Origin of the sequence: Actinoplanes sp. NPDC049118 (assembly GCF_040648555.1) — a bacterium.
Lineage (GTDB): Bacteria > Actinomycetota > Actinomycetes > Mycobacteriales > Micromonosporaceae > Actinoplanes.
The window spans coordinates 1-57,671 of the sequence record NZ_JBEZDY010000030.1; the positions used below are offsets into that span (position 1 = coordinate 1).

Sequence of the window (57,671 nt, forward strand, 5' to 3'; positions counted from 1 at the left end):
GGCCGCCCAACAAGCCACCGCACAGACCAAACCACTGCTCTTCTACTTCTACGAACCCCAGTGGCTGTTCGCCAAGGAGAAGTACGCCCGCGTCAGACTCCCCGCCTACACCACCGGCTGCGACGCCGACCCCAAGAAGATCGCCTGCGACTACCCCGACTACACCCTCGACAAGATCGCCAGCAAGAAGTTCGCCGACACCAACAACACCGCCTACCAACTCATCAAGAACTTCCAATGGACCAACGAGGACCAGAACCTCGTCTCCGACTACATCACCAACCAGGGCATGACCGCCGAAGCAGCCGGCGAGAAGTGGGCCAAGGAGCACGAGGCCACCTGGAAGCCGTGGATTCCGTGACGGTAGTCATCATCGGGGCGGGGATCGTCGGCTGTTCGCTGGCCGACGAGCTCACCCAGCGCGGCCGCACCGACGTCACCGTGCTCGAGCAGGGCCCGCTCTTCGCCACCGGCGGGTCCAGCTCGCACGCGCCTGGCCTGGTGTTCCAGACCAACCCGTCGCGGACGATGACCGCGTTCGCCAGCTACACCGTGGCCAAGCTGACCGAGCTGGGCTGCTTCGACACGGTCGGCAGCCTCGAGGTGGCGACCACCGGCGAGCGGCTGCGCGAACTGCACCGCCGGCACGGCTACGCCACCTCCTGGGGCGTCGGAGCCGAGGTGCTGGGCCCCGACGCCTGCCGGGAGCTGTACCCGCTGCTCGGCGACGTGCTCGGCGGGCTGCACGTGCCGGGCGACGGCCTGGCCCGGGCGGTCGACGCCGGGGAGGCGCAGGCCCGCCGGGCCACCGCCCGCGGCGCACGCTTCCTGGCGCACCAGCGCGTCGTGGCGATCGAGCAGCGCGACGGCCGCGTCACCGGGGTACGCACGGACGACGCCTTCTATCCGGCGGACGTGGTGGTCAGCTGCGCCGGCTTCTGGGGCCCGGCGGTGGGCGCGCTCGCGGGCGTCGGCGTCCCGCTGCTGCCGATGGCACACCAGTACGTCCGCACCGGCGCCCTGGACGCCGCGCCGCCGGAGCCGATCCTGCGGCACCAGGACCGGGATCTGTACTTTCGCGGTCACGGCGACCGGCTCGGCATCGGCTCGTACCTGCACCGGCCGATGCCGGTCGGCCTCGACGACCTCTCCACCGGCGAACAGCCGTCCATGCTGCCGTTCACCCCCGGTGACTTCGACGAGTCCTGGGCGGCGGCCGCCGAGCTGCTGCCCGTGCTGGCCGCGACGCGGCCGCGGGAGGGGTTCAACGGCGTCTTCTCGTTCACCGCGGACGGCTTCCCGCTGATCGGCGAGGCGCGCGACGTGCGCGGCTTCTGGACGGCCGAGGCGGTCTGGGTGACGCACTCCGCCGGTGTCGCCCGGGCGCTGGCACAGTGGCTGGTCGACGGGCGGCCCGGCGTCGACCTGCACGAGTGCGACCTGAACCGCTTCGACCCCAGCCAGCTCTCCCCGAACTACGTCAGGGAGCGCTCGATCCGCAGCTTCGTCGAGGTGTACGACATCATCCATCCGCTCGACCCGCCCTCGATCCGCGACGTGCGGGTCAGCCCGTTCCACGCCCGGCAGGTCGCTCTGGGCGCCGTCTTCGGCGAGGCGGCGGGCTGGGAGCGTCCGCTGTGGTTCGAGGCGAACGCGGGGCTGCCGCGCACCAAGGTAGAGCGTGACGACTGGTCGTCGCGGCACTGGTCGCCGATCGCCGCCGCCGAGGCCCGGGCCACCCGCGAGGGCGTCGCCCTGTACGACATGACCCCGCTGACCCGCCTCGAGGTGACCGGCCCGGTCTCCTTCCTGCAGGGGCTGACCAGCAGCGACGTCGACCGCCCGGTCGGGACGGTGGTGTACACCCTGCTGCTGGACGCGGCCGGCGGCATCCGCAGCGACGTGACCGTCGCCCGCCTCGCCGAGGACCGGTTCCAGCTCGGCGTCAACGGCCCCCTGGACCTGGACTGGCTGCTGCGGCACCGGCCGGCCGGGGTCACCGTCCGCGACATCACCGGCGGCACCTGCGGCCTCGGCGTCTGGGGGCCGCTGGCCCGGGACCTGATCGCGCCGCTGGCCGACATCGACGTCTCGCACTCCGCGTTCGGCTACTTCAAGGCCCGCCGGGCGCACCTCGGTCCGGTGCCGGTGACCATGCTGCGGCTCTCCTACGTCGGCGAGCTGGGTTGGGAGGTCTACGCGAGCGCCGAACTCGGCCCGAAGCTGTGGGACACGCTCTGGGAGGCCGGCGAGCGGCTCGGGATCGTGGCCGGGGGCCGGGCCGCGTTCAACAGCCTGCGGCTGGAGAAGGGCTACCGGGCCTGGGGCACGGACATGACGGCCGAGGACGACCCGTACTCCGCCGGGCTGGGCTTCGCGGTGCGGCTGGACGCCGGCGACTTCACCGGCCGATCCGCGCTGCTGGGGCGGGTCGACCCCGAGCGGCTGCTGACCTGCGTGGTGCTCGCCGACGAGGGCTGCGTGCCGATGGGCCGGGAGCCGGTCTACGCGGGCGGCGAGCCCGTCGGGTACGTCACCAGCGCCGCGTACGGGCACACCGTCGGCGCGCCGATCGCGTACGCCTGGCTGCCCGCGGCCGTCGCGGTGCCGGGCACGGCCGTCCAGGTCGGCTACTTCGACCGGATGCTGAACGCCACCGTGGCGGCCGAGCCGCTGTTCGACCCGAAACATGAACGCATCCGGCGTTAGGAGTCCTCGTGGGTGTTTATGACGTCATCGTGGTGGGACTCGGCGGCATGGGCAGCGCGGCCGCGTACCACCTGGCCGCCCGGGGCGTACGGGTGCTCGGTCTGGAGAGGTTCGGCCCGGCCCACGACCGCGGCGCCAGCCACGGCGGCTCGCGGATCACCCGGCAGTCCTACTTCGAGAGCCCGGAGTACGTGCCGCTGCTGCTGCGGGCGTACGAGCTGTTCGACGGGCTGGCCCGCGACTCGGGCCGGGACGTGATCACCCTGACCGGCGGCGTGATGGTCGGCCGGCCGGAGAGCCTGACGGTCTCCGGCAGCCGGACCAGCGCCGAGCGGTGGGGCCTCGAGCACGAGATGCTCGACGCCGCCGAGCTGCGGCGCCGCTTCCCGACGCTGAACCCGGAGCCGGACGAGGTCGCCCTCTTCGAAGCCAGGGCCGGTTTCGTGCGGCCGGAGGCCACCGTCTCGGCGCACCTGGCGCTGGCCGCCCGCGCGGGCGCCGACCTGCACTTCGACGAGCCGATGACGAGCTGGGACACGCTGCCGGGCGGCGGCGTGCGGGTGCGCACCGGCGCCGGCTCCTACGAGGCAGGCCGGCTGGTAGTCACCCCCGGCCCGTGGGCGCCGCAGCTGCTGGCGGACCTAGGCGTGCCGTTCACGATCGAACGACAGGTGCAGTACTGGTTCCAGCCGACCGGCGGGGTCGGCCCGTTCGTGCCCGAGCGGCACCCCATCTACATCTGGGAGGACGCGACCGGCACCCAGATCTACGGCTTCCCGGCGATCGACGGCCCGGACGGCGGCGCGAAGGTGGCGTTCTTCCGCCGCGGCGTGGTCACCACCCCGGAGACCATCGACCGCGAGGTGCACGACGACGAGATCCGCACGATGGCGGACCGGACCCGGCGCAACCTGCCCGACCTTCCCGGCACCTTCCTACGCGCCAAGACCTGCCTATACAGCAACACCCCGGACGAGCACTTCGTGATCGCCCCGCACCCGGCGCACGACGCGGTCATCGTCGCGTGCGGCTTCTCCGGGCACGGCTTCAAGTTCGTCCCCGTGGTCGGCGAGATCCTCGCCGACCTGGCCACCACCGGAACCACCCGCCATCCGATCGGCCTGTTCGACCCGAGCCGCCTGTCCGGGGTGACCTCATGACCAGCCTGCTGCCGACGCTTCCGGGCGCCTACTACACCGATCCGGCCGTGTTCGCGGCCGAGCAGGAGCGGATCTTCGAGACGATGTGGTTCTGCGCCGTGCGCGGGGCGGACATCGCCGCCGCGGGCCGGTATCGCACCGTGCAGGTCGGCCGGGAGAGCGTCCTGGTGACCCGCAACGCCGCCGGCGAGGCGCGCGCGTTCCTCAACATCTGCCGGCACCGCGGCGCGATGCTGTGCGCCGACGACGAGGGCGCGGTGAAGCGGACCTTCCGCTGCATGTACCACGCCTGGTCCTACGACCTCGACGGCCGGCTGGTGGCGGCGCCGAACCTGGTGAGGATGCCCGACATCGACCGGGTCGAGTACGGCCTGCGCCCGGTGCACGTCCGGGAGTGGCTGGGCTACGTCTGGGTCTGCCTGGCAGCGACGCCGCCGTCGTTCGCCGAGACCGTGCAGGGCGCCTGCGAGGAGCGGCTCGGCGACCTCGCGGCGCTCGAGCGCTACGGCATCGAGGACCTGACGGTCGGCCGGCGGATCCGCTACGACGTGCGGGCCAATTGGAAGCTCATCATCGAGAACTTCATGGAGTGCTACCACTGCGCCACCATCCATCCCGAGCTGGTGCACGTGCTGCCGGAGTTCGCGGGCGGCTACGCGGCCCAGTACTACGTGGGCCACGGCGCCGAGTTCGGGCCCGGCATCGAGGGCTTCACCGTCGACGGCGGCGCGGGCGTGACCGCGATCGCGGGCCTCGCCCGGGAGCAGGACCGGCGCTACTTCGCGGTGACGATCAAGCCGCAGGTCTTCCTCAACCTGGTACCCGACCACGTGATCCTGCACCGCATGTACCCGGTGGCGAGCGACCGCACGGTGGTGGAGTGTGACTGGCTCTACCTGCCGGAGGTGGTCGCGCAGGGGCGCGACCTGACCAACTCGGTCGAGCTGTTCGACCGGGTCAACCGCCAGGACTTCGAGGCCTGCGAACGCTGCCAGCCGGCGATGTCGTCGCGCGCGTACGCGGACGGCGGCGTCCTGGTGCCGAGCGAGCATCACCTCGCGACCTTCCACGGGTGGCTGCGCGAGCGCCTGGGTGACCAGGTGCGATGATGACCGGATGCCGAGCCCTCCGCGTGATCGTGACGCCGCCGGGCGGCCGCGCAACGCCCGGCCGCGCGACGGCCTCGGCCGGCCGCTGCCGCACGGCGCCGAGGGCGTGCCGACCACCCCGGACGACCTGATCCTGCCGCCCGCCGAGGCGTTGCGGGAGGCCGAGCGGCTGCTCGCGGCCGGGCGCCCGTTCCACGCGCACGAGGTGCTCGAGGCCGCGTGGAAGGCCGCGCCGGAGAACGAGCGCGACCTCTGGCAGGGCCTGGCCCAGCTCTGCGTCGGCCTGACACACGCGCGGCGGGGCAACACCACCGGCGCCGCCCGGCTGCTGCTGCGGGCCGCGGACCGGATCGAGCCGTACGCCGCGACGCCGCCGTACGGCGTGCCCGTCGCCGCGCTGACCGCCTGGGCGCGTGAGCAGGCCGCCGGCCGGCCGGGCGGGGAAGTGACGGCGCCGAGCCTGACCGCCTGAGGCGGCCGCCGCCCGTTCGGGTGACACGGTGCGCCTTGACACCCGGAATCTCCGAATCCATAGTCGATAGATCGATTTAGCACCCCTCGACGTCGGGGAGTTCGGATGCGGCTCGGCACCGAGGGTTCGATCGTCGCCCTGACGGCCGCGGGGGTGACCGTCCTGGTCGACGCGAGCGAGGGCCGGCTTCCGGCGATCCTCTACTGGGGCCCGGCGGTGGCCACCCTCGACGCGGCGCAGGCCGAGGCCCTCGCCGCGACCGCGGTGAGCGTCGCCGGCTCCAACGATCCGGAGCCGCGGCCCCGGATCGCCCTGGTGCCGGAGCACCGCACCGGCTGGACCGGCCGCCCCGGCCTCAGCGGCTCGTTCGCGGGTGCCGGCTGGTCGCCCGCGTTCCGCTCCACCTCCGTCACGGTCGGCGGCGAACCGGTCTGCGGCTTCCACGCCGGCGGCGCCGGCGGCCTCGAGGTGCGTGCCGTGGACGACTCCGCCCGCCTGGAGCTGCGCATCGTCCTCGAACTGCTCCCGGCCGGCCTGCTGCGGGCCCGGGCGGCGGTCCGCAACCTCACCGACGAGACGTACGCGGTCGACGATCTGGTGCTCTCCTTTCCGGTGCCGTCCGACGCCACCGAACTGCTCGACTTCACCGGCCGGCACAACCAGGAGCGGGTACCCCAGCGCGGCCCGTTCCCGGCCGGCACCCACCTGCGGGAGAACCGCAGGGGCCGGACCGGCGCGGACGGCGCGCACCTGCTGCACGCCGGCACGGCGGGGTTCGGCTTCGGCTCCGGCCGGGTGTGGGCGGTGCACACCGCGTGGAGCGGCAACCACATCCACTACGCCGAGCGGGTGCACACCGGCGAGCGCCTGATCGGCGGCGGCGAGCTGCTCCTGCCCGGCGAGATCCGCCTGGCGACCGGCGAGAGCTACGCCAGCCCGTGGGTCTACGCCGCGTACGGCGACGGCCTCGACGAGATCGCCCGGCGCTTCCACCGGCACCTGCGCGCCCGCGAACCGCGGGTCTCCGCCGACCGCCCGGTCACCCTCAACGTCTGGGAGGCCGTCTACTTCGACCACGACGCCGACCGGCTGATCGACCTGGCCGAGCGGGCCGCGGCCGTCGGCGTCGAGCGGTACGTGCTGGACGACGGCTGGTTCGGCTCGCGCCGCGACGACACGTCCGGCCTCGGCGACTGGGTGGTCTCGCCCGACGTCTGGCCGGCGGGCCTGCACCCGCTGGTCGACCGGGTGCGCGCGCTGGGCATGCAGTTCGGGCTCTGGTTCGAGCCGGAGATGGTCAACCCGGACTCGGACCTGGCCCGGGAGCATCCCGAGTGGATCATGGCGGCGCGCCCGGAGCCGCCGCTCGAGTCGCGCAACCAGCAGGTGCTCAACCTCGGCATCCCGGAGGCGTACGAGCACGTCAAGGCGCAGATCCTCGCCGTCCTCGGCGAATACCCCATCGGCTATCTGAAGTGGGACCACAACCGCGACCTGGTCGAGGCCGGCAACCGGACCGACCGCGGCCGGCCCGGCGTGCACGCGCAGACGCTGGCGTTCTACCGGCTGCTGGACGAGATCCGCGCCGCACACCCCGGCCTCGAGATCGAGTCGTGCTCCTCCGGCGGCGCCCGGGTCGACCTCGGCGTGCTCGAGCGGGCCGACCGGGTCTGGGTCTCCGACAACATCGACCCGCACGACCGACAGCGGATGCTGCGCTGGACCGCCCAGCTCGTCGCGCCCGAGTACCTCGGCTCGCACATCGCGTCGGGCCGCTCGCACGTCACCGGCCGCCGCCACGACCTCGGCTTCCGGGCGGCCACCGCGGTGTTCGGGCACCTCGGCATCGAGTGGGACCTCGCCGAGGCCACCCCCGCCGAGACGGCCGAGCTGAGCGAGTGGATCGCCTTCTACCGGCAGCGGCGCGACCTGCTGCTCGGCGGCGACATCGTCCGGATGGACGGCTACGGCGACCGCATCCTCGTGCACGGCGTCGTCGCGCCGGACCGCTCCCGGGCCCTGTTCGCGATGGCGATCACGGACAGCATCGCACCCGACCCGGCCGTACGGCTGCGGTTGCGCGGCCTCGACCCCGACCGCCGATACCGGATCCGGCCGCTGCTGGTCGGCCCGGGGCCGTCCGGGCTGGTCCCCCCGCCCTGGTGGGGCGAGGACGGCGGCGGCCGGATCCTCAGCGGGGCCGCGCTCGAACACGCCGGCGTCGCCTGCCCGCGGGTGCACCCCGACCAGGCGGTGCTCTACGGCGTGGACGGCATCCCCCAGGTTCGCACCTGACCATGCCTGGCAAGCCATCCCGCACGCGAGGCGGTTCTCTACAGCTGTAGTATGGCCCTCTACGTTTGTAGAAGGAGCGGGAATGGCGCGGACGGCAGTGGTGGTCGGTGCCGGCATCGGCGGACTGAGCGCCGCGATCGGCCTGCGCCGCGCGGGCTGGGACGTGACGGTGCTCGAGCGGGTCACGGTCTTCCGGCCGGTCGGAGCGGGCCTGGTGCTGCAGGCGAACGGCATGCGCTGTCTCGACGCGCTCGGCCTCGCCGCGGCCGTGCAGCTGCAGGGCCGCCCCGGCGGGTCCGGCGGCACCCGCCGGCCGGACGGCCGATGGCTGGCCCGCATCGCGGCGGGCGACCTGGAACGGGTGCTCGGGACGTCCGCGATCGGCGTCCACCGCGCCGACCTGCACGAAATGCTGCTCGGCGCGCTGCCGGACGACACGGTGGTGACCGGCGCGCGGGTCACCGCCGTAACCGCGGACGGCCTGGTCGACTACGACGGCCCGGCCGGACCGGCCCGGATCGCAGCCGACCTCGTGGTCGGCGCGGACGGCATCCACAGCACGGTGCGCCGGCTGATGTGGCCGGCCGCCGCCGGCCCGGTGCACATCGGCGTGCGGGCCTGGCGCGGGGTGACGCAGGTCTGGGACGGTGACCTCGCCGCCGCGATCACCTGGGACCGGGGCGCCGAGTTCGGCATCGTGCCCCTGGTGGACGGCCGGGTCTACTGGTTCGCCGCCGTCAACGCCGTCCCCGGCAGGCCGGCCGGGGACGAGAGAGCCTCGGTCCTGGCCAGGTTCGGCAGCTGGCACGACCCGATCCCCGCCCTTGTCGCGGCCACCGACACCGTGCTGCGCGACGACCTGGCGTGCCTCGACGAGCCGCTCCCGACGTACGTCCTCGGTCGCGTCGCGCTCCTCGGCGACGCCGCGCACGCGATGACGCCGAGCCTCGGTCAGGGCGCCAACCAGGCTCTGGAAGACGCCGTCGTACTGGCCGCCGTCGCCGGCGGGCCAGCGGGGCTCGCCGCCTACGACGCCCGACGCCGCCCCCGCAGTCAACAGGTGGCGAAGGCCTCGCGGATGATCGGCCGCTTCGGCCAGCAACTCGAGAACCCGATCGCGGTGGCCGCCCGCAACGCCGTCATGCGCCTGACACCGCCGCGGCTGGCGTTGCGCTCCATGGCCCGCTTTACCGACTGGCACCCTCCGGCTCAGCCATGACAGAGGTCGGCCGACGCTCGACGGCGATCAGCCGGCCGGTGCGACACCCCACATGGCGGCCACGTGGCGCGCGTCGGTGCCGCAGCAGCCGCCGATCAGGGCGAGGCTCGGCAGGTGCGGCCGCAGTGCGTCCTGGGCTCGGGCGAGCTGGACCGGGTCGCCCTCGTCCAGCTCATCGGCGGCGTCGAGCTCCGCGTGGCTGAGGACCGACGCGTTCGCGCGGAGCCCGACGATACGCGTGCGCCAGTCGCCACCGCCGGTCAGCCCGGGCGCGATGTGGGTGGGGTGGGCACAGTTGACCATGAAGTAGTCGGGTCGGCCCTCGGCGTCCACCGTGGTGACGGCCGCCGCCAGCGAGGTGCCGTCCGGAAGCCGCCCGTCGACCTCGACCGTGAACGACACGGCCACCGGCAGCCCGGCGGCCCGTGCCGCGCGGACGATTCCGACCGCCTCCCCGGTGCCGGTCAGGGTGAGGGCGGTGACCAGATCGGCGCCGGCGTCGGCGAACGCCTCGATCTGCGGCGCGTGGTACGCGGCCGCCTCGTCCGGGTCGACCGTGTCGCCGGCCACGTAGCCGTCGCCGCGCGGCCCGAGATTGCCGCTGATCAGCAGCGTCTCGACTCCGGCCCGGTCGCGCAGCCGCTGCAGCAGGACCACGGCGTCACGGTTGACCCGGCGTAGGTCGCCGGTGGTGTAGCCGAGCCGGTCGCCCCAGTCCGGGTTGGCCTTGTAGGTCGGGGTCTCCAGTTGCAGACCGGCGCCGGCCCGCCGGGCGATGTCGACGTACTCGTTGTAGTAGCGCAGCAGCAGCTCCCGGCCGCGCTCGTCATCGAGGAGCGGGAAGGCGGCGAAGTACGGCAGGTCGACGCCGTGATGGTAGATGAGGTCGGTCTCCAGGCCACCGTCGGTGACAACCGGGCGCCCGGACGACTGCGGCAATGACGTGGTCATGATGGCGCGCCTTTCGTCGTACCAGACTGAACAGTCTGGTTCTAGCAGACCTGTCGGTCTGGTTCTTTCACCATTTCCAGGCACACTGACCTCCTCCAGGGGGTGTCCGGCACCAGCGCGGGAAGGTCACCCGTACGGGTATCGGTGGCCGATCGGCTCCTAGCTGCCGCACGACGATCCTTTCTAGACTTTGCGGCGCGGGAAGGAAGGTGATGCCGAGTGTCGGCACGCGGCTCAGCCTGGGGCGCCGGGGTCCTCGTCGTCATGGCGACGGTCACCGGCGCGCTGACCAATGAGCTCCACGGCGGCTGGTACTGGTGGGTCGCCGACGCCGTCGCCACCCTCGCCGCGGCGACTCTCGCGATACGCCTGGCGGGTGCGTCGCCCGGTCGGCGTCCGGCACAAGATCCCGGGCCGGTCTACGTCGGTCCCGGCGGGGTACACGCGGGCCGGGACATCACCGGCACGGTCCGCACCAGGGTCAGACTCACCGGCGGTGACTCCGGCGCCCGTCACGAGCCCCCGCGCCCGGCGCGATGGCGCCGGTGGATCGGGCCCGGCGGCGTCTCCGCCGACGGCGGGATCTCCGGCGACGTCACCACCGACGCCGGCGATGCGCCGAGCCCTTCCGCGTGAGGAGGTGGTGGTCGCCCTCCCGGTCCGCTCGGTCGCCCCGCGAGGTCCGGCCGGCTGATCCGCCGGACCCGGCGGGCGCGGCGGCGTGGCTGGCGCCGGGCGCGGCCTTCGTGGGGCGGGACGTGAACGGGACCGTGGTCAACTGCCCGACCTTCGTCTCGGTCGAGGGCCGGCCCGACTGGCTCCACCAGGCGGTGCACACCCCGGACTGGTTGTGCCGCAACGTGTTCGAACGGCTCGACCTCGCCAACTTCCGCGGCCGCCGCCAGCTCATCGCCGAGATCGACGGATTCGTCGCGAGCCACAACTACGGCTACGTGGTCCTGCTCGGCGAGGCCGGGGTGGGCAAGAGCACCCTCGCCGCCCACCTCATGTGGACCCGCGGGTACCCCGCCTACTTCGTGCGCCCGGGCGAGCGCGACCCGGTGGCCGGCCGCAAGAGCCTGGCCGCGCAGATCATCATGGGCTGGGGACTCGAGCGCCAGCTCGCGCCCGGAAGCCTCTTCCCGGTGGCGGCGGAGAATCCGCGCTGGCTGGCCGACGTGCTCGACGCCGCCGCGCGTGAACGCGACCGCGTCCGCCCGGGCCGGCCGCTGATCCTGGTCGTCGACGGCCTGGACGAGGCGGAGCGGGACCGGCCGGCCGTCGACACCGGCATTCCGCTCGGGCTTCCGGTGCCCGAGTCCCTGCCCGCGGGCGTGTTCATCATCGCGACCAGCCGCCACGGGATCCCGCTCGACCCGCTCGCCGATCGCGCCCGCGTCGGCTGGACCGAGATCCCGGTCGAGAGCGCCGACAACCTGGCCGACATGCGCGACTATCTCACCGCCAGGGTCATCGGCACCGGCGCGGACCGTGCCCTGCACGACGCGTTGGCACGTCACGACGTCGCCGCGGAGTTCTTCGTAGAGACCCTGCTCGCCCGCTGCAAGGGCGTGTGGATCTACCTCCGCTACGTGCTGGACGAGATCCGCGAGGGTATCCGCTCCCCCGCCGACGTCGCCAGCCTCCCCACCGGCCTGCGCGGCTACTACAACCAGCAGATCCGGCGCTGGGCCGGCGACACGACGCCCGCGGAGCCGGACCGTTGGGACCGGTTGCGACTGCCCGCGCTGGCGACCCTGGCCGCGCTGCAGCGGCCCGCCGGCGCCGACGAGGTCGCCGCGATCATCGGCCCGCACGCCGATCCGAAGGAGATCGGCGCCTGGCTCAACGGACCGGCCCGCCCGTTCCTGGACGCCAACCTCGATCCGCCCGGCCGGCCGACCTACCTGGTCCGGCACCAGAGCTTCCGCGATCTCTTCGTCAAGGCGCCGGCCGACCACACCGACGCCGGCCTCGGCGAGGAGCTGAGCCGTGCGGGCCGCACGGCTCATCAGGCCATCACCCGGTGGCTGATACCCGTCGACCGGGACGGGCGGCCGGACTGGGACAGGGCCGACGGGTACGCCCGGCTCATGCTTGCCGAACACGCGGCGGCCGCCGGGTACCTGGACGAGCTCATGCGCATCGCGGGCTTCCCGCTCACCTGCCTTCCGTGGCGGATCCTGCGGCACCGGCACGAGCTGACCACGCCCGCCGGGCTGGCCGCCGCGGCCGCGCTCGAGGCCGCGACCAACGACTGGGGTGACGACGGGCTCTGGTGGTTGCACGTCTGGGCCCGCAAGACGCGGGCGGACGCCCTCGCCGAGTCCGTCGTCCGGCGCGCGCATTGGCCCTGGGTCGTCGAGACGGGCTTCTGGTCGGGCACCACCCATCGCACCCTCGCCGGTCACACCGGCCGGGTGGGGTCGGTCGCGGTGCTGCCGCGGGCCGGCGGCAACGACTGGATCGTCAGCGCGAGCGACGACGGCACGGTCCGGTTGTGGGACCCGGACACCGCCGAAGAGGCGCGCCAGTTCACCGGGCACGGGGACTGGTGGCAGTCGGTCGCCGTGCTCACGCGTCCCGACCGGCGACACTGGGTGGTGCTCGGCAACCAGCGGGCGCTGGTGCGTGCCTGGGATCCGGACACCGGCGCCGAGCACGACCTGCGGCCCGCCCGGCTCGTCGCCGACGGCCGGCCCGCCCACCTGCTCAACCGGCCGGACGGTAGCTTCTGGTTCGCCTGTCCCGCGGCCGACGGGACCGTGGAGATCCGCGACCTCGAGACCGGGCGCGAGATCCTCACGCTGACCGCCAGCCCCGGCCGGCTCGGGCCGGTGGCGCTGGTGGTCCGCACCGACCGGCGGCACCGGATCGCCGCGGTGTGCGGCAGCAGCGTGTACCTGTGGGACGTCGGCTCCGGTGCCCGGATCGGCGAGCTGACCGGCGTTCTGGGCGAGGTCGAGTCGATCGCGGTGGTGCCGCGCCCGGACGACCAGCACTGGATCGTGACCGCCGGCAGCGACCGGTCGATCCAGGTCTGGGACTGCCGGACCGGCGCCCACCTGCGTGATCTTCGCGGCCATACCGGACGGGTGTGGTCGGTCGCCGTGCTGCCCAATCCCGACGGCCGGCACCGGATCGTCAGCGGCAGCACCGACCGGACCGTGCGCGTGTGGGATCCCGAGACCGGCGACCAGGTGCAGCGGTTCACGGGTCACAGCGACTGGGTCCAGTCGGTGGCGGTGCTGGCGGGTTCCGGCGGCCGGCACCGGATCGTCAGCGGCAGCGCCGACCGGACGGTACGCATCTGGAGCCCGCACACCCAACTCCCGGGGCTCGCCGGACACACCGCGCAGGTCGAGAGCCTGGCCGTACTGCCGCGCTGGGACGGCGGGCACTGGCTGGTCAGCGGGAGCGCCGACGGCACCGTCCGGATGTGGGATCCGGTGACGGGCGAGCAGGTGCATCAGCTGGACGGGCACCCCGGCGGGGTGGGCGCGATCGCGGTGATGCCGCGGCACGACGACTTCCACTGGATCGTCAGCGCCGGAGCCGACGCCGTCGTGCGGGTCTGGGAGGCGGACAGCGGCGTACTGATCCAGGAGCTCCGCGGGCACAGCAGCTGGGTACAGGCGGTCGCGGTGATGTCGCAGATCGACGGCCGGCCGTGGATCGTCACCGGCGGCTCGGATCGCACGATGCGGCTGCGGGAGGCCGAGACGGGCGAGTACGCACGCCGCGGCCTGACGAACACCATCAGCGGCGTCGAGTCGCTCGCGATCGTGCCCCGGCCGGACGGGAGGCCCTGGATCGCCGTCGGTGGGTACGCCGGCACCATCGACCTGCGCAATCCGGTGGACGGCACGTGGGAGGGTGCGCTCGAGGGTCACCGGAGCCGGGTGTGCTCGATCGTGGTGCTGCCGCGTCCCGACGGCACGCACCGGCTCGTCAGCGGCGGCGACGACGGCACCATCCGCATCTGGGATCCCAGCCTGTGCGTCGAGGTCGCCCGGATGACCGGACACGCCGGCGGCGTCCGTTCGGTCGCTCTGCTGCCGCGTCCCGATGGCACGCACTGGCTCGTCAGCGGCGGCGACGACGCCAGCGTCCGCATCTGGAACCCCGATTCGGGCGTGCAGATCGCCCGGTTCACGGGGCACGTCGGCGGCGCCCGGTCGGTCACGGTGCTCCCCCGCCCCAACGGCAGGTACTGGATCGCCAGCGGTGGCGCGGACGCGACCGTGCTGGTCTGGCGGCCGTCGGACGACGACCCGGAGTGAACCGTCGCGCCCTCAGGCCGCGGCGGCCGCCGCCGGGTCGTTCAGCGCCGACCGGGCCTCGGCCAGGACGGACGCGGGCGCCGAGGTCGTGAGGACGTGCTCCAGCGCCCGCCGGTACGCCGTGGCGAGGGCCTGCCCGGCCGGCACCTCGACGTCCGGCACGACCCCGGTGCCCTCCCAGTTGCCGCCGGTCACCGGGCTGACCGACCGGGCGACCGGCACGGTGATCTCCAGCGTCGGGGTGATCGGGAAGAACTCGGTGGGATGGGCGCCGCCGCGGGTGGTCTGCCCGATCAGCGTCGCCCGCCCGTGCGCCTGCAGGTTGTAGCAGAACTCCTCACCGGCGGAGAACGTGACCTCGCTGGTCAGCACGGAGACGGGCCGGTCGAGGTACCGCTCGCCGGGCAGCCACGCCAGGCTCCAGAACTGCCGGGTGTTGCCGGACTCGCCGTCGTAGATGCTGTTGAGGTGCGTCTCGTCGTCGGGGAACAGGTAGCTGAGCCAGAAGGTGACCCCGTTCGGCGAACCGCCGCGGTTCCTGCGCAGGTCGATGATGAGCGCCTCGGTGTGCGACACCAGCTCCATCGCGGCCGCGATGGCCCGGCCGCCGGCCGACGCATCGGCGATCTGGCGCAGGTCGAGATAGCCGACGTTGCCGTCGAGGCGCTCGACCCGGGCGATGCCGTAGTTGGCGTGCCGCACCTGCTCCCGGTAGGCCGCGGTCATCTCCTGCGGGGTCAGCGCGGCGTGCAGCTCGGCGTCGCGCACCCGGACCCGCAGGTGCTTGTCGCCGCAGACCTCGAACAGCTCCGCGGTGAGCCGCTCGGCGAGCCGCGGCTCGTCCAGCCCCGCATAATCCCCGGCCTGCCGGCGGCGCCGGATCGCCGCGGCCGCGGCCTCGGCCTTCTCCGGGAAGATGTACCTGGCGCGGAGCAGGGTGAGGGCTTCGTCGATGACGTCCGGCGACATGGTGGACAACCTAGCCGGTCCGGGCGTCCGGCGCCGCCCCGCCGGCGGGCCCGGCGAACGCGGCGCCGGGCCCGCCTCCGGGTCAGGCCGCCGGGGTGCCGGTGACCTTCAGGTCGCGCAGCCGGCCGATGTTGTCGAACGAGCCGAAGCCCACCCGGCCGGAACCGAACGTCGTGTCCCGGGCGGTCATCAGCGGGTCCTTCGAACCGTCCAGGTACACCGCGATCTCGCCGGTGTCCGGCAGATGCCGGAGTCGCACGTCGTGCCACCGGGTGTCGACCACCGCCGGGTTCGCGCCGCGGGACCGGCCGTTCCACTCGTGGTCGATGCGTTCCCGGTCGGCGTTGTCGACCTTGAAGATGCCGTTGTGCGGGTAGATCGTGTTGTCGGTGGACAGGTGTGCGTAGTAGAACTCCGTGTCCGACCGGTAGCCGAAGACGATGATCACGTCCCGGTTGGTGACCTCGACCGGCTCGTCGAGGCGGACGCTCCCCGTGATCTCCACGGAGGAGAGCACCGGGCCGGCCGCCAGGACCGCGTACTCGAAGGGGCGGCGTGGCCCGGGCCGCTCCGTGCCCGCCTCCGCGAGGATCACCTGGTCGCCGGTGAACCGCCACTTGGACTCGGTGACCGGCGCCCAGTTGGACGGGCGCATCGTGTCGCGGACCCTCGTCGTGCCGGGCGCCGCCGCGGCGAAGGTGCGGGTGCCGGTTACCTTCCAGATCTTCCCGTTGGCCTTGGCCAGGATGTAGAGCTCGCCCTGTGCGTCGGTGCCGAAGCGCAGGTCCACCCGGTTGGGGTCGCCGGGCGCGCCGGGCGACGACAGCTCCCGCATCCGCACGGGCACGCCGGCCGCGTCGAACAGGTTCAGCCGGTGGATCGTCGCCGGGGTGCGGCCGCGGCGCATCTCGTCGGCCTCGGTGTAGAGGACCCACCCGTTGACCAGGTCGCCGAAGACGTACTTGCCGCGCAGCGCCGGAACGTCCCGGCCGCGGTAGACGAAGCCGCCCGCGACCGCCACGCCGACGTCCGAGGTGCAGTTCCAGCCCGGTGCCGGGTTGTGGTCGTACGCGGCGACCGGGTACTGGTAACCCGCGTCGTCCGCCGGCAGCGGGAAGATCCGGTCGCAGGGTGTCGTGGGGGTCCTGTCGAAGACGAACGCGCCCTCCCGCTCGCTCCAGCCGAAGTTGTCGCCGGGCCGCACGTCGTAGATCGCCTCGATGGCGTGCTCGCCGATGTGGCCGAGGTACAGCCGGCCGGTGCCGCGGTCCCAGCTGAACCGGTGCGGGTCGCGGAAGCCGTACGCGTAGATCTCGCCCAGGCTGCCCGCCTGCCCGGCGAACGGGTTCGACGGCGGGATGCCGTACTTTCCGTTGGGCGCGTTGGTGCCGAGCGGGTCGATGCGCAGCAGCTTGCCGTGCGGCATCGCCAGGTTCTGCGGGTCGGTGTTGCCGACGCCCTGGCCGCCGTCGCCGACGGCGAGGTAGAGGTTGCCGTAGTCGGCGTCGCCGCGCCGGGCGGTCGGATTGAAGTTGATCTCCTGGATGCCGTGGATCTGGCCGCCGAAGCCGATCCGCAGCACCTCGCGGTGGGTGCCCGCGAACGTGTCCGCGGCCGGGTCGGCGGCCTTCCACTCGTTGATGACGCCGTGGTAGAGCACGTTGGTCTGCCGGTAGTCCGGCACGTCGGCGGTGATGGCCGCCTCTTCGGTGTGGATGGTGTAGAAGAGGCCGTTGCGCTTGAAGTCCGGGTGGAACGTGACGTACCCGAAGCCCTGACCCAGGCCCCGGCCGGAGAAGAACTCCGGCTGGAAGGTCGCGGCGACGTCGAGGTAGACGTGCGGCACCCCGTCCTCGACGAGGTACAGGTTGCCGTTCAGGTCGGGCACCGCTCGCCGGCCCGAGCCGTCCGGCACCTCCATGATGGTGTTGATCCGGGCGATCCGGTTGAGCCGCTGGTCGACCAGTGGCGGGTCGGTGAACGACTGCGGGAAGACGGCGTACTCGGTGAGCTCCAGCCCGAGCCGCGAGGTCACCGGCTCGGTCGGCACCGGGTCGTGGACGGCGCCGTCCGCGGCCCGGGCCGGCGACGGCCACGCGACCATTGTGGACAGTAGTAGCAGAACGACGGGCAGGAACCTGCGGTACATGATTACCCCCGGGTCATGAAGCGGTACTGGTTCGCGACGTCGCGCGCCGGCAGCGAGCGGTCGAGGAGCATGAGCGCGTCCATCCGGCAGTCACACGGGTTGCGGTCCGGCGAGCCCTGCCAGGGGAAACTGCCGCCGATCTTGATCCCGCGCGGATCGGTGGCCGTGGTGACGTGCGGGCCCGGGCCGTTGATCAGCCACGGGTCGTCGTTGCGGGTGTAGAAGCCCGGTACCGCCTTGCCGTTGCGGTACAGCGCCATCGCGCCGCTGGTGTAGTCGAACGTCGCGGCCAGGTGCACCCACTCGTCCTTGGGCAGCAGCACCTGCCAGTCCCCGTCGGCCGCGAACGTCTGCGAGTTGCCGCCGTCGATCCGCCGGCCCAGCGCGACCAGGCGCAGCGTGCCGTTGACGTCGATGAGTTCGAGCAGCGCCCGGACGGCGTGCCCGTCGGAGTCGCCGGTCAGCACGCCGGTGAGCCCGATCGCGTTGAAACCCGCGGCCGGGGCGTCCATCGAGCGCTTGTACCAGCCCATCACGGTGATGCCCTCGACCGCGTTGAACGCGCGCAGCGTGCGGACGCCGCTGGCCGACCAGGCGCCGGCCTTCCAGTCGTCGTCGGCGGCCGCCGCTGTCGGCCGGGTCTGCAGCACCTGCCGGCCGCCGGGATACGCGCGGTCCCGCACGCGCATCCCGGCGTCCCCGTTGATCAGCTCGATCTCGGTGCCGGAGCGGCCCCGGTCCGCCTCGAGTGCCGGGTCGCCCGGCATCGGGTGGTCGAAGTCGTAGAAGGCGACCACATCGGGTCGCAGGGAAGGATGGATGTCGTGCGGGCCGGTGCCGCCGGCCTGAGCCGGTGCGGTGGCGGCGCCGGTCGCGAGGACCGCGGCGACGGTGACGAGCGCGCGGCCGGTTCTTGTCATCGTTGACCCCTCTCAGCGAAGTTGCATGGGTTTCCGCCGCGGGTGAACTCAGCGTTTCGGTGCGACGGGTGGCTCGGCGGGACGGCCGCCGAGGTAGAGCTCGCCGAGCTGAGGATCGGCCAGCAGCTCGGCCGCCGGCCCGGAGACGTGCACGCGCCCGAGGTCGAGCACGCAGCCGATGTCGGCGGTCTGCAGCGCCCGCCGGGCGTTCTGTTCCACGAGCAGCACCGCCGTCCCGGCGTCGCGCATCCGCGCCACCTGCTCGAAGATGGTGCTCGTGGCCTTCGGGTCGAGGCCCATCGACGGCTCGTCGAGCAGCACCACCTTGGGGTCGACCATCAGCGAGCGGGCGAACTCGACCTGCTTCTGCTGGCCGCCGGAGAGCAGCCCGGCCAGCGAGCCCCAGCGCTGCGCGACGACCGGGAAGAGGTCCCGGACGAAGGCCGTGCGCTCGGCGATCCCGGCCTTGTCCCTGATGGTGTAGCCGCCGAGCAGCACGTTCTCGGCGACGGTCATCTCGCGGAAGACGCTGTGGCCCTGCAGCACCAGCGCCACGCCGGCGGCCAGCATCCTCTGCGGGCCGGCGCCGGTGACCTCGGTGCCGCCGACCAGGATGCGGCCGGAGCTCGGCCGCAGCAGCCCGCCGGCCACCTTGAGCACCGTGGACTTGCCGGCGCCGTTGGGCCCGACCAGGCAGACCACGGTCCCGGCGGGCACCGCGACGCTGAAGCCGCGCAGCACCGGCGCCGCGCGGCCGTAGCCGGCCTGCACGTCGACGAGCTCGATCTCAGACGCCAAGGTATGCCCCCAACACGCGCTCGTCGGTGCGGATCAGCGACGGCGGCCCCTCGGCGATCGGGCGGCCCCGGTCGAAGACCACGATGTGGTCGCTGATGCTCATCACCAGGTCCATGTTGTGCTCGACGATGACGAAGGTCCGGCCCTCGGAGTTGAGCTCGCGGACCAGGGTGCCGATGCGGTCGAGCAGCGCCGGGTTCACGCCGCCGGCCGGCTCGTCGAGCAGGATGGTCTCCGGCTCGCCCATCAGCACGCCGGCGAGCTCGAGCAGCTTCTGCTGGCCCCAGGACATGTTGCGGGCCTCGACGTCGATGAGGTGCTCGATGCCGAGCCGGGTGAGCCAGCCGCGGGCCCGGTCGACCTCGGCGGGGCGCCGCGCGCCGCGCAGCCCGCCGGCCAGGCCTGCCGGCCGCACGGCGGCCAGCACGTTGTCGAGCGCCGACATGCGCGGGAAGACCCGGCAGAGCTGGAACGTGCGTCCCACCCCGGCCCGGGCGACGGCGTGCGGCGCCTTGCGGGTGATGTCCCGGCCGGCGTACGTGATCCGCCCGCCGTCGGCCCGGATCATCCCGGTGACGCAGTTGAAGAACGTGGTCTTGCCGGATCCGTTCGGCCCGATGAGCGCGTTGACCTGCCCCGGCCGGAAGCTCACGGTGGCGCCGTCGAGCGCCACCACTCCCCCGAACGCCTTCCGGACATCTCGGGTCTCGAGGGTCATGCGGTCACCTCCGCCGGCGCTCCGGTGACGACATGACTTCGACGCCGAGCTGATGATTCGCTCGCAAGCTCGCTCATTGCCGGGCCTCCTCGCGCTCGCGTTCGTCGCGCAGCTCGGCGGCGGTGACCTCGCGGATCGAGCTCTGCTGCGTCCTGCGCAGCCGCCGCAGCAGGCCGCCGAGCGCGGGCAGCACGCCGTCGGGCATGAACATCACGACCAGGCCCAGCAGTACGCCGGTGGCCACCAGGTGCAGCGGCGTGTTGCCGAACCGGCCCTTGAAGTACTCGAGCGCGACGCCCACGATCAGCGCACCGGTGAACGGGCCGAACAGGTTGCGCACGCCGCCGAGCAGCGCCATCAGCACCAGGTAGGAGCCGGTGAGGATGGAGAACTGGAAGACCGGGTCGAGGTCGCCGAACCACAGCGCGTACAGGCCGCCGGCCAGCGCGGTGAACCCCGCCGAGACCACGAAGACGATCAACTTGTACGCCAGGGTCGGCGTGCCGAGCGCCTCGGCCTTGTCCTCGTCCTCGCGGATCGCCTTGAGGCCGAGCCCGAAGCGGGACCGGTCGATGAGCCACCAGGCCAGCAGGGCCAGGGCCAGCAGGGCCGCGAAGAGGTAGTAGAAGACCCGGTGGTGCTCGGGGCGCAGCAGGCCCGGGAACGGCCGCGGCACCACGAGCCCGCGCGAGCCGCCGGTGACCGCCGCCCAGCTCTGGAACACCAGCAGCAGGATCAGCACCAGCGCGATGGAGACGATGACGAACGACGCGCCGCGTACCCGCAGCGCCGCCAGGCCGATCGGCACCGCGAGGGCCGCGACCAGCAGGGCCGCCAGCGCCAGCGCCACGAAGCTGGGCAGGCCGGCCCGGGTGACCAGCAGCGCGGTGCCGTAGCCGCCGAGTCCGGCCAGGGCGCCGTGGCCGAGCGAGATGTAGCCGGTGAAGCCGCCGACGAAGTTCCACGACGTCGACAGCACCGCGAAGTTCAGCACCACGATGCCGGCCGACAGGATGTAGGGGTTCGGCGCGAGGCTCGGGAACGACAGCACCGCCGCGGCGAGGGCCACCAGCCCCACCGCGGTCAGGACCCGCCTAGAAGCGCTGGGCAAGACGGCCTCCGAAGAATCCCTGTGGCCGGAACGCCAGCGTCGCGAAGAGCGCCAGGTAGAAGATCGTCTGCGCCCACGTCGTGCCCATCGGGATCTGCAGCAGGCTCTGCATGAGCCCGAGCAGGACCGCGGCGGCCGCGGCGCCGGGCACGCTGCCGAGCCCGCCGACCACGATGATGGCCATCAGCGGGCCGATCCAGTGCCAGTGCAGGGACGGGTAGATGGTGGTGTCGAGCGACAGGGCCGTGCCGCCGACCGCGGCGGTGGCCAGCCCGACCCCGAAGCCGTACCCGGCGACCTTCGCGGTGTCGATGCCGACCAGCCGGGCCGCGTCGCGGTGCTGGATCGTCGCCCGCAGCGCCCATCCGAACGTCGTCCTCTTCATCAGCAGGTAGAGCCCGCCCAGCGCGACGACGGCGAGGCCGAACGCGATCAGCTTGACCACCGCGATCCGGGCGCCGAACAGCCCGATGCTCGCCGAGCCGTAGCTGAGCTGGATGCGCCGCTGCGTGCCGGTGAACGCGTACCCGAGCAGGCCCTCGATGATCAGCGCGACGGCGAAGGTGAGCAGCACCGACATCATCGTCAGGGTGATCGGGCGCAGCCTGGAGAGCAGCAGCCGTTGCAGCAGGACGCCGGCGCCGAAGAAGAGCGGTACCGTGACGATCATCGAGAGCAGCGGGTCGGTGCCGAGCCGCTCGTGCGACCACCACGCCAGGTAGGCGGCGAGGATGAGAAACGCCGAGTGGGCGATCATCACCACCCGCATGATGCCGAAGTAGAGGGTCAGCCCCGCCGCCAGGAGGGCGTAGAGCCCTCCCAGCAGCAGGCCGAGGATGACGCTCTGGAACACCAGGCCGCCGGAGGGCATCGGCGACTCACCAGGCCGGCTTCGGGTACAGGAGGTCGGCCTCCTTGACCGGATCCGGCAGCACGATCTTGATGGATCCGCCCAGCCACTGCTGGATCATGTGTGCGCCCTGCGGCCGGCCGGCGGCGTCCCAGCTGAGCGGGCCGACCACCGTCTCGACCTGGTTCGCGTGCACCCAGTCGACTAGCTTCTTCTGGCAGTCGCCCTGCTCGGCGCAGCCCGCCGCGGTCACCGCGGCCCCGACCACCTGTCCGGTCGTGTACGCGTTCGCCTGGTCCTCCTCGGGCTCCTTGCCGAACTGCGCCTTGAACTTCTCCACGAACTCCTTGTTGCTCTCGTACGGCGCGTCGGGGCTGTAGCCGGTCGGCGAGAGGACGCCCTCCGTCTTGTTGCCGATGGCCGCCGCGAACTCGAGGTTGGTCGGCGCGCCGGAGAACGCGGCGAGCCTGGGCTGGTAGTCGAGCTGTTGCAGGGCGACGATCAGGTTCACGCCGTCCTGGTACTGCGAGCCGCCGACCAGCATCTCCGCCTTCGACGCAGCGATCTTCGCCGCGATGCTGCCGAAGTCGGTGGTGTTCGGCGGATAGACCTCGTCGACGACGGTCTTGAGCCCGGCCGCCTCCAGCTTGGCCTTGAGCCCGTACGCCGTGCCCTGCGCGAACGGGTCGTCCATGGCCGCGTAGGCCACGGTCGCGGGCCGCTTGTCCGCCGGCATCGCCAGCAGGTATTCGGCCAGGTGGTTGTAGTGGTCGTCGGCCACCGCGGGTGCTGCGTAGAACAGGTTCTTGAAGCCCTGCGAGAAGACCTCCTTGGCGGCGCCGGCCGGCTCGACGAAGAGCATGCCGTACTCCTCCGCCACCCGGGCCGACGGCACGACCAGGCGGGTGGAGAACGGGCCGACCACCAGGTCTACCTTGTCGCTGCCGATCAACTGCTCGTAGTCGGCGACGACCCGGTCCGCATTGGACTGGTCGTCGAGGATCTTCAGCTCGATCCGGCGGCCGAGCAGGCCGCCCTTGTCGTTGACGATCTTCGCCCAGGCCTCGTAGCCCTGCTGGACACCCTTGCCGGGCTCGGAGAAGTCCCCCGTGAGCGGCAGCGAGATCCCGACGACGATCGGGTCATCGGTGGACTCCGCCCCGCCGTCGTCGTCGCTGCACGCGCCGAGAGCGAGGATCGTGGTCGCGGCGAGGGCCGTGGCCCAACGTGTACGCCTAAGTGATGAACGCATCCTCGGAAGCTCCTCTGCCCGGGACGTAAGCGCTTGCGAAAGCGCTTACGTAGCCTAAGCTGAGTCTCGTGTCACTGGCAATAGCCTCCGTAACACGAGCCTGACGTTCAGTGATCCGACCAGGACCGAATTCCGTGGAGAGTGGACGGATGCCCAAACCCGGCCCGAGGCTGCGCCTCAAGGACGTCGCCGAGCGTGCCGGTGTCTCGCTGGCGACCGCCTCCCGCGCCCTCGCCGGCCGCGACGGCGTCAGCGAGGAGGTCGCCAACCGGATCCGGGACATCTCGCGCGAGCTCGGCTACGTGGCCAATCCGTACGCGCGGACCCTCGCGGGCGGCGCCAGCTCCACCGTGGGCCTGGTCGTGCACCAGGTGGACGACCCGTACTTCTCCGAGATCGCCGGCGGGGTCATCCAGGTCGCCGACGAGCAGAGCCTGCTGGTACAGATCTGCCACTCCGGCCGCGACCCGGACCACGAGCTGCGCCAGATCCGGCACCTGATCGCCCAGCGGGTCGGCATCATCATCATCGCCGGCTCGGGCTACAGCGACCTGCGCATCGAGGCGGAGGCCAGGGCGGAGCTGTCGGCCTTCCAGGGCCTGGGCGGCCGGGTGGCGGTCATCGGCCGGCACGCGCTCGGCGTCGACGCGGTCCTGCCCGACAACGAGGCGGGCGGCCGGGCGCTCGGCGACCACCTGGTCGGCCTCGGGCACCGCCGGATCGCGGTGGCGGCCGGCACCCCCGGCCTGACCACGGTCGCCGACCGGCTGGCGGGCGTGGCGGCCGGCCTGCACGCGCACGGCCTGTCCCTGGACGACCTGCCGGTGGTGCACACCGACTTCACCCGCGACGGCGGCCGGGCCGCGACGGAGCAGATCCTCGCCGACCACCCGGACACGACCGCGATCGTGGCGCTCAACGACGCGATGGCGATGGGCGTGCTGTCGGCGCTGCGCGCGCGCCGCGTCGGCGTGCCGGACCGGATGTCGGTGGTCGGCTTCGACGACGTCTCGGTGGCGGCGGACCTGGCGCCGAGCCTGACGACGGTCCGCCTGCCGATGACGGACATGGGCCGGATGGCGTTGCAACTGGCACTCAAGCCCCGCTCGGCCCGGCCCCGCCGGCGCTCCACCGGACACAGACTGATCGTCCGCGACTCGACCGGCCGGGCCCCTGGCTAGGACGGCCCGGCCCGCGGGGTCTCCGCCTCGGTGTCGCCGGGTGGGTCCTGCCTGGGGTTGAGGAACGTGGCGGTGAAGGTCGTTCCGCCGCCCGGCGTGTCGCCGATCTCGAACCGGCCGTGATGGGTACGCAGAATCTCCGTGCAGGTGGCCAGGCCGATGCCGTGCCCTGGTATCTCCTGGGCCAGTCGGACGAACGGCTGCAGGACCGCCTCGCGCTTGTCGGCGGGGATACCGATGCCGTTGTCGGCGACCCGCAGCACCCAGTGGTACGGCCGCGCGATGGCCTCGATGTTGATCACGCAGGGCCGGTCGGGGCGGCGGAACTTGAGCGCGTTGCCGAGCAGGTTCTGCAAGAGCAGGCGGAGGTGGGTGGGATCGGACTCGACGGTGGGCAGCGCACCGACATGCACGATGGCGTGCTCGTGGTCGATCGCGGCACTGACGTCTTCGATCACGTCGGACACCAGATCGTTGAGGTCTACCCAGGACTGCTTCGGGCGGCCGCCGACACCGGCGTAGGTGAGCAGGTCATCGATGACGGTGCCCATCCGCTGGGCGGCGCGGGAGATCGTGTTGACCTCGGCGGTGACGGCGCTGGGGTCCCCGTCGCGTACCTCCTCGGCGAGCAGGCCGGCCGTGCCGGTGATACAGGTCAGCGGGCCGCGCAGGTCGTGTGCGACGGTGCCGGCGAAGCGCAGCAGAGCTTCGTTGGAGCGTTCCAGCTCGGTTCGCAGCTGGCCGAGTTCGCCGATCACCTGGTCGCGGTCGGCGAGGATGGTCTGCAGCTGGTGGGTGCGGCGACGTAGTTCCAGCACGTCCACGACCAGCATCGCGAGTTCGTTCAGCCGGACCCTCTGGACGGCGTTCAGCGTGCGGGGCTGCCGGTCGAACACGCACAACGTGCCCAGCACGTGCCCGGCGGGCCCGCGCAACTGGGTGGCGGCGTAGAAGCGGATCGAGTCGATGACGCCGGTGACGAACGGGTTGTTCGCGAAACGCGGGTCGGAGCTGGCGTCGGCGACGATGACGGGTTCGGGGCTGACGACGGTCACCGCACACATGGCGTCCTCGCGGCGGCACACGGATTCCTCGAAGCCGACGGCGGCGATCTGGATCTGCTGGTCGGCGGTCAGCACGTTGATCACGGCCGTCGGGACCTCGCACAGGTTCGCGGCCAGAGCGGTGATGACGTCCAGATCCGGGATGCGTTCGCCGTTGAGCGCATCGTAGGACTCCAGCTGCGCCAGCACCTCCTGCTCCTGGGCGGACAACTGCACGACGCCCTGGTCACCGGTTTCCACGGCTCACCTCACGACCCTCACGGTAGCGCCGCCGCGGGCACAGCGTATTGCGTTCGGCGAACCACGGCAGGCAACCCGCCCCGGTCGGTCATCGGCCCTGGTCCCGCCATCCCGCCACCCAGGTCAGGCGACGTGGGCGCCGTAGCGTTCAAGGGTTTCGTCGAGGACCTCGCGGCCCGGGCGGGACCAGACGTCCTCGGCGAAGACCTCCACCTCGACCGGGCCCGTGTAGCCGGCCGCGTCCACCGCCTCGCGGAAGCGGCGCAGCTCGACACAGCCCGTGCCCGGCAGGCCGCGGCCCATCAGGACACCGGCCGGCAGCGGCGTCAGCCAGTCGGCGACCTGGAAGCAGGCGATCCGGTGCTCCCGCCCGGCCCGGGCGATCTGCTCCCACACCGCGTCGTCCCACCACAGGTGGTAGGTATCGATCACCACCCCGACCGCCTCGTGCGGGTACGGCGCCGCGAGGTCGAGGGCCTGCTTCAGGTTCGCCACGACGCAGCGGTCCGAGCTGAACATCGGGTGCAGCGCCTCGATCGCTAGGCACACCCCGGCGTCCAGCGCGTACGGCACGAGCCTGCCGATGGCGGCGCCCACGTGCGCGCGGGCCGCGTCGATGTCCCGGCTGCCCGGCGGCAGTCCGCCGGAGACCAGCACCAGGGTGGGCGCGCCGAGCGCCGCCGCCTCGTCGACGGCCCGCCGGTTCTCGTCCCACCACCGCGGCTCCTGGAAGAAGCCGCCGCGGCAGAGCGACGTCACGGCCAGCCCGGCGTCGCGGACGAGCGCCGCCGAGCGCTCCACGCCGTAGCCGTGCACGTTCTCGCGCCACAGGCCCACGCCGGTGACGCCGGCCTGCACGCAGCCCGCCACCAGGTCGGGCATGGGCCAGTGCCGGGTCGTGGCCTGGTTGAGGGCGAAGCGCTTCACGGCTGTGCCACCCCCGCCGTGGTCAGCCAGGCCCGGGCCCGGTGCGCGGCGAGGTCGGCGTCCGGCAGCAGTCCCGCGGCGTCGGCCAGCCGGATCAGCTCGGCCAGGTGGGCCGGCGAGCGGCCGCTCTGCACCCCGCCGACCATCGTGAAGTGGTCCTGGTGGCCGGCCAGCCAGGACAGGAACACGATCCCCGTCTTGTAGTACCAGGTCGGCGCCGCGAACAGGTGCCGCGAGAGGGTCGCCGTCGGCGCGAGGATGCGGTCGTACCCGCCGAGGTCGCCCGCGTCCAGGGCCCGCAGCGCCGCGGCCGCCGCGGGCGCGATCGCGGCGAGGATGCCCAGCAGCGCCTCGGAGTGGCCCCGCTCGTCGCCGCGGATCAGGATCGGGTAGTTGAAGTCGTCGCCGGTGTAGAGGCGCACGCCCGCCGGGAGCCGGCGTCGCAGCGCCACCTCGAACTCCTCGTCCAGCAGGGACAGCTTGATCCCGTCGACCCGGCCGGGATGCGCGGCAACGAGCGCGGCCACCGTGTCCGCGGCCCGCCACCGCGAGCCGGAACCCCAGTATCCGGCGAGCCGCGGGTCGAAGGCCTGGCCCAGCCAGTGCAGCAGGACCGGCTGGTCGGAGTCGGCGATGAGCCGCCCGTAGACGTCGAGATAGTCCTGGGCGCTCTCGGCCGCGGCGGCCAGGTGCCGGCTGCACATCAGGACCGGGCGGGCGCCGGCCGCCTGCACGTCGGCCAGCTGCTCGCCGTACGCCTTGCGGATCTCGTCGAGGGTCGCGGGGCCGGGTGGGAGCTGGTCGGTGGCGACGCCGGCGACGACCGCGCCGCCCACCGCGGCGGCCTCGCGGGCCGAGCGGCGGATCAGCTCGCGGGCCGCCGGGTAGTCGAGGCCCATGCCGCGCTGCGCGGTGTCCATGGCCTCAGCGACGCCGAAGCCGTGCGACCACAGGTGGCGGCGGAAGGCGAGGGTGGCGTCCCAGTCCAGCACCGGTGGCGCGCCGGGGATGTTCTCGGCGGCGGGGTCGGCGACGACGTGTGCCGCGGCGTAGGCGATCCGGCCGGTGAACGGCTCACCCGGCGCCGCCCACTGCGAGCCCGCGCCGGACAGGGTCAGCGCGCCGCCGGGCAGCCGCACGGCCCGGCTCATGCCCTCGCTCCGGCTGATGATCCGCTCATCGCTCCAGCTCCGGCACCTCGACGCGGCGGCCCTCGCGGGCCGACCGCAGGCCCAGCTCGGCCAGCTGCACCCCGCGCGCGCCCGCCCACAGGTCCCAGGTGTACGGCGCGTCCTCGGCGACGTGGCGCAGGAACATCTCCCACTGCGCCTTGAAGCCGTTGTCGAACTCCTCGTTGTCCGGCACCTCCTGCCACTGGTCGCGGAAGCGCTCGGTGACCGGCAGGTCGGGATTCCAGACCGGCTTCGGGGTGGTGGCCCGGTGCTGGACGCGGCAGCCGCGCAGGCCGGCCACCGCGCTGCCCTGCACGCCGTCGACCTGGAACTCCACCAGTTCGTCGCGGTTGACCCGGACCGCCCACGAGGAGTTGATCTGAGCGACGACGCCGCCCTCGAGCTCGAAGATCCCGTACGCCGAGTCGTCGGCGGTGGCCTCGTACGGTTCGCCTTGCTCGTCCCAGCGCCGCGGCACGTGCGTGGCGATGTGCGCGGTGACCGCGCGGACCGGGGCGAACAGCTGCTCCAGCACGTAGTGCCAGTGCGGGAACATGTCGACGACGATGCCACCGCCGTCGGCCGCCCGGTAGTTCCAGCTGGGGCGCTGCGCGGCCTGCCAGTCGCCCTCGAAGACCCAGTAGCCGAACTCACCGCGTACCGACAGGATCCGGCCGAAGAAGCCGCCGTCGATCAGGCGTTGCAGCTTGCGCAGGCCCGGCAGGAAGAGCTTGTCCTGCACCACGCCGTGCCGCACGCCGGCGGCGTCGGCCGCGCGGGCCAGCTCGATCGCGCCGAGCAGCGTCGTGGCGAGGGGCTTCTCGGTGTAGATGTGCTTGCCCGCCGCGACGGCCAGGCCGATGGCCTTCTCCCGCTCGCTGGTCACCTGGGCGTCGAAGTAGATCCGCACGTCCGGCCGGGCCAGGGCGGCGCCGAGGTCCGTGGTGTAGTCGGTGAGGCCGTGGCGGGCCGCGACGTCGCGCAGCCGCGCCTCGCTGCGGCCGACCAGGACCGGCTCGGGCCAGAGCAGCGAGCCGTCGCGCAGGGGCAGGCCGCCGGCCTCGCGGATGGCGAGCAGCGAGCGGACCAGATGCTGGCGATAGCCCATCCTCCCGGTGACACCGTTCATGACGATCCCGATCGGGACGCGAGCGGACATGGGCCGACCCCCTCAGGTAAGCGCTTTCCTGGCAGGCTACCGGCGCGCGGACACCTCAGGCAAGCGCTTGCCCGTCGGCGTTCATGGGCTAGTCTTCAGCGGTGGCGACTCTCGCGGACGTCGCGCGGCGGGCGGGGGTCTCGACCGCGACCGTCTCCCGCATCATCAACAACAGCCCCAAGCCGGTGGCCGAGGCGCTCCGCGAGCGTGTCCTGGCGGCGGTCGCCGAGCTGCAGTTCGTGCCGAACGCCAACGCGCAGCAGCTCGCCCGGGCCGACCGCACCGCCGTCGGCGTGATCGTGCACGACGTCTCCGACCCGTACTTCGCCGAGATCACCCGGGGCCTGCAGCGGGTCGCGACCGACCACGGCCGGCTGGTCATCATCTGCAACAGCTACCGCGACCCCGAGCGCGAGCTGGCCTACGTCGATCTGCTGCACGCGCACCAGACCGCCGCGATAGTGCTGGCCGGCTCCGGCTACCACGACGCGCCGATCACCGCCCGGCTCGACGCCAAGCTGCGCATCTACGAGAGCACCGGCGGCCGGGTCGCGGTGATCGGCCGGCACGAGCACGCCGGCGACGCGGTCGTGCCGGAGAACGAGCCCGGCGGCTACCTCGCCGGCGACGCGCTCTACCGCCTCGGCCACACCGCCATCGGCGTGATCGCCGGGCCGCGGCACCTGACCACCACCACCGACCGACTGGCCGGGCTGCGGCGCGCCGCGAAGGAACACGGACACCGGCTCACCGCCCGCCAGGTGGCGTACGCGGACTTCGACCGCAACGGCGGCCGGGCCGCGGCGGCCACCCTGCTGGAGGCGAACCCGGGCCTGACCGCGCTGGCGGCGCTCAACGACTCGATGGCCGTCGGCGCGCTGGCCTGCCTGCGCGAGCGGGGCATCGACGTGCCGGGCCGGATGAGCCTGATCGGCTTCGATGACATGCCGATCTCCGTCGACGTGACGCCGCCGCTGAGCACGGTCCGGCTGCCGCTCGAGGAGATCGGCGTACGGGCGATGTCGCTGGCGCTGCGGGAGGGCGAGCGCGGCGCCCCGCTGGTGGAGCACGCGGCCGCGCGGCTGGTGCTGCGGGGCAGCACCGCCGCGCCGCGCGGGACGCGGAGCCGGCCCTAGGGCCTACCCGCCCGGGCGGGATCGACCGGCGTGACGGAGAATCGGCGACCATGAGCAATCAAGTCTCCCCCCGGGTCCGCGATCTCGACATCGTCGTCTACGGCGCCACCGGCTTCGTCGGCGTGCTGACGGCCGGACATCTGGCCGCGCACGCGCCCGCCGGCACCCGGATCGCCCTGGCCGGCCGCTCGGCCGCCCGACTCGAGGCGGTGCGTACGAAGCTCGGGGTGGACTGGCCGGTGCTGGTCGCGGACGCCGCCGACGCCTCGGCGGTGGAGAAGCTGGCCGCCGCGGCGCACGTCGTCATCACGACCGTCGGGCCGTACGCGAAGTACGGGCGCGCCCTCGCGCACGCCTGCGCGGCCGCCGGGACCGACTACGTCGACCTGACCGGCGAGGTGCTCTTCGCCCGGGACAGCATCGACGAGAACCACGAGCTGGCCCGCTCGACCGGCGCCCGGATCGTGCACTCGTGCGGCTTCGACTCCATCCCGTCCGACCTCGGGGTGCACGTCCTGCACGCCCGGATCGAGGCCGACGGGGCGGGCGCGCTCACCGACACCACACTCGTGGTCACCAGCTTCCGCGGCGGGGCCAGCGGCGGCACCATCGACTCGCTGCGGCACCAGCTGGACGTCGTCAAGAACGACCGGGGCCTGCGCCGGCTCGCCGCGAACCCGTACGCGCTGAGCCCGGCGCCGGACGAGGAGCCGGACTTCGGCCCGCAGAGCGACATGGAGACGCCGCGGGCCGCGGAGGTCGACCCGTCGCTGCGCGGCAGCCTCGCCCCGTTCGTGATGGCGCCCTACAACACCCGGGTCGTGCGGCGCAGCAACGCGTTGCGCGGATTCGCGTACGGCCGCCGCTTCCGCTACCGCGAGGCGATGAGCACGGGCAGGTCGCCGCTGTCGCCGGTGCTCGCCATCGCGACGAAGGTGGGCCTCGGCGCGCTGGTCCTGGGCCTGTCGCTGCCGCCGACCCGGTTCGTGCTGGACCGGATCCTGCCCAAGCCGGGCGAGGGTCCGGACGAGCGCGCCCGCCGCGAGGGTCACTTCACCGTGGACCTGTTCACCAGGACCACCACCGGCGCCCGGTACAAGGCCCGGGTCCGGGCCAAGGGCGACCCCGGGTACGCCGCGACCGCGGTCATGCTCGGCGAGTCGGCGCTGGCCCTCGCCCTCGACCGCTCGGCGCTGCCGGCCTCGCCGGGCGGGGTGCTCACCCCGGCCACCGGCATCGGCGACGCCCTGGTCGCGCGGCTGCGCGCGGCGGGGCTGGAGATCACCGCCGGAGCCATCGACGGCTGACGCTGGCCTCGGCGTGCGCGGGCGCGGTAGCGTGCCGGTACTGCACCGCCCGCGTGGAGGCCCGGATGATGCGCAGAGCCGCTCTTGTCTTCGCCGTCGCGGTCACCCTCGTCCTGACGGCGATCGCCCCGGCCGGTGCGTACCCCACCCTGTTCCGTCCCGGCGCGCCGGGCATCGGTGACCCGTACTTCCCGCTCGCCGGCAACGGCGGCTACGACGTGCGGCACTACGGGCTCGACATCACCTACGCGCCGGCCACGGACGCCCTGGCCGGCAACGCGACGATCAGCGCCCTGGCCACGCAGGACCTGTCCTCGTTCAACCTGGACTTCGACGGGCTGAACCTGCGGTCGCTGACCGTCGACGGACTGCCGGCGGCCTGGAGCCGGGCCGGCGGCGAGCTGACCGTGACCCCGCGCCGCGGCCTGCGCCGGGGCCAGGCGTTCACCGTGGTGGCCGGCTACGACGGCGTGCCGCAGGTCATCCAGGACCCGAACCTGGTCGCCTCCGGGGTCTTCGCCACCGACGACGGCATGGTCATCATCGGGGCGCCGAAGGTGGCCTCGACCTGGTTCCCGGTAAACGACCATCCGCTGGACAAGGCGGCCTACACGATCAGGATCACCGCGCCCCAGGGCCTCGAATCGGTCTCCAACGGCGTGCTACTGAGCCGCACCACCCGGCGGGGCTGGACCACCACGACCTGGGACGTCAAGGAGCCGATGGCCTCCTACCTGGCCACCGCCACCGTCGGCGAATACCGGGTCAAGGCGCACAGGGCGGGCGGGATCAGGTACTGGGACGCGCTCGACCCGAAGCTGTTCGCGCCGCCCGCCGCGCCGCGCACCGGCAGCCGGATGGCGCTGACCCAGGACGGCGAGCCGTCGTACAAGCGGCTGACCCGGACCATCGCCGTGCCCGCCGGCGGCGCGAACCTGAGCTTCGCGGTCACCCGCGACACCGAGGAGGGCTGGGACTTCTTCTTCGTCGAGGCCCGCACCGCCGGCGCGGAGGACTGGACCACCCTGCCCGACGCCAACGGGCACAGCACGGCGGACACCGGCGCCGTCTGTCTCTACGCCCCGGACCTGCACCCGTTCCTGCTGCATTACCTGACGCCCGGCGCCGACGCCTGCGCGGCCGCCGGCAGCACCGGCCGGTGGTCGGCGGCGAGCGGCGGCAGCGAGGGCTACGAGCCATGGTCGATCGACCTCTCCGGCTACGCGGGCCGCACCGTCGAGGTCTCGCTCAGCTCGGTCAACGATCAGTCGATCACGTTCGCGGGCGCCTTCGTCGACGACGTGGTGGTCTCGACGGGCGAGGGCAGCACGTCCTTCGAGGACGACGGCAGCACCCTGGACGGCTGGGCGCCCGGCGGTCCGCCGGCCGGCAGCCCGGCCAACCCGAGCAACTGGATCTCGGGTACGGCCGCGGACGCGCCGCCGACGCCGGGCGAGCGGGCCGAGAGCTCACTGGCCCGGGGACCGGAGATCACCGGATTCCTCGCCGACACCTTCGGGCAGTACCCCTTCTCTGCCTCCGGTGGCATCGTGGACAGCACGGACGCGTTCGGCTACGCGCTGGAGAACCAGACCCGCCCGGTGTACGCGCAGGCCTTCTTCGGCACCCAGGAGGGCGGTGACGGCGTGGTGGTGCACGAACTGGCCCACCAGTGGTTCGGCGACAGCCTGGCGCTCGCCCGCTGGCAGGACATCTGGCTCAACGAGGGCTTCGCGACCTACGCGGTGTGGCTGTGGAGCGAGCGCGAGGGGCTCGGCACGGCCCAGCAGAACTTCGACTTCCTCTACGGCACCTTCGCCGACGACCCCACGTTCTGGGCGCTGCCGGTCGGCGACCCCGGACCGCAGCACCTGTTCGACGCGCCGGTCTACGTGCGCGGCGCCATGACGCTGCACATGCTGCGCCTCGCGGTCGGCGACGCGGCCTTCTTCCGGATCCTGCGGACGTGGGCCTCGGTCAACCGCGGCGGCAACGTCACCACCGGGGAGTTCGTCGACCTGGCCGAGCGGATCTCCGGCAAGTCGCTGGACAAGCTCTTCCAGACCTGGCTGTTCAGCCCGGTCCGCCCGGAGGTGGCGATGTCGCCGGTGACCGCCGCGAAGGTCGCCGGGCCCACCCCGGTCGTCAAGCGCTGGCTGCGGCGCTGAGCGGGTGTCCAGTCCGGTCCTCGACGTCGTCATCGCGGTCGTCCTCACCCTCGGCCTCACCGCACTGGTGGCCTCGGCCATCGTCGAATGGGTCGGCAACCTGACCCGCAAGCGCGCCAAGTACCTGCTGCGCGGCCTGCGCAACATGCTCGACGCGAAGGGCGACGGTGCCGGGAAGCCCGGCCCGCTCGCCGGCGCCGAGGCCGAGAAGGTGCTCTACGACAAGGCGCTGACCCGCACGGACGGCACGGTCGGCGACGCCGGGCTGACCGCGCTCGTCTTCGACCACCCGATGCTGCGCGCGATGATGCAGCCCCGGCCGTCCGTGGCGGGCGAGCGGACCCGGGTGCCGCCGTACGTGCCGGCCGAGATGTTCTCCCGGGCGCTGCTCGACACCCTGGTGCCGGGCGACGGCGGCCCGCTGACGCTCGACCGGGTGCGCGCGGCCGTCGCCGGGCTGGACCCCTCGATGCCGGCCCGGCAGGCGCTGCTCGGGCTCGCGGACCAGAGCGCGGCGAGCCTCGACGACTTCCGCGCCGGCGTCGAGCACTGGTACGACGCCCAGATGGACCGGGTGTCCGGCTGGTACAAGCGCTGGGCGAAGCGCTGGCTGCTGGTCGTCGCCGCCGGGCTGTGCCTGGCCGCCAACATCGACGCGTACGCGATCGCGGGCACCCTCTACCGCGATCCGGCGGTGCGGGCGGCGGTGGTGGGCCAGGTACAGCAGGGCTCGGTCTGCGCCGGCACCCCGGCCGGTGACCGGGCCTCCTGCGTACGGGAGCTGGTCGGCGCCGTCGAGGGCACCGGACGCGTCCTGTGGTGACCGGAGGGCTGCCCGGGCACCCCGTCGGCGTGCGTGGCGCAGCCGGGTCAGGAGCCCGCCGCCGGCGACTGGCTGCTCAAGCTGCTCGGCCTCGCGCTCACCGCCGCCGCGGCCGCGATCGGTGCGCCGTTCTGGTTCGACCTGCTCAACCGGCTGGTCAACCTGCGCAGCACCGGCCGGCGCCCGGGGCCGAAGCCCTGAGGCGGCCGGGGCGCGCTCAGGTGCGGAACGGCCCCTGCACGCAGTAGGTGATCCCGTCGGTGATCAGGCCGGAGCCGCCGCGCTGCGACGAGAAGTAGAACCGGTCGCCCTTCGGGTTGAACGCGACCCCGGTCAGCTCGGACCGGTCGTGGCCGTTGACCCGCAGGAACCGCGACACCCGGGCCGCCGGGGTGATCATGCAGATCTCCATGTTGCCGTTGTCCTCGGCCACGTACAGGTCGCCGTAGCTCGAGCCGGTCAGGTTGTCGACGCCGGTCAGCGGCGCCGGGCCCGGCTTGATCAGGTTGTCGTCGTAGGCGAGCCGGTACCGGCCGGCCTTGAGGTCGACCTCCCAGATGCGGTTGTCGCCCTTGGTGGTGAACCACACCGTGTCGTCGGCGTAGTAGCAGCCCTCGCCGCCGTTGAAGCGCTTCGCCGCCGGAACCTGGTGCCGGGTGCGTACCGGCAGGCCGTCGGGGTCGGGCACCCTCGCCCAGGTGAAGGCGCCCGAGGTCCCGGTGCCCCCGCAGAGGACCTGCAGGGTCCCGGCGGACAGGTTCGGCCAGCGCGCCGGCACGAAGCGGTAGAACCGCCCGTCGGGCTCGTCCTCGGTGAGGTAGACGACCCGCCGGGCCGGGTCGGCGGCGGCGGCCTCGTGCTTGAACCGGCCCATCGCCGGGCGGGCGACGGCGGCCCGTCCGCCGCGCGGATACGTCTCGAAGACCCGTCCGCGGTCGATCTCCTCGCAGGAAAGCCAGGTGTTCCAGGGCGTGCCGCCGCCGGCGCAGTTGCTGGTGGTGCCGGAGAGGATGCGCCTCGCACCGACCACCCGGCCGGCCGCGTCGAACGTGAGCATCGAGGCGCCGCCCCGCCCGGCCGGCAGCGGCACCTCCGAGTTGGACACGTAGATCCATCCGTCGCCGTCGGGAAAGGTCGCGCCGCCGTCCGGCGCGTCGTGCCACCGGTAGCCGGTGTTCGCGACGGTGCGGCCGGAGCGGGCCACCACGCTGCTGGTGAAGCCCGCGGGCAGCGAGATCCCGTTCGCGTCGGCGGCGCCGAGCGGCCCATACGGCCCGGTGTCCTCCCGCGCCGCGGCATACGCCGCGGACCAGCCGGTGAACGGCAGCGCCACGGCGCCGGCGCCCAGCACGGTGGCGCGCAGCAGTGTCCGACGGTCCATCGTCATCCCCCGGGCTCGATGATACGGATGAAAAGCATCATAGTTCTCTTATTATATTGAAATGGGTACACCCTAGGCTTGGCGACCGTGGATGATCTCGCTCTTGCCCATCGACTCATCGCCGAACTCGATGAGACGTTCTGCCTGACCTTCGTCAAGGGCGCCGACGCCGCCGCGGCGCTGCTGCGGATGGGCGGCTGCCCGGACACCCTCCGCGAGCGCGAACCCGGCGAGCCGTGCGGCCCGGCGAACGCCGCCGCGCTGACGCTCGGCGCCTGGTCCGTGGTGATCGAGCCCGGCGGCGCGCTCGGCGCCGACCACGCGCTGCTGGAGGCGGCCTCGCGCGGCACCGCCGCGGTCTCGGTGTTCCGCGGCGGGAAGTCCGCAGCGCACTTCGGCTACGCGGTCGACGGGGCGACGATCGCCGGGTTCGACCCCGGATATCCGACCGAGGAGACCACCTTCGGCGCCGACCCGGGCATGCTGCGCCACCTGATGGACGCGCTGGGCCTGCGCCCGCCGTCCGACGAGTCCGACACGGCCTGGCGGGAGGCGGACGCCCGGGCGATCGTGCTCGCGCAGCGGATCACCGGCGTCCGGATGCCGGAGGAGCCGCTGCGCGCCGCCCGGCTCTCGGCGCGGCTCGAACCCTGGTTCGTCACCCCCGCCCGCCCCGGCGAGCTGCTGCGCGCCGGCCGGCGCACGCCGCACGCCGCCGACCTGGTCGCCGCCGCGGAGGCGGCCGCACCCGCCCTGCAGCGGGCGGTTGCGGTGGCGGAGGTACGCCGCCAGGCGGCCTCGCTGGGCGTCGCGGACACACCCGGGCTGGACGAGGCGCTCGACGCCGGCGGCCCGGTCGCCGCAGACTCGCCCCTCGGCCGGCGGGTCCGCGAATGGCTGGCAACCCCCGGCCCCGACGGACTCGACTGGTTCGCCGCGAGCCTGCGGGGTGTGCTGGATCCCGACCCCCGGGTGGCCGTGCTCGCCGCCCTGCGGCCGCTCGCCGCCGGTCCCGCCGCCCTGGCCGACGACGCGGCCCGGGCGGCGGCCCTCGACGCCCTACGCGGTCAGGATTGACCTCGCGCCGAAGTGCCCCGCGATCCGGCTCAGGGCCGCGATGGTCTCGCGGTCGCGCTGCTCGTCGTCCTCGGTCGGCCAGGCGCTGGTCTTGACGACCACGACGTCGGCCACCGGGTCGACGAAGAGGTACTGGCCGTGCACCCCGAGGCCGGTGAAGGCGCGGTGGTCGCCGGCGAGGGTCCACCACTGGCTGGCGTAGCCGTAGTGGTCGTAGCCGCTGGGGCCGAGCGCGCCGACGGCGAGGTGCGGGACGTTGCGGACGGCGCTGCGGCGCACCCAGGACTGCGGCACGATCTGCTCGCCGGCGATCCGGCCGTCGTGCGACATGAGCAGCCCGAGCCGGGCCACGTCGCGGGCGGTCGCGTTGAACGAGCCGCCACCGACCGCCGTCCGCGGACGGGACCGGGTGAGCCAGTAGTACGCGTCGCGGTCCGCGCCGATGCGGCTCCACAGCCGCTCGGCGGCGTACCGGGCCAGGGTGCGGCCGGTGGCCGCCTCGAGCACCCAGCCGATGAGCTGCGAGTCGAGGGTCGAGTAGTTGAAGCGCGCGCCGGGCACGCCGGTGCGGCGGGCTGAGCGCAGCACGTCGAGGACGGTGCCGCGGCCCAGGCAGGCCTCCTCGAAGCGCTTGATGTCCGTGCCGGGCACGTCCCACCGCTCGAGGTCGCCGACGCCGCTGCTCATGTCGAGCAGGTCGCCGAGGGTCGTGCCGTCGTAGGCCGTGCCGGCGAAGTCGGGCCGGTACGCCGTGACCGGATCGTTCAGGCCGCCGATGGCACCCTCGGCCAGGGCGATGCCGACCAGCATCGAGGTGACCGACTTCGACAGCGAGAAGAGCTGGAACCGGGCGCGCGGCCCGGCGAAGGTTCCCGGGTAGGTCTCGTGCACGAGCTCGCCGCGGTGCAGCACGACGAACGCCGTGGTGAACGTCCGGCGGTGCAGATCGGACAGGCTGTACTCGCGGCCGTCGAACCGGTAGGTCAGCTCGAGGGGACGCGACCGGCCCGCGAGCGGAAACCGGAAATCGCCCCGCGACACCCGCTCGGTCGGCAGCAGCCGGTTCATGTGCGTGAAGGTCCACTCGTTGAACGGGCGGCGCATGATCAAGTCGCCTTGGCGCTCCCACCAGGACTTACCCGCGGTCCGGGCGTCCCGGTAGAGCTCCTGGTCCATTGCGTTGGTCATGACTGTGCCTCCCTTGTCATGCCCTCGTGGCCCTCGCTGCGCTCGGTGCGCTCGGTCATGACAGTCCCCGCCGTCCTCGTCGATCCGGTGCACTTCGTGTGCGTGGTGCGAGACGTCTCGGAAGTGTTCACGCAGCGGGGGCCCGGACGGTTCGACGGCGGCGCGAAAAGATCGACCCGGATCGTTGCGACGCCCGGGACGGGGCGTCGCGACGATCCGGGTCGCGGGCTCAGTCCGCCAGCGGAAGGACCACCCGGGAGACGCCCGGCCGCACGCCGACCTCAGTGCCGGCCGGGTACCTCAGGGTGTGGTCGCGGTCGGTGGCGATGAGCACCAGGCCGATCCGGTGACCCGCCGGGAACACGTGGTCCTCGGTCTGCAGGTCCCAGGTGAAGGTGTACGCCTTCCCGGCCCGCACGGGCGTGCTGTGCGAGGCGGAGAGCCGGTTGCGCACGTCGAGCCAGCCGCGGGTGACGATCTCGGAGGGCGTCCGCGTGGTCACGTACTCCCGGCGGTTGAAGCATCCCGGGTCGCCGGGAATGCCGGGGCCGACGCAGTCCTGCACCGTGAGCGACCGCAGCGCGGCGTAGCGGTCCGCGACGCCGTAGTCGACAAGCAGCGCGGTGAGGTACGGCGACCTGCCGTCCAGGTCGGCCCGGACGGTCACCCTCGGCGTGCCGGACAGCCGGGTCTCGCGGGTCAGCGGCTCGGAGAGGTACGCCAGCCGGTTCGGATCGGCGCTCGCCTCGTCGTCGGCGAGCTCCGCGGCGGTCTGCGCCGGGTCATCCACGAAGGACTGCCGATCCGCGTGCGGCGACGGCCGCGTCGCCAGGCCGGACTCCCCCAGGAACATCGCGGTCGGCCGGGCGCCCGGCACCGGCCAGGTGCGGGAGGTGCGCCACACGTTCGGCGCGACCTCGACGTCCGCCATCGGCTCGCGCATGATGCCGGTGTCGATCTTGTAGAGCCACTTGTCGAACCAGCGGTGCAGCGTGCTCAGCCACTCGGCGCGGCGTACGTTGAACGGGTCGGTGTGCCCGGCCTGGTGCAGCCAGATCTTGCGGGGCACGTGGCGGGCGGCCAGCGCGTCCCACCACTGTCCGGCCTGCAGGGTCCGGACGTTGTCGTCGTGCAGGCCGTGCACCAGCAGCACGCTGGCGCGGACCTTGTCCACGTCGCGCACGTAGTCGCGCTCGGCCCAGAAGCGGCTGTAGTCGCCGGTGACCCGGTCCTGGTCGCGCTCGATCGCCGCCATCACGCCGGCGCAGACCTCCGGATTCGCGCGGGTCAGCACCGCCTTGGCGAGCACGTCGGTGTCCTCGCCCTGGAAGCCGCCGGGCGCCACGACCCCGCCGTTCGCCCTGTAGTAGTCGTACCAGCTCGAGATCGCGGCGATCGGCACGATCGTCTCCAGCCCGGGCACGCCCGTCGCGGCGACCGCGTTCGGCAGGGTGCCGTTGTAGGAGACGCCGATCATGCCGGTGCGCCCGGTCGACCAGTCGGCCCGCACCGGTGCGCCCGCGGCGTCGAAGCCCGGCGCGCGGCCGTTGAACCAGTCGACGACCGCCTTCATGCCGAGGGTCTCGTTGCGCCCGCCCGAGGTGGGGCAGCCGTCCGAGCCGCCGCTGCCGAGGCTGTCGGCGAAGACCACCGCGTAGCCGCGCGGCACGAAGTAGTTGTCGAGGTAGCCGGCGAAGACGATGGACTCGGCCGCGCGGTCGGCGCCGGGCGCCACGCCGCGCCGGGCGGCGGCCCCGTCGCGGTCGATGTCGTCGTGATTCGGTACGTCGTTGAGACCGGCGTAGTAGGGGCTGGCCTGGAAGATCACCGGAACCTTGGCGTCGGTGCGGGGCCGGATGACGCGGACGGCCACCCGGTCGGGCCTGCCGTCGGCGTCGCTGTCGACCTGGGTCTGCACCCAGACCTGCTCGCGGATGGCCTGACCGTAGTCGTGTACCGGTTCGGTGCCGCCGGCGACCGGGGCGGCCTGTGCCACCGCGGCAGTCGCCAGGACCGTGAGGACGGCGGTGGTGATGGCGGCGAGGGTGTGCGCCACACTTCGGACGGATCGCATCGGCCGACCATATCGCCTGCGATCGATACCCGGGGGCCCGGTGGCCGCCGCGCGGCCGATCGCGGGACCGCGACCGGGGCGATCCGGGCGGGCTACGCGACCTTGGCCGTGGGCGCGACGCCCAGGACGACGGGCGGCCTGCGGACCGCGTAGGACCCGGATCCGGAACGGCGGGACCCGAGCGACGGTGTGGGCCGGCGTCTCGGATAGTTGGCGGCGACCACGCTCCGGGCCCACCGCATGCGGTGCGCGGCGGCCTCGGGGTTGTCGCCGTAGCCGTACGCCATCTGTGCGGCGCAGCCGCGGATCCCGCCGTAGGTGTGTACGGCGTCCCGGATCGCGCGCTCGGTGTCCGCCGGGTCCGGCCGGGAGCCGGTGGGCAGATCGCTGGTGAACAGGGCCTCCGCGCGGGCGGCCATGATGATGTCGACACTTCGCATCGCGCAACTCCTCGGGACGGTTCTATCTCGAGGATGAGGCCGCCGCGCAAGGGCGTCCTGGTGTTTCCGCCCTGAATCGTCCCCCGGTCGTGTGCCCGGCGTCTCGGGGTAACGGCCCCTACGTGGACTGACGTGCCGATCAGTCGTCGCAGGCGATGCCGTTGCCGTCGCTGTCGAGTTTCTGACGGTCCACGCCGGCGACACGGAGTTCCTTGAAGCCGTGCGCGGCGAGCCACGCGCACCTGTCCGCCGTGCCGGGCGGGAACCTCCACGGCACGCACTGGGTGATCGTGCCGTAGTTGTGGTCGCAGCCGTCGACGTTGGGCCGCACGTGGTGGGTGACCGTCGGCGACGGCAGCGGGCGCTGCGGGCGTACCCCGGGCTGTCCGGCGAAGCTCTGCACGAACGGCTCGGCGGCGGCGCCGGGTGCCGGGGCGGGCGGCGCCGGCGCCGGCGGCGACGACGGAACGGCGGTGGCGGCCGACGTCGCCGGCGCCGCCGCCGGGGTGCCGGACAACGGCCAGGTGCTGTCGGTCGGCCGGGGCGCCGCCGCGCCCGCCGGGGCGGCGTCGTCCCCGCCCGGCGCCGCCAGGAGCCAGACCCCGGCCGCCAGGACCCCGGCCGCGCCCAGTATCGACCAGGCGCGGCGCTTCGGCGTCACTTGACCTGGACCCATTGCGCGACCGACGGTACGCCGTTGGTGCCGACCACGTAGAGCATGTACCAGCCGGGCGGGGCCAGGTTGGGGTTGCTCGTCAGGTTCAGCCCGATCGTGTTGCCGTTGACCGTCATCGGCAGGTCGACGTAGCGCTGGTTCGGATCGCTGGAGTGGGTGACGGCCTCCGGGCGGATCAGCGAGGCCTTGAGGATCGGGCCGTCCACGGTGATCTGCTTGCTGGTGCCGTACGCCCACTGGTCGCCGGCCACGCTCAGGATCTGCGGCCGGCCGCCCTTGAACAGGTACGGCGGCGAGTAGACCGAGATCCGCATGTCGAACGAGCCGTTGCCGGGGTTGTCTCCGACGGACATCACCCGCCCGTCCGGCAGCAGGAACGCCGACGAGTGGTAGGTGCGCGGCACCGGGTCGGTCGCCATGCCCGGGATGAACGTGTCGGTGGCCGGGTCGAACATCGACGCCTCGTACACCGGGTCGGCCCGGTTGTGCAGGCCGCCGCCGGTCTCGAAGACCTTGCCGTCGGGCAGCAGGACCGCGGAGACGTACATCTTGCCCTGCGCGGCCGTCTGCGGAACGCCGCCGGTCAGCGTGCCGGTCGGCAGCGGTGGGCCGGGCCGGTATACCGGGTCGGCCTGCTTGAGGTCGATCAGGTCGGTGAGCCGGTTGGCGTCCGGGTTGCTGTCGATGTTGCCGCCGCCGACGGTCAGCACCCGCTGGTCCTGTGCCGGCGGCAGCAGCACGCTCATCGACTGGTCGCGCTCGTCCTTGTTGCGCAGACCGGAAACGGGGGTGATGGTGTTGGCGCCGTAGTCGTAGATGGACGCGCCCGTGCCGGGCAGGCCGTTGCCGAAGACGTGGCTGCCGGAGTAGAAGAGCCGGCCGTCCTGCATGAGGATCATCGACGGGTACAGGCCCCAGAAGCTCCAGCTCTGGTTGGCCTCGTTGAGCGACAGCCAGCGCTGCTCGCTGCTGTCGAAGTACTGCGTCGCGACCGTACCGGAGGAGTCCTCCCCCAGGCCGCCGAGCGAGATGACGTCGCCGTTGCCCATGACCGTCGCCGAGGGATACCAGGATCCGCCGGACATGTCGTTGACCCTCGTGTACGCCATCGTGTCCGGGTCGAAGACGAACGAGTCCTTCAGGCCCTTGTAGCCGTGGCTGCCGTCGGCCGCCGGATAGTCCTTGTTGCCGCCCATGATGAGCACCCGCCCGTCGGCGAGCTGGACGTGCCCGGCGCAGAACAGGTCGGCCGGGGTCGGCACGTCGGCGAACGTCCCGGTTCGCGGTGAGTAGACCGCGGTCTTGAACGTGCCGGCGGTGAACGCCGCCGGGTCGTTGCCGGAGCCGGCGACGAGCAGCACGTTGCCGTTCTTGAGCACGACGGCGTGGATGCCGCGGACCGGCGAGTCGAACGGCATGACCTGCCAGGCGCCGGCGGTGCACGCGGGGCCGGCGCTGCACGACGTGCCGGGCGCGGCCTGCGTCGCGTCGACCATCGAGTAGTCGTCGGTCTGCAGCGTGCCGGCGCCGTAGATGGTGACGCCCCAGACGATCTGGTCGGTGTTCGCGGGCACCGGCGGCGTGCGTACCGTCTGCCGCTTCCACGCGGCCGAGGTGGTGAGCGTCGCGAGGTCGGTCCAGTAGACCCAGCCCTGCGCGACGTCGTGCCGGAACATCGTCATGACGGTGTTCGGGGTCGTGGTCTTGTACCAGACCGAGACGTCGTACTGGTGGCCCGGCGCCACGTTCGGCGCGCACGACGGGTTCTCCAGCATCAGCGCCTTGCGGTCGCCGCTGCTGATCGCGTCGACGGTGACCTTCATCGCGTTGGTGCCGCCGTGCGGCGCCGTGTGTGTCACCTCGAAGGTGTGCGTGCTGTCGCCCCAGCCGGACCGCTCCCAGCAGACCGGGAAGCCGTCGGCGGCGAGCACCTCGAGGCCGGGGTTGCTGAGCAGGTTGGCGCCCGCGAAGGAGCGGCCCGGCACGGCCAGCACGAGCAGCAGGGTCAGGATGACGACCTGGGCCACGCGGATCCGGTCGCGCCGGCTGAACAGCGGAAGGGTACGACGGTTCACGCGTTCTCCAAAGCGGCGGTCTTGGGCCTGGCCCGGTAGGTGACCCTGTCGAGGATGAGGAACCGCACGACGAAGGAGGCCAGGAGCGTGATCAGGTTGGCGGCCAGCACGCCGACGTGCGCGCCGCCGACCAGCAGGGCCAGCAGCGGGATCCGCAGCAGCAGATCCGCGTTGCCCATCACGAAGAAGTGGCCCATCCGGCCGCCCAGGCTGCGGTGCCGGCGGTTGCGGTAGAGCAGCGTGTCGGTCAGGGCGAAGTTCCACCCGACCGCGATCAGGTTCGCCACCACCGCGGCCGGCAGGTAGTGCACGCCGGCGACGTGCGCGAGGAACCACAGGGCGAGCTGGTTGGGCAGCAGGCCGGAGACGCCGATGAGGGCGAAGGCGAGCATCCGGGTGCGTTCCGCGCCGAAGCGCAGGATCGCGAGGTGCTTGAGGAACCGGACGCCCTCGGCCATCGTCGACTTGGACTCGCCGGCATGGCGCTGCTGGAACGTGTACGGCACCTCGACGATGCGGCCGGGCCGGTTGCGCACGACGAGCTCGAGCAGCACCTTGTAGCCCAGCGGGCGCAGCTCCTCGACCTCGAGCGAGCTGGCGCGTACCGCGAATAGCCCGCTCATCGGGTCGCTCACCTGCAACAGCGAGTTCCGGAAGATCATCTTGGTGGCGAGGGTCGAGCCACCGGAGACGATCCGGCGGTAGCCGCCGGTGAGCCCGTCGGTGCTGCCGCCGCCCGCGTACCGGGTGCCGACGACCAGGTCCGCGCCGTCGCGCATGCCGGCCGCGATCAGGTCCGGCACGATCTCCGGCGGATGCTGCAGATCGGCGTCCAGCACCACGATCCAGGCGCCCCGGGCCAGCCGCATGCCCTCGACCACCGCGCCGCCGAGCCCGCCGATGCCGCGCTCGCGGTGGTGCACGGTGATCGGGATCGGGCAGGTCCGCGCCGCGCGGCGGATCACGTCCGGGGTGTCGTCGGTGCTGTCGTCGACGAAGACGATCTCCGAGTCGCTCTCCGGCAGCGCCGACACCAGCCGCCGCAGCAGCGTCTCGATGTTCTCGCGCTCGTTGAAGGTCGGGATGACGATGGTCTGCCGCAGCGCCGTCGCCACCTGCAGCTCGCCGATCGCGCCGGTCAGGGTCGCCCGGAATCCGGTCTCCGGGCGGTCGTCGGCGGTGAGGGTCACGGCTTCTCCTTGTCGATTCGGCGGATCTCGATGCGGCCGTCCTGCGGGCCGAACGACGCGATCGCCGTGGAGTTCGTCAGCAGCTTGGTCACCATCGGCAGGGAGCCGGGATCCTGGCGCAGGGCCGGCGTGGAGACGATGTAGTCGACGTCGCGCCAGCCGGCCGGCAGCCGGGCGGAGACCGCCGTGTCGAGGTCCAGCTTGTAGAACCAGATGACGTTCTCCCGCCGGTAGCCGGCGTTGACGGCGTCGAGCCAGAGCACGTCGTCGAGGACGATCGTGGCCTCCGTGCGGTCCGGCACCCGCGTGCGCAGATAATCCGCCGCGGCCACGTACTGAGCGTTGTCGTTCGTGGTCAGCGCGCGGCGGTCGCCGACGTACCAGCGGGGCAGCACCAGGGTCAGCGCCGTCGCCGCGGCCACCGCGAGGATCGTCCAGCGCCACCAGGACCGCCCCGGCCGGAGCCGGATCGTGCCCTCCTCCACGACGCCCGCGATGAGGATGGCGAAGAACGGCAGGACCTGCACGACGTACATGGCGGGCAGGTAGCCGCCGGGCCGCAGCGCGACGAGCGCGAGGATCGTCGCGGCGATCGCCGGCGCGCGCAACCTGCGCACGGCCAGCGCCAGCACGGTGGCGGCCAGGCCCGCCGCCAGGATCACCGTGTCGTAGTAGAGCCACGCGGTGATCAGCGAGTGCGAGCCGGAGCCCTCGTCGAAGACGGTGCCCGAGCCGGAGCGCGACATGAGCTGGAACTGCCACGCCCCGATGAGCGACACGTGCCCGGGTCCGGGGAACAGCTCGCCGCGCAGCAGCGCGTAGAGCGGGTAGAAGACGCCGACCAGCACCATGCCGCTGACGTAGCCGCCGAACGCCCACGGCCGGGTGGATGTCCTCGCGGCGTTCTGCCACATCGCCACCAGTACGGCCGGAACGGTGATGAGCATCGTCTCCTTGGACAGCACCGAGACGGCGGTCGCGGCGCCGGCGGCGGCGTAGTGCCACAGATGCTTGCGCGGCGACAGCGCGAGCGCCAGGGCGCCGAGCATCCACGCCACCGCGAAGGTGTCCAGGTAGATCTGCCGGTTCATGGTGACCGCCAGCGGCGACAGGCCGAAGGTCAGCAGCGCCAGGGCCGCGGCCCAGCGGGAGAAGTTCAGCCGCCGGCCGATCAGGTAGACCAGCAGCAGGCTGACCGCCACGACCGGCAGCATCGCGAGGCGGCCGGCGGCGACCGCGAGCAGGTCCGGCGCGAGCGCGGCCGGTAGCCAGGCGAGGCCGGCGAGCTGGATCCAGGCGAGCGGCGGGTGGTCGTACCAGTAGGTGTAGTGGGCCAGGCCGTGACCGTGCCCGACCGCCCAGGCCTGCGCGAGGTAGGTGCCCTCGTCGTCCGTCGCGGTCGGGAAGCCGGTGATGTTCCAGGCCAGGACGAGCAGCACCACGGCGGTCAGGCCGCCGGCGAGGTACAGGTCCATCCGCGACCCGCGCCGGTGCGCCGGCTCGGGCCGCTCCTCGGGTACGGAGGGAAGGGTGATGACCTCGGTGGGCGCTTCAGCAATCAGGCTCATGCCGCGACTCCACTCTCGACCTTGACCGGGGCCTTGGCGGCGGGCGCCTGGTTCAGGTGCGCCCCGGTGTGTGCGGTCAGCTCCCAGTCGCGCCGGCCGGTGTACTCGCGCCAGACCGCGCGCAGCGCCGCCGCGGCCAGCACCAGCGCGTACGGGAAGGCGCCGATGATCAGGCGGGCGTAGTGGTGCCAGCGGATGCGCATGCCGTACTGCTTGCCGAAGTCGCGCAGGCCGACCGTCTGGAAGACCAGGTTGGCCGCCATCGGGATGACCGGCACGAAGGTGATCAGGGCGACGAAGACCGGAAGCTCGGCCCAGATCGCGATCGCGATGCCGACCGGGATCACGATGCCGGAGAAGGCCTGCAGGAACGGCTGGGTGAGGGTGTAGCGGGCGAGCATGCGCTGGCCGAAGCCCGGCAGCCGGCGCCATTCGCCCTTGCGGTAGACCTGCAGGAAGCCCTGGTTCCACCGGGTCCGCTGCTTGAGCAGCGACTTCAGCGTGCCGGGCGTCTCCTCCCGGGTGACGATCGCCGAGTCGTACGCGACGACCACCTTGGCACCCCGGCTGGACAACCGCACGCCCAGGTCGCAGTCCTCGGCGAGGCAGGTCCCGTCCCAGCCGTTCGCGGAGCGCAGCACGTCGGTGCGGACGAAGACGGTGTTGCCGCCGAGCGGGATGAACCCCTTGGCGGCGTGCAGGTGCAGCCGGCTGCGGAACCAGAAGAAGTACTCCAGGCAGTTGTGCAGGCTGTACCAGCTGGAGTGGAAGTTGATGAGCTGCACGCCGCCCTGCACCACGTCGGCGCCGGTGGACCGGAAGGCATGGTCCACATGCTCCAGCAACGACGGGTCCACCTGGTCCTCGGCGTCGAAGACCCCGACCACGTCGCCGCGGCAGTACGGCAGCGCGGCGTTGAGCGCGCGCGGCTTGTTCTTGTGCCGGCTGGTGTCGGTCACCACCAGGATCCGACCGGGCGCGGCGGCCGCCACCCGGTGCGCCACCTCGGCGGTCTCCGGGTCGTCGTGACCCACGATGATGATGATCTCGAAGCCCTCGTGCGACGACTCGAGCAGGCGCTCGACGGTGTGCTCCAGCACCGCCTGCTCGTGCCGGGCGGGCACGAGCAGCGAGAACGTCAGCCGGTGCGCCCCGTCCGGCGCCGCGAAGCGGGTCGACGCCAGCGTCTCCGGCGTGCGCCAGGCATGCATCGTCCACCACAGCGTGACCGCGGCGAATCCCGCGAGCACCAACGAAACCAGAATCATGACGGCGGCAGCCAAAGCCGTTTGCCTTTCCGAATGAGGTGGGCCCCACCCCCACCAGCGGGCAAACAATAGCCCGTAATACCCAGGCGATTTCAAGTCGGCCCGCGGATTTTTACATCGATCCGGGATCCGTTATCGAAAATCGCGGAGCCGGAAACACGAACTTAATTTATGGCCCGGCAATCGGACGATCACCGTACCAATGTCGAGGCCCATTCTGACATTGCGGGATTCGCTCGGTTATGGCCGGTTCAAGCCTTTGTCACAGCCTCGCCGGACGTCCGGTGATCTTCGCAGACCGAAGGTACTACACGTGTCGACCGAACGGGCGAGTGGGGAATGAGACGTCGGGCACACCCAGTGCGATACCACCGCGGCGGCCCGGCGTTCACATGAACGACCTCCGTGAACGACCCCGGGGACGCGACGCGATCATGCCATTACGGAATGTGTGAACGGCCCACACAAATGCCGCAGACCACGCGCCACGGATGCCTTTGCGTTTCAATTTCATGCTCCGGAGACACGCCATTTACAGAACCGCCGGGCCGGAGCCGAACTGCGCGTGCACGCCGCGCGGACGCAATCTGAACGAACGTTGAGCGATCGCCGCGCGACAAATGTCGGCACCGGCCCGGCGGCCCGGGTATTCCTACCGGGCGACGGCGCGCTCGGTATTGCGGACGATGGCGTCGACGATCCGCGGCCACACGGCCCGCGGCAGGTCGTGGCCCATGCCCGGGATGACCAGCAGCTCCGCGCCCGGCACGGCGTCCGCCGTCGCCCGGCCACCGCTGACCCCGATGAGCGGATCGTCCTCGCCGTGGATGACGACGGTCGGCGCGGTGACGCCGCGCAGGGCCGCCGTGCGGTCGGACGAGCCGAGCGCCGCGGCGTACTGCCGCAGGGTGCCCAGCGGGTTGTAGGCGCGGTCGTACTTCGCGCTCGCCCGAAGCAGCAGCTCCTCCTCCGTGGCCGGGAAGCCGGGTGAGCCGATGATCCGCGACGAGGCGATCGAGTTCGCGATGGCCGCCTCCCGGCTTGCCGCCGGCGGCGTGCCCAGCAGGGCCGCGGCCGCGGGCGTCGGGTGGCCGACCGCGCGGTCGCCGGTCGTCGACATGATCGAGCAGAGGCTGGCCACCCGGTCCGGGTGGTCGATGGTCAGCTGCTGGGCGATCATTCCGCCCAGCGACAGCCCGGTCACGTGCGCCCGCTCGATCCCGAGGGAGTCCAGCAGGCCCGCGGTGTCGGCGGCGAGGTCGGCGAGCAGGTACGGCACCGTCGTCCGGTCACCGCCCAGGATCCCCCGCACGTCGGGCACGCCCAACCGCGTCAGGGTGGTCGACAGGCCGGCGTCGCGGTTGTCGAAGCGGATCACCCGCAGGCCGCGCCCCGCGAGCTGCTCGCAGAACTCCTGCGGCCAGTCGATCAGCTGGGCGCCGAGGCCCATGATCAGCAGTAACGCCGGGGCGTGGTGATCGCCGAGCGTCTCGTAGCGCAGCTGGATGCCGTTTGACCGAACGTCGGGCACGGGAGGGTCCTCTCGTCGTCGGCGCACCGGGCGTCAGGCCCCGGACCTGCCGATGATGACCGACGCCCGGCCCGCCCGGCTACACCTCGACCACGACGGCGGTCGGCAGGCCGAGGAAGTCCGGCTCGGCAACCGGTTTGCCGAAGTGGTATCCCTGCGCGAGCCGGTAGCCGAGGCGGTGCAGCTCGACGGCCTGCTCGGCGGTCTCCACGCCCTCGGCGACCGCCGTCAGGCCCAGGCCGTGCGAGACCTGGATCAGGGCGGTGGCGATGACGGCCTCCCGGCCGGCCAGTGTGATGTCGTCCACGAACGACTTGTCCACCTTGAGCACGTCGACGGGCACGGTCTGCAGCAGGCCCAGCGAGGAGTGCCCGGTGCCGAAGTCGTCGAGCGCGATCCGGACGCCGAGCGCCCGCAGGTCCTTGACCGCCTGCACGGCCTGACCGCCGCCGAAGACGGCGGTCTCGGTGACCTCGAGGACCAGGCGCTGCGCCTCCAGCCCGGTCCGGGCCAGCACCGAGGCGACGAGCTCCGGGAAGCCCGGCTCGGCCAGCTGACGGGCGGAGACGTTCACGCTCATCCGCTCGGGCGCGCGGTCGCCGAGGGTGGCGCGCCAGGCGACGGCCTGCACGCACGCGGTACGCAGGACCCAGGCGCCGAGCTCGACGATGAGCCCGTTCTGCTCCGCGACCGGGATGAAATCGGCCGGGCTGACCAGGCCGCGCTCCGGGTGATCCCAGCGGATCAGCGCCTCGACCGAGACCCGGCGGCCGTCGGGCAGCGAGACGATCGGCTGGTAGACGAGCCGGAACTGGCCCGTGTCCAGCGCGATCCGCATGGCGGCGCCGAGCCGGGCCTCCTCGCCCGCCTCGTCGTCGAGGCCCGGTGCGTAGCGGCGCCGGGCGTCGCCGTCGGCCTTGGCCGCGTACATCGCGACGTCCGCGCGGCGCAGCAGTTCGACCGCGTCGTCCGTACCGTCGGCGCCCGCGACGCCGACGCTCGCGCCGATGAGCAGCTCGTGCCCGCCCGCCTGGATCGGGACGCTCAGCGCGGCGCAGATCCGGGCGACCATCTCGTCGCCCTCGGCCTGCGTCGCGTCCGGCACCAGGATCGCGAACTCGTCGCCACCCATCCGGGCGGCCAGGTCGCCCGGGCCCAGGCCGGCCGAGAGGCGCGCGGCGACGGCGGCGAGGAGCCGGTCGCCGACCGTGTGGCCGAACCGGTCGTTGACCGCCTTGAAGCCGGTCAGGTCGAGCATCGCCACCTGCGGCGAACCGGCCTCGAGGGCCTCACGGACCCGGGACTCGAACCGGCGGCGGTTGGCCAGCCCGGTGAGCTCGTCGTGCATCGCCAGGATCTCGAGCCGGCCGGCCTGCGCCTGCACCTGCGAGACGAAACCGGCCATCCGCAGGAGCACGAGCACGAAGAGCACGACCGCGCCGACGCCGATCGCCAGCCAGCTCACCGGCTGCCCCGGCCGCGCACCCTGCAGGAAGAGCATCGCCGGCACGACAAGCGTCGAGCAGGTCAGCACGGCAAGCCGCCGCCTGCCGAAGCGTTCCCTGCCCGCCACGCGGCGCTCGGCGCCCACCGACGGGTGCAGGGCCGCCGCGGCCCAGTAGACGTAGGCGAACAGGAAGCCGGTGTAGACGAAGTCGCCGGCGAGGACCCGGACCTCGGGCACCAGCGTGTTGATGACGTTGGCGGTGAGGGTCAGGACGCTGCCGGTGATCAGCAGCCAGTCGCTGGGCGTCGGCCGGCCGGCCCGGGTCACCAGGCGGGCCACCACCGCGATCATCAGCACGCTGGCGGTCGGGTAGCCGACCGTGGCCAGCCGGGTGAGCAGCGGCGTCGCGGCGTCGTCGAGGATCGGCCCGATGATGAAGATCCAGTAGACCAGCCCCAGCCCGGCGGCGATGATCGCCGTGTCCACCAGCCCGGACCACTCCCGCCGGCGCCGGCCCCGGGCGAGGGAATAGATGGCGGCGATCAGCGGCGGGAAGGCGGCCAGGTAGAAGGCGTCCGACCAGGCCGGGAAGGTCTGCCGCCCGAGCACCTGCGCGTCGACGACGTACGCGACGTCGCCCAGCACGGAGAGGATCTGGCTCGCGATGAAGGCGTACCAGGGCCGGGGGTCGGCGAGCCGGTTGCGCCGCACGCCCGCGACCATGACCAGCACCGCCGCCAGGCCGACGAGGCAGGAGAGGACGGCCTGCCCGCCGTCCGAGGGCAGGAAGGGATAGCCGAGGCACGCCAGTGTGCCGAGACCCATCCAGATTGACCACGCGCGGTCGACGCGTACCGCCTGCACGCCCCGCCTATCGGCCGGGGCCGCACGGACATGAGTATCTCAGCCGCGGCGGTGTGATCCTCAGCGCAGCGGGGGCCGTCGCCGACCGCGCCGGACGGCTATAACTGCGGGATGACCCGTCTTCCCCGGAGCACGCCGGCCGCGCAGGGCGTCGACGCGAGCGGCATCGACGCGTTCATCACGGCGCTGGACCGGACGCCGGACGTCGAGTTGCACAGCCTGATGGTCCTGCGGCACGGCCACGTGGTCGCCGAGCGGTGGTGGCATCCCTACCGGCCGGACGCGCCGCACCTGCTCTACTCGCTGAGCAAGTCCTTCGCCTCGACCGCCCTCGGTTTCGCGGTGACCGAGGGCCTGGTCGACCTGGACGCCACCGTGCTGTCGTACTTCCCCGAGTACGACGCCCGGGTCACCGATCCACGCTCGAGGTCGATCCTGGTGCGCCACGTCGCGTCGATGACCAGCGGGCACGCCGACGAGACGATCGACGAGGCGTTCCAGGCCGGCGCGGGCGACCTCACCCTCGGCCTGCTCCTGCTGCCGCCGCAGCGGGAGCCGGGCACCTTCTTCGCCTACAACCAGCCCTGCACCAACGCGCTCTCGGCGATCATCGAGCGGGTGAGCGGCGCGTCTCTCACCGAGTTCCTGCGCCCCCGGCTCTTCGAGCCGCTCGGCATCGGGCGGTACGGCTGGTGGCCCGACCCGATCGGCCGTGATCAGGGCTTCTCCGGGTTGCACCTGACGACCGAGTCCGTCGCCAAGGTCGGCCAGCTCTACCTGGACGGCGGCAGCTGGCAGGGCCGGCGGCTGCTGCCGGCCGAGTGGGTCGCCGAGGCGACCCGCGCACACGTGGACACCGACCGGGACAGTCCGGACTGGAGCCGGGGCTACGGCTTCCAGTTCTGGCGCAGCCGGCACGGCTACCGCGGCGACGGCGCCCACGGGCAGTACATGCTGATCCTGCCGGAGGCCGACGCGGTCGTGGCGATCACCTCGCAGAGCCCGGACATGCAGGCCGTACTCGACCAGGCCTGGACCCACCTGCTGCCGGCGCTGACCAGATCCGGCCCGCCCGGGCCGTGGCCGGCCGGGTCGCCGGAGCTGGACCGCCCGGCCGGCGACGGCAGCACCGGCGAGCTCGCCGAGGCGACGTACCGGCCCGGCCCGGCGAACACGGTGGACACCCTGAAGACCGTCCGGCTCCGGCCCGGCGAAATCCTGCTCGACGACGGCTGGGAGCTGACCGCCGAGCTCGGCGCGCCGGACAGCTGGACCGTCGTCGGGCCGGTGGCCACCGCGCACGCCTGGTCCGGCGGCCGGCTCCTGGTCGACCTGGTCTTCACCGAGGGCCCGCACCGGCTGCACCTGACCCTTGACCCGGCGACCGGCACGTTCGCCGCGGCCTGGCAGGCGGCACCGCTGGCCCCGGTCCCGCTCGCCGCGCAGCGCATGCCGCGCTGACGGAGTCGTTAGGAGCCCGGGCCGGGATTCTGTGGTGTCAGGCAGCGGTCCGGGGCGGCGGCGTGCAGGACGGCGTCGACCGCGCGCAGCAGGCCTTCGCCGGTGAACGGTTTCTCGATGAACGCGATGTCCGGGTCGAGGACGTTGTGGCTGCCGAGCAGGCCGTCGCTGTAGCCGGACATGAAGAGAACGGGCAGGCCGGAATGGCGTTGCTCGAGGAGTTCGACGAGCCGGGGGCCGGACATCTCGGGCATGATGACGTCGGTCAGGAGCATGTCGCAGCCCTGTTCCGCGTCGAGGGCGAGCGCGTCCGGGCCGCTCACCGCCGACAGGACCAGGTATCCGCCCTCGGTGAGGATCCGGGCCACGATGCGTCCCAGCGCGGGTTCGTCCTCGACGACGAGGACGGTCTCGCCCCGGCCGCGGGGCACGACCCCCGGCGACGACGGCGCCGGCGCGTGGTTGTCGGACGGTGTCCTGATCAGCGGGAGGTAGACCCGGAAGGTGGTGCCGACACCCGGTTCGGAGTACACGTTGATGCCACCGCCCGCCTCGGTGACCACGCCGTAGACGGTGGCCAGGCCGAGTCCGGTCCCCTTGCCCTGCGGTTTCGTCGTGAAGAACGGCTCGAAGATGTGGCGGGCGACCTCGGGCGCCATGCCCTCGCCGTTGTCGCAGACGAGCAGCCGCGCATACGTGCCGGCGCCCAGCGGGGGCTGCGTGTGCACCTGGTGCTCGTCGAGCGCGGCGAGGCCGGCCTCGATCACCAGGGTGCCGCCGTCGGGCATCGCGTCGCGGGCGTTGAGGCTGAGGTTGAGCAGGATCTGCTGGATCTGGCCGGGGTCGGCGTGGATGGTCAGCGGTACCGGCGAGCGCCTGGTGGCCAACTGGATGTGTTCGCCGATGGTGCGTTGCAGCATGGCCGCCACCTCGTCGATGGACGCGTTGAGGTCCATGTCGTGCGGCTGGATGGTGTCGCCGCGGGTGAAGACGAGCAGCTGGTGGGTCAGGCTGATGGCGCGGTCCGCCGCCCGCCGCACGTTCTCCAGGTCGGCCTGCACGTCGGGATTGCCGGCGCTCTGCTCGGCGGCGAAGGCGGTGTAGTTGACGATGATGGCGAGGATGTTGTTGAAGTCGTGTGCGACGCCTCCGGCGAGCTTGCCGAGGCTCTCCATGCGTTGAGCCTGGTGGGTGCGCTCCTCGATGAGCCGCCGGCGTTCCGCCGCGGCCTTCGCGGTCTTGATGTCGCGGCCGACGAACGCGAACCCGATGATGTTGCCGTAGCTGTCCGTGATCGGCGTGGCGCTGACGGAGACGTCGAGCTGCGTGCCGTCCTTGTGCACCCGCCTGGCCTCGTAGCAGACCCGTTCGCCCCTGCCGAGCCGGGCCAGGATCTCGCCCTGATCGCGCCGGTGGGGCGCGTCGGCGATCATCGAGATCGGGCGGCCCAGGGCCTCGTCCGCGGTGTACCCGAAGAGGCGCTCGGCGCCGCCGTTCCAGGCGGTGAGCGTCCCGTCCAGGGCGGTGCCCATGATCGCTTCCTCGCTGTGCTCGACGACGGCGGCGAGCGTGGCGCGGTGGCTCTCGGCCACGTCCTTCGCGGCGCGTTCGCGGGCGCCGGCCGCGTCGAGCAGGTGCTGCCTGCCGGGGTCCGGGTACAGCGCGCCGCCGCCCAGCAGGAGCCGGTTCCTGCGCCGCAGGATCCAGTAGTAGACGCCGACGCACGCCGTGAACAGGCTCCAGAGCGCCAGGGGCCAGGAGCCACCGGGCCACAGCACCGCCTGGAGGCCGTATCCGACCGCGGAACTGAAGAAGATCAAGGCGGTGGCCGTGGCCAGGCGATTCGTGCGCAGCTGCCCCGCGCGGGCGACCGGCACCGCGATCGCGACGGCGATCGCCGCGTACGCCACCATGACGACCGCACTGCCGAGGAGGTAGATCAAGACCGGCACACTCTTCTCTTCGGGCCCGGAGCCGGGAGGCTTAGCGGTAGCACCGGGCGCCGGCCGCTACGGCTCGCCCCGCGGCTCCAGGGCGGGCGGCATGAGCCCCGCCGTGTTCGCCGGGCTGAACCGGCCCGGTTCCAAGCTCTGCTCGGCCCGGATGACGTGCATGACCGCGTTGATCAGGGCCAGGTGGGTGAACGCCTGCGGGAAGTTGCCCAGGTGCCGCCCGCTGTTCGTGTCGATCTCCTCGGCGTAGAGCTCCAGCGGGCTGGCGTACGCCAGCAGGCGCTCGCACAGCTTGCGGGCCTGCTCCTCCTCGCCGATCTCCACCAGCGCGGAGACCAGCCAGAACGAGCAGATCGTGAACGCGCCCTCCTCGCCGGCGAGCCCGTCGTCGGTCTCCTCCACCCGGTAGCGCAGCACGAGCCCGTCCACGGTCAGCTCGTCCGCGATAACGTGCACGGTGGCCCGGATCCGGGCGTCGTCGGCGGGCAGGAACCGCATGAGCGGGAGCAGCAGCAGGGAGGCGTCCAGGACGTCCGAGCCGTACCGCTGCACGAAGACGCCGCGGGCGTCGACGCCCCTGGCGCACACCTCGGCGTGGATCTGGTCGGCGAGGGTCTGCCACTTCTCCGCGTACTCGGGCTCGTCGTACAGGCGTGCGAGGCGGGCGCCGCGGTCGAGCGCCACCCAGCACATCACCTTGCTGGAGACGAAGTGCTGCGGCTCGCCGCGGACCTCCCAGATGCCGCGGTCGGCCTCCTCCCAGTGCTCGGCGGCCTGCTCCACCTGGCGTTTGAGCACCGGCCACAGCGACTCCGGCAGTTGCTCCCGGGACCGGGCGTGCAGGTAGACCGAGTCCAGCACGGCGCCCCACACGTCGTGCTGCCGCTGCTGGTACGCCGCGTTGCCGACCCGGACCGGGAAGGCCCCCTCATAGCCGGACAGGTGCGGCAGCGCCTCCTCCTCGATCTCCCGCTCGCCGCCGACCCGGTACATGACCTGCAGCTCGTGGCCGTCGCGGCACGCGTCGTGGATGAAGTAGAAGAAGTCGTTGGCCTCCCGGTCGAAGCCCAGCGTGTACAGGCCCCACAGCGCGAACGTCGAGTCGCGCACCCAGGCGTACCGGTAGTCCCAGTTCCGCTCGCCCCGCGGTGTCTCCGGCAGCCCCATGGTGGCGGCGGCCAGCAGCGCGCCGGTGGGCGCGTACGTGAGGCCCTTGAGGGTCAGGGCGCTGCGCTGCAGATAGCTGCGCCACGGGTGGTCGGGGAAGTCGCCGAGGGTGATCCACTGCCGCCAGTACTCGGAGGTGCGGCCCATCCGGTCGAGCGCGTCGTCCAGGGTGAGCGGCGGCGGCAGCGCGGACCAGCCGAGCGCCACGAAGTGGGTCTCGCCCTCGACCATCCGGGTCCGCGCGTTCAGGCCGCGCCCCTCGATGCCCGGCCGCAGGTCCGTGGTGAGGCGCAGGGTGACCTCGCCATCCGGGCACTCCGCGACGACGTGCCCGTAGCCGGGGCCCTCGTACCGCCAGGTCGCCTCCCGGCGGCCGTAGTCGAAGACCGGCTCGCACGTCATCGACAGGTCGACCGACCCGCTCACGCAGCGCACCGTACGCAGCAGGCAGTGCTCCGCGTCGAAGTCCGTGGGGGAACGGCGGTGGGTCCGGGAGCGTTCCGTGAGGTTGTGCCACGGCCCCATGCACAGCGCGTCCCGCACGATCAGCCAGCCGGTCCGGGTCTGCCAGGTCGTCTCCAGCATCAGGCTGCCCGGCAGGTACCGCCGGGCGGCGGGCACCATCTCGTCGTACGGTCCGAGGCGGAACGCGCCCGCGCTGCGGTCCAGCATCGTGCTGAACACGCTCGGCGAGTCCGGCCGGGGCAGGCACATCCACTCGACCGCCCCGTTCGGCGCCACCAGGCACGTCACCTCGCAGTCGGACAGGAACGCGTAGTCGGCGATGGGCGGGAACGAGCTGCGCCCGCCCTGCAGCGGCGCGGGCATCGCGACGTCCCGGTCCGGCGGCGCGTCGTCCATACCTGCGATGGTCGTCCGCCGGCGCGGCCCGCGCCACCGCTTCCTCCCCGATTGGTGGTGCCGGGACACGAAACGAGAAGTGAACTCTCGCCCCGGCCCCCCGGTCGCGCATCGTCCCCCGGCGCCTCAGGCCAGCGGCCAGGTTTCGAGGTAGTCGTACCGGGGCGCGGGGCCGAGATGGCTGCGGACCAGCACCATGGTCTCGACCGGCCACGCCGGGCCCCGGTACTGCGCCAGGTCGGCCCGGTCCGCCTCCACCGCGGCGGCGTCGAGGCGGTCGCCGGGGCGGGCGACGGTCAGGTGCGGGTTGAACCTCCGGTCGTCGTGCGGCAGCCGGTCCCGCTTGAGTTCCCGGCGCACCCGCCGGGCCAGCGACGCCAGCGCCTCCCGGTCGCCGTCCAGCCCCACCCACAGCACGGTGAACCGGCCGCGCCCGAACCGGCCCCCGCCGGCCAGGCGCAGCCGCGGCGCGCCGGACCCGGCGGCCCGCCAGCCGTCGGCCACCCGCTGAAGGGCGCCGGGCACCTTCGGGGCGCGCTCCTCGGCGACCTCGCCCAGGAACGCGAGCGTGACGTGCCAGGTCTCCCGGCGCGCCAGCCGGGTGTTGACGCCGCCGTTCGCCGCCGCGGTGACCCGTAGCCCCTCCAGCCGCCGCGCCAGGTCGTCGCAGACCTCGGGCGGCGGGTACGCGGCCACGAACAACCTCATGCATCGCAGCCTATTCAGGGGAGTGCGGCTCGGTGGTGGTAGCGGTGACGATCCAGGCGCGGGAGTCGAACCGGACACCGTCGTCGCTCAGATGCGCGGCGAGCATCCGGCGCAGCCGCTCGCCCGCGCGCGTCGCTCCGGCGGGATCCAGCCGCCTCAGGACCGCGTCGGTGCAGGCGAAGCCGCGGACCCAGTCGAGGGCGGCGGCCACGTCCGGGCCGTAGTAGACCGGCTCGTGGACGTCGGTGAACTCGACGCCCGCGAACCCCGCGGCCCGCAGGGTCTCGCGCACGGTCGGCGGGTCGGCGAGCGAGAACGCGTCCGGGCCGCCGGCAGCGCCGGCCGCCGGCCCCTCGGCCGCTTCGAGGGATCGACGGATGGCGGCGTCCCACTCGTTGCGCTCGCGGGCCTGCCAGACCGTCATCACCAGGCGCCCGGCCGGTCGCAGCGCCCGGGCGATGTTGGCGAACGCGGCGACGGCGTCGTCGAAGAACATCGTGCCGAACCGGCTGATCGCCAGGTCGAAGCGCCCCGGCGCGAAGGGGTGGAGCTGCGCGTCGGCGTGCTCGAAGGTGACGTTGCGGACGCCTTCCTCCCGGGC

45 protein-coding genes (1 of these 45 running past the window's edge) are annotated in these 57,671 nt (G+C 72.7%); 17 read left to right on the forward strand and 28 right to left on the reverse strand.

From position 1 onward, the window contains the following. The 7 genes from AB0B58_RS34775 to AB0B58_RS34805 all read left to right on the forward strand — a co-directional run. Positions 1 to 361, forward strand: a 361-nt coding sequence (locus AB0B58_RS34775) for a glycine betaine ABC transporter substrate-binding protein (RefSeq protein ID WP_360232788.1), incomplete at its 5' end; no start/stop codon positions are given. Then, positions 358 to 2,709, forward strand: coding sequence for an FAD-dependent oxidoreductase (locus AB0B58_RS34780; protein ID WP_360232791.1), 2,352 nt, complete (start codon positions 358 to 360; stop codon positions 2,707 to 2,709). The genes AB0B58_RS34775 and AB0B58_RS34780, both read left to right, overlap by 4 nt. A gap of 8 nt (positions 2,710 to 2,717) precedes the next feature. Continuing rightward, positions 2,718 to 3,869: an N-methyl-L-tryptophan oxidase gene (gene solA / locus AB0B58_RS34785; protein WP_360232794.1), complete on the forward strand. Its 1,152-nt coding sequence runs from the start codon at positions 2,718 to 2,720 to the stop codon at positions 3,867 to 3,869. After that, positions 3,866 to 4,978 (forward strand): aromatic ring-hydroxylating dioxygenase subunit alpha, encoded by a 1,113-nt coding sequence (locus AB0B58_RS34790; protein WP_360232797.1) that lies wholly within the window; start codon positions 3,866 to 3,868, stop codon positions 4,976 to 4,978. Before solA ends, AB0B58_RS34790 begins: the two co-directional genes overlap by 4 nt. 7 nt (positions 4,979 to 4,985) lie before the next feature. Further along, the gene (locus AB0B58_RS34795) at positions 4,986 to 5,450 is read left to right on the forward strand and encodes a DUF309 domain-containing protein (protein WP_360232800.1); all 465 of its coding nucleotides are present in this window, start codon (positions 4,986 to 4,988) and stop codon (positions 5,448 to 5,450) included. 105 nt (positions 5,451 to 5,555) lie between these two features. Next, positions 5,556 to 7,745 carry an alpha-galactosidase gene (locus AB0B58_RS34800; protein ID WP_360232802.1) on the forward strand — a complete coding sequence of 730 codons (2,190 nt, stop codon included), beginning with the start codon at positions 5,556 to 5,558 and terminating at the stop codon, positions 7,743 to 7,745. Positions 7,746 to 7,827: 82 nt separating this feature from the next. After that, a complete protein-coding gene (locus AB0B58_RS34805; RefSeq protein WP_360232805.1) occupies positions 7,828 to 8,964 on the forward strand; it encodes an FAD-dependent monooxygenase in 1,137 nt (378 codons plus the stop codon). Between the two features lie 27 nt (positions 8,965 to 8,991). Here AB0B58_RS34805 and AB0B58_RS34810 read toward each other — a convergent pair whose 3' ends face one another. Continuing rightward, complete coding sequence (locus tag AB0B58_RS34810) at positions 8,992 to 9,915, reverse strand: homocysteine S-methyltransferase family protein (RefSeq protein WP_360232808.1); 924 nt, start codon at positions 9,913 to 9,915, stop codon at positions 8,992 to 8,994. 219 nt (positions 9,916 to 10,134) lie between these two features. On the opposite strand from AB0B58_RS34810, the gene AB0B58_RS34815 reads away from it, so the two are divergent. Continuing rightward, positions 10,135 to 10,551: a hypothetical protein gene (locus tag AB0B58_RS34815; protein ID WP_360232810.1), complete on the forward strand. Its 417-nt coding sequence runs from the start codon at positions 10,135 to 10,137 to the stop codon at positions 10,549 to 10,551. A 122-nt stretch (positions 10,552 to 10,673) separates the two neighbouring features. Continuing rightward, on the forward strand, positions 10,674 to 14,198 hold the full coding sequence (locus AB0B58_RS34820) for an AAA family ATPase (protein ID WP_360232813.1): 3,525 nt from the start codon (positions 10,674 to 10,676) through the stop codon (positions 14,196 to 14,198). A 12-nt stretch (positions 14,199 to 14,210) separates the two neighbouring features. Here the strand turns inward: AB0B58_RS34820 and AB0B58_RS34825 are convergent, their stop codons facing one another. The 8 genes from AB0B58_RS34825 to AB0B58_RS34860 form a co-directional block, all read right to left on the reverse strand. Then, the gene (locus AB0B58_RS34825) at positions 14,211 to 15,167 is read right to left on the reverse strand and encodes a S41 family peptidase (RefSeq protein ID WP_360232816.1); all 957 of its coding nucleotides are present in this window, start codon (positions 15,165 to 15,167) and stop codon (positions 14,211 to 14,213) included. An 82-nt stretch (positions 15,168 to 15,249) separates the two neighbouring features. Next, entirely contained in the window at positions 15,250 to 17,316 is a 2,067-nt protein-coding gene (locus AB0B58_RS34830) for a PQQ-dependent sugar dehydrogenase (protein WP_360232819.1), read from the reverse strand. A gap of 2 nt (positions 17,317 to 17,318) precedes the next feature. Then, positions 17,319 to 18,236, reverse strand: a complete 918-nt coding sequence (locus AB0B58_RS34835) for a LamG-like jellyroll fold domain-containing protein (RefSeq protein ID WP_360232822.1) — start codon at positions 18,234 to 18,236, stop codon at positions 17,319 to 17,321. 48 nt (positions 18,237 to 18,284) lie between these two features. After that, positions 18,285 to 19,034: an ABC transporter ATP-binding protein gene (locus AB0B58_RS34840; protein WP_360232825.1), complete on the reverse strand. Its 750-nt coding sequence runs from the start codon at positions 19,032 to 19,034 to the stop codon at positions 18,285 to 18,287. Next, complete coding sequence (locus tag AB0B58_RS34845; RefSeq protein WP_360232828.1) at positions 19,024 to 19,752, reverse strand: ABC transporter ATP-binding protein; 729 nt, start codon at positions 19,750 to 19,752, stop codon at positions 19,024 to 19,026. Before AB0B58_RS34845 ends, AB0B58_RS34840 begins: the two co-directional genes overlap by 11 nt. 73 nt (positions 19,753 to 19,825) lie before the next feature. Then, entirely contained in the window at positions 19,826 to 20,863 is a 1,038-nt protein-coding gene (locus tag AB0B58_RS34850) for a branched-chain amino acid ABC transporter permease (RefSeq protein WP_360232831.1), read from the reverse strand. Beyond that, the gene (locus AB0B58_RS34855) at positions 20,847 to 21,734 is read right to left on the reverse strand and encodes a branched-chain amino acid ABC transporter permease (protein WP_360232834.1); all 888 of its coding nucleotides are present in this window, start codon (positions 21,732 to 21,734) and stop codon (positions 20,847 to 20,849) included. Before AB0B58_RS34855 ends, AB0B58_RS34850 begins: the two co-directional genes overlap by 17 nt. Positions 21,735 to 21,741: 7 nt before the next feature. Then, positions 21,742 to 22,965, reverse strand: coding sequence for an amino acid ABC transporter substrate-binding protein (locus AB0B58_RS34860; protein ID WP_360232837.1), 1,224 nt, complete (start codon positions 22,963 to 22,965; stop codon positions 21,742 to 21,744). Between the two features lie 149 nt (positions 22,966 to 23,114). Here AB0B58_RS34860 and AB0B58_RS34865 point away from each other — a divergent pair, with 149 nt between their 5' ends. Beyond that, positions 23,115 to 24,146, forward strand: a complete 1,032-nt coding sequence (locus AB0B58_RS34865) for a LacI family DNA-binding transcriptional regulator (protein WP_360232840.1) — start codon at positions 23,115 to 23,117, stop codon at positions 24,144 to 24,146. On the opposite strand, the gene AB0B58_RS34870 is transcribed toward AB0B58_RS34865, so the two are convergent. From AB0B58_RS34870 to AB0B58_RS34885, 4 genes are all read right to left on the reverse strand, one after another. Further along, positions 24,143 to 25,450, reverse strand: coding sequence for a GAF domain-containing sensor histidine kinase (locus tag AB0B58_RS34870; RefSeq protein ID WP_360232843.1), 1,308 nt, complete (start codon positions 25,448 to 25,450; stop codon positions 24,143 to 24,145). The genes AB0B58_RS34865 and AB0B58_RS34870 overlap by 4 nt on opposite strands. Positions 25,451 to 25,573: 123 nt before the next feature. After that, the gene (locus tag AB0B58_RS34875; protein WP_360232846.1) at positions 25,574 to 26,377 is read right to left on the reverse strand and encodes a sugar phosphate isomerase/epimerase; all 804 of its coding nucleotides are present in this window, start codon (positions 26,375 to 26,377) and stop codon (positions 25,574 to 25,576) included. Continuing rightward, entirely contained in the window at positions 26,374 to 27,528 is a 1,155-nt protein-coding gene (locus AB0B58_RS34880; RefSeq protein WP_360232849.1) for a dihydrodipicolinate synthase family protein, read from the reverse strand. Before AB0B58_RS34880 ends, AB0B58_RS34875 begins: the two co-directional genes overlap by 4 nt. A 25-nt stretch (positions 27,529 to 27,553) precedes the next feature. Then, positions 27,554 to 28,708 carry a Gfo/Idh/MocA family oxidoreductase gene (locus AB0B58_RS34885; RefSeq protein ID WP_360232852.1) on the reverse strand — a complete coding sequence of 385 codons (1,155 nt, stop codon included), beginning with the start codon at positions 28,706 to 28,708 and terminating at the stop codon, positions 27,554 to 27,556. Between the two features lie 101 nt (positions 28,709 to 28,809). On the opposite strand from AB0B58_RS34885, the gene AB0B58_RS34890 reads away from it, so the two are divergent. The 5 genes from AB0B58_RS34890 to AB0B58_RS34910 all read left to right on the forward strand — a co-directional run bounded on the left by AB0B58_RS34890 (position 28,810) and on the right by AB0B58_RS34910 (position 34,343). Next, the gene (locus tag AB0B58_RS34890) at positions 28,810 to 29,844 is read left to right on the forward strand and encodes a LacI family DNA-binding transcriptional regulator (RefSeq protein ID WP_360232855.1); all 1,035 of its coding nucleotides are present in this window, start codon (positions 28,810 to 28,812) and stop codon (positions 29,842 to 29,844) included. A gap of 50 nt (positions 29,845 to 29,894) precedes the next feature. After that, positions 29,895 to 31,151 carry a saccharopine dehydrogenase NADP-binding domain-containing protein gene (locus AB0B58_RS34895; protein WP_360232858.1) on the forward strand — a complete coding sequence of 419 codons (1,257 nt, stop codon included), beginning with the start codon at positions 29,895 to 29,897 and terminating at the stop codon, positions 31,149 to 31,151. A 65-nt stretch (positions 31,152 to 31,216) separates the two neighbouring features. Further along, positions 31,217 to 33,319, forward strand: a complete 2,103-nt coding sequence (locus tag AB0B58_RS34900) for a M1 family aminopeptidase (RefSeq protein ID WP_360232861.1) — start codon at positions 31,217 to 31,219, stop codon at positions 33,317 to 33,319. A 4-nt stretch (positions 33,320 to 33,323) separates the two neighbouring features. Further along, on the forward strand, positions 33,324 to 34,142 hold the full coding sequence (locus tag AB0B58_RS34905) for a hypothetical protein (protein ID WP_360232864.1): 819 nt from the start codon (positions 33,324 to 33,326) through the stop codon (positions 34,140 to 34,142). Between the two features lie 33 nt (positions 34,143 to 34,175). Continuing rightward, positions 34,176 to 34,343, forward strand: coding sequence for a hypothetical protein (locus AB0B58_RS34910; RefSeq protein ID WP_360232867.1), 168 nt, complete (start codon positions 34,176 to 34,178; stop codon positions 34,341 to 34,343). A 16-nt stretch (positions 34,344 to 34,359) separates the two neighbouring features. Here the strand turns inward: AB0B58_RS34910 and AB0B58_RS34915 are convergent, their stop codons facing one another. Beyond that, entirely contained in the window at positions 34,360 to 35,523 is a 1,164-nt protein-coding gene (locus tag AB0B58_RS34915) for an alkaline phosphatase PhoX (protein WP_360233050.1), read from the reverse strand. Positions 35,524 to 35,610: 87 nt separating this feature from the next. On the opposite strand from AB0B58_RS34915, the gene AB0B58_RS34920 reads away from it, so the two are divergent. Then, positions 35,611 to 36,600 (forward strand): DUF6461 domain-containing protein, encoded by a 990-nt coding sequence (locus AB0B58_RS34920; protein ID WP_360232870.1) that lies wholly within the window; start codon positions 35,611 to 35,613, stop codon positions 36,598 to 36,600. Here the strand turns inward: AB0B58_RS34920 and AB0B58_RS34925 are convergent. The 10 genes from AB0B58_RS34925 to AB0B58_RS34970 all read right to left on the reverse strand — a co-directional run bounded on the left by AB0B58_RS34925 (position 36,583) and on the right by AB0B58_RS34970 (position 50,882). After that, positions 36,583 to 37,788, reverse strand: a complete 1,206-nt coding sequence (locus AB0B58_RS34925) for a serine hydrolase (protein ID WP_360232873.1) — start codon at positions 37,786 to 37,788, stop codon at positions 36,583 to 36,585. The genes AB0B58_RS34920 and AB0B58_RS34925 overlap by 18 nt on opposite strands. A 229-nt stretch (positions 37,789 to 38,017) precedes the next feature. Further along, positions 38,018 to 39,862 carry a Xaa-Pro dipeptidyl-peptidase gene (locus tag AB0B58_RS34930; protein WP_360232876.1) on the reverse strand — a complete coding sequence of 615 codons (1,845 nt, stop codon included), beginning with the start codon at positions 39,860 to 39,862 and terminating at the stop codon, positions 38,018 to 38,020. A gap of 92 nt (positions 39,863 to 39,954) precedes the next feature. Beyond that, complete coding sequence (locus AB0B58_RS34935) at positions 39,955 to 40,302, reverse strand: hypothetical protein (protein WP_360232879.1); 348 nt, start codon at positions 40,300 to 40,302, stop codon at positions 39,955 to 39,957. Positions 40,303 to 40,441: 139 nt separating this feature from the next. Next, positions 40,442 to 40,978 carry a hypothetical protein gene (locus AB0B58_RS34940; RefSeq protein WP_360232882.1) on the reverse strand — a complete coding sequence of 179 codons (537 nt, stop codon included), beginning with the start codon at positions 40,976 to 40,978 and terminating at the stop codon, positions 40,442 to 40,444. After that, the gene (locus tag AB0B58_RS34945; protein WP_360232885.1) at positions 40,960 to 43,053 is read right to left on the reverse strand and encodes a galactose oxidase early set domain-containing protein; all 2,094 of its coding nucleotides are present in this window, start codon (positions 43,051 to 43,053) and stop codon (positions 40,960 to 40,962) included. Before AB0B58_RS34945 ends, AB0B58_RS34940 begins: the two co-directional genes overlap by 19 nt. Beyond that, positions 43,050 to 44,243, reverse strand: a complete 1,194-nt coding sequence (locus tag AB0B58_RS34950; RefSeq protein ID WP_360232888.1) for a glycosyltransferase family 2 protein — start codon at positions 44,241 to 44,243, stop codon at positions 43,050 to 43,052. The genes AB0B58_RS34945 and AB0B58_RS34950 overlap by 4 nt, the downstream gene beginning before the upstream one ends. Beyond that, positions 44,240 to 45,811 carry a phospholipid carrier-dependent glycosyltransferase gene (locus AB0B58_RS34955; protein WP_360232891.1) on the reverse strand — a complete coding sequence of 524 codons (1,572 nt, stop codon included), beginning with the start codon at positions 45,809 to 45,811 and terminating at the stop codon, positions 44,240 to 44,242. The genes AB0B58_RS34950 and AB0B58_RS34955 overlap by 4 nt, the downstream gene beginning before the upstream one ends. Next, positions 45,808 to 47,061 (reverse strand): glycosyltransferase, encoded by a 1,254-nt coding sequence (locus AB0B58_RS34960; protein WP_360232894.1) that lies wholly within the window; start codon positions 47,059 to 47,061, stop codon positions 45,808 to 45,810. Before AB0B58_RS34960 ends, AB0B58_RS34955 begins: the two co-directional genes overlap by 4 nt. 670 nt (positions 47,062 to 47,731) lie before the next feature. Further along, positions 47,732 to 48,610, reverse strand: coding sequence for an alpha/beta hydrolase (locus tag AB0B58_RS34965; protein WP_360232896.1), 879 nt, complete (start codon positions 48,608 to 48,610; stop codon positions 47,732 to 47,734). Between the two features lie 79 nt (positions 48,611 to 48,689). Beyond that, positions 48,690 to 50,882, reverse strand: coding sequence for an EAL domain-containing protein (locus AB0B58_RS34970; RefSeq protein ID WP_360232899.1), 2,193 nt, complete (start codon positions 50,880 to 50,882; stop codon positions 48,690 to 48,692). 150 nt (positions 50,883 to 51,032) lie between these two features. Here AB0B58_RS34970 and AB0B58_RS34975 point away from each other — a divergent pair, with 150 nt between their 5' ends. Then, complete coding sequence (locus AB0B58_RS34975) at positions 51,033 to 52,382, forward strand: serine hydrolase domain-containing protein (protein ID WP_360232902.1); 1,350 nt, start codon at positions 51,033 to 51,035, stop codon at positions 52,380 to 52,382. An 8-nt stretch (positions 52,383 to 52,390) separates the two neighbouring features. On the opposite strand, the gene AB0B58_RS34980 is transcribed toward AB0B58_RS34975, so the two are convergent. The 4 genes from AB0B58_RS34980 to AB0B58_RS34995 all read right to left on the reverse strand — a co-directional run. Further along, positions 52,391 to 54,334: a PAS domain S-box protein gene (locus tag AB0B58_RS34980; RefSeq protein ID WP_360232905.1), complete on the reverse strand. Its 1,944-nt coding sequence runs from the start codon at positions 54,332 to 54,334 to the stop codon at positions 52,391 to 52,393. A 57-nt stretch (positions 54,335 to 54,391) separates the two neighbouring features. Next, positions 54,392 to 56,362 (reverse strand): glycoside hydrolase family 15 protein, encoded by a 1,971-nt coding sequence (locus AB0B58_RS34985; protein ID WP_360232908.1) that lies wholly within the window; start codon positions 56,360 to 56,362, stop codon positions 54,392 to 54,394. A 126-nt stretch (positions 56,363 to 56,488) separates the two neighbouring features. Continuing rightward, on the reverse strand, positions 56,489 to 57,070 hold the full coding sequence (gene thpR, locus AB0B58_RS34990; RefSeq protein WP_360232911.1) for an RNA 2',3'-cyclic phosphodiesterase: 582 nt from the start codon (positions 57,068 to 57,070) through the stop codon (positions 56,489 to 56,491). 10 nt (positions 57,071 to 57,080) lie between these two features. Next, positions 57,081 to 57,671 carry the 3' portion of a class I SAM-dependent methyltransferase gene (locus AB0B58_RS34995; protein WP_360232914.1) on the reverse strand. It continues 207 nt past the right edge of the window, so the window shows 591 of its 798 coding nt (coding positions 208-798); its start codon lies beyond the right edge, outside the window — the gene reads right to left on this strand; it ends in the stop codon at positions 57,081 to 57,083.

Coding starts and splice junctions, on each gene's coding strand:
- AB0B58_RS34790 (WP_360232797.1), top strand. CDS start 3,866: ATGACCAGCCTGCTGCCGACGCTTCCGGGCGCCTACTACACCGATCCG.
- AB0B58_RS34795 (WP_360232800.1), top strand. CDS start 4,986: ATGCCGAGCCCTCCGCGTGATCGTGACGCCGCCGGGCGGCCGCGCAAC.
- AB0B58_RS34800 (WP_360232802.1), top strand. CDS start 5,556: ATGCGGCTCGGCACCGAGGGTTCGATCGTCGCCCTGACGGCCGCGGGG.
- AB0B58_RS34805 (WP_360232805.1), top strand. CDS start 7,828: ATGGCGCGGACGGCAGTGGTGGTCGGTGCCGGCATCGGCGGACTGAGC.
- AB0B58_RS34810 (WP_360232808.1), bottom strand. CDS start 9,915: ATGACCACGTCATTGCCGCAGTCGTCCGGGCGCCCGGTTGTCACCGAC.
- AB0B58_RS34825 (WP_360232816.1), bottom strand. CDS start 15,167: ATGTCGCCGGACGTCATCGACGAAGCCCTCACCCTGCTCCGCGCCAGG.
- AB0B58_RS34830 (WP_360232819.1), bottom strand. CDS start 17,316: ATGTACCGCAGGTTCCTGCCCGTCGTTCTGCTACTACTGTCCACAATG.
- AB0B58_RS34835 (WP_360232822.1), bottom strand. CDS start 18,236: ATGACAAGAACCGGCCGCGCGCTCGTCACCGTCGCCGCGGTCCTCGCG.
- AB0B58_RS34845 (WP_360232828.1), bottom strand. CDS start 19,752: ATGACCCTCGAGACCCGAGATGTCCGGAAGGCGTTCGGGGGAGTGGTG.
- AB0B58_RS34855 (WP_360232834.1), bottom strand. CDS start 21,734: ATGCCCTCCGGCGGCCTGGTGTTCCAGAGCGTCATCCTCGGCCTGCTG.
- AB0B58_RS34860 (WP_360232837.1), bottom strand. CDS start 22,965: ATGCGTTCATCACTTAGGCGTACACGTTGGGCCACGGCCCTCGCCGCG.
- AB0B58_RS34865 (WP_360232840.1), top strand. CDS start 23,115: ATGCCCAAACCCGGCCCGAGGCTGCGCCTCAAGGACGTCGCCGAGCGT.
- AB0B58_RS34880 (WP_360232849.1), bottom strand. CDS start 27,528: ATGAGCCGGGCCGTGCGGCTGCCCGGCGGCGCGCTGACCCTGTCCGGC.
- AB0B58_RS34885 (WP_360232852.1), bottom strand. CDS start 28,708: ATGTCCGCTCGCGTCCCGATCGGGATCGTCATGAACGGTGTCACCGGG.
- AB0B58_RS34895 (WP_360232858.1), top strand. CDS start 29,895: ATGAGCAATCAAGTCTCCCCCCGGGTCCGCGATCTCGACATCGTCGTC.
- AB0B58_RS34900 (WP_360232861.1), top strand. CDS start 31,217: ATGATGCGCAGAGCCGCTCTTGTCTTCGCCGTCGCGGTCACCCTCGTC.
- AB0B58_RS34915 (WP_360233050.1), bottom strand. CDS start 35,523: ATGGACCGTCGGACACTGCTGCGCGCCACCGTGCTGGGCGCCGGCGCC.
- AB0B58_RS34925 (WP_360232873.1), bottom strand. CDS start 37,788: ATGACCAACGCAATGGACCAGGAGCTCTACCGGGACGCCCGGACCGCG.
- AB0B58_RS34930 (WP_360232876.1), bottom strand. CDS start 39,862: ATGCGATCCGTCCGAAGTGTGGCGCACACCCTCGCCGCCATCACCACC.
- AB0B58_RS34935 (WP_360232879.1), bottom strand. CDS start 40,302: ATGCGAAGTGTCGACATCATCATGGCCGCCCGCGCGGAGGCCCTGTTC.
- AB0B58_RS34940 (WP_360232882.1), bottom strand. CDS start 40,978: ATGGGTCCAGGTCAAGTGACGCCGAAGCGCCGCGCCTGGTCGATACTG.
- AB0B58_RS34955 (WP_360232891.1), bottom strand. CDS start 45,811: ATGAGCCTGATTGCTGAAGCGCCCACCGAGGTCATCACCCTTCCCTCC.
- AB0B58_RS34970 (WP_360232899.1), bottom strand. CDS start 50,882: ATGGGTCTCGGCACACTGGCGTGCCTCGGCTATCCCTTCCTGCCCTCG.
- AB0B58_RS34975 (WP_360232902.1), top strand. CDS start 51,033: ATGACCCGTCTTCCCCGGAGCACGCCGGCCGCGCAGGGCGTCGACGCG.
- AB0B58_RS34985 (WP_360232908.1), bottom strand. CDS start 56,362: ATGGACGACGCGCCGCCGGACCGGGACGTCGCGATGCCCGCGCCGCTG.
- thpR (WP_360232911.1), bottom strand. CDS start 57,070: ATGAGGTTGTTCGTGGCCGCGTACCCGCCGCCCGAGGTCTGCGACGAC.